The organism is Stenotrophomonas sp. C-A, from assembly GCF_054030835.1.
Genome location: NZ_CM132916.1, coordinates 1797753 through 1855022, shown reverse-complemented (window position 1 = coordinate 1855022; position 57270 = coordinate 1797753). Strand labels below are relative to the sequence as shown.

The 57270-nt window shown below is 66.7% G+C and carries 48 protein-coding genes and 4 tRNA genes (2 of these 52 running past the window's edge); 27 read left to right on the top strand and 25 right to left on the bottom strand.

Translation table 11 applies throughout. The features are described from left to right. The 3 genes from pgl to eda form a co-directional block, all read left to right on the top strand. On the top strand, positions 1 to 353 hold the 3' end of the coding sequence (gene pgl / locus ACW5IY_RS08860) for a 6-phosphogluconolactonase (protein ID WP_049434190.1). It extends 370 nt beyond the left edge of the window; 353 of the gene's 723 nt are visible here — the last part of the coding sequence; the start codon falls outside the window, past its left edge; it ends in the stop codon at positions 351 to 353. A 58-nt stretch (positions 354 to 411) separates the two neighbouring features. After that, a complete protein-coding gene (gene edd, locus ACW5IY_RS08855) occupies positions 412 to 2328 on the top strand; it encodes a phosphogluconate dehydratase (RefSeq protein ID WP_049434192.1) in 1917 nt (638 codons plus the stop codon). Positions 2329 to 2445: 117 nt separating this feature from the next. Next, positions 2446 to 3105 carry a bifunctional 4-hydroxy-2-oxoglutarate aldolase/2-dehydro-3-deoxy-phosphogluconate aldolase gene (gene eda, locus ACW5IY_RS08850; RefSeq protein ID WP_049434194.1) on the top strand — a complete coding sequence of 220 codons (660 nt, stop codon included), beginning with the start codon at positions 2446 to 2448 and terminating at the stop codon, positions 3103 to 3105. A gap of 256 nt (positions 3106 to 3361) precedes the next feature. Here eda and ACW5IY_RS08845 read toward each other — a convergent pair whose 3' ends face one another. From ACW5IY_RS08845 to ispG, 3 genes are all read right to left on the bottom strand, one after another. Then, positions 3362 to 4009, bottom strand: a complete 648-nt coding sequence (locus ACW5IY_RS08845) for a response regulator (RefSeq protein WP_004153112.1) — start codon at positions 4007 to 4009, stop codon at positions 3362 to 3364. A 201-nt stretch (positions 4010 to 4210) separates the two neighbouring features. Beyond that, complete coding sequence (locus ACW5IY_RS08840; RefSeq protein ID WP_049434197.1) at positions 4211 to 4960, bottom strand: phosphatase PAP2 family protein; 750 nt, start codon at positions 4958 to 4960, stop codon at positions 4211 to 4213. Beyond that, entirely contained in the window at positions 4941 to 6206 is a 1266-nt protein-coding gene (gene ispG / locus ACW5IY_RS08835) for a flavodoxin-dependent (E)-4-hydroxy-3-methylbut-2-enyl-diphosphate synthase (RefSeq protein WP_049434198.1), read from the bottom strand. The genes ACW5IY_RS08840 and ispG overlap by 20 nt, the downstream gene beginning before the upstream one ends. Before the next feature lie 114 nt (positions 6207 to 6320). Between ispG and ACW5IY_RS08830 the strand changes: the two genes are divergently transcribed. Then, on the top strand, positions 6321 to 7547 hold the full coding sequence (locus tag ACW5IY_RS08830) for an ATP-binding protein (RefSeq protein WP_012510703.1): 1227 nt from the start codon (positions 6321 to 6323) through the stop codon (positions 7545 to 7547). Further along, positions 7544 to 8113, top strand: coding sequence for a response regulator transcription factor (locus ACW5IY_RS08825; RefSeq protein WP_012510702.1), 570 nt, complete (start codon positions 7544 to 7546; stop codon positions 8111 to 8113). The genes ACW5IY_RS08830 and ACW5IY_RS08825 overlap by 4 nt, the downstream gene beginning before the upstream one ends. Positions 8114 to 8134: 21 nt before the next feature. On the opposite strand, the gene ACW5IY_RS08820 is transcribed toward ACW5IY_RS08825, so the two are convergent. The 9 genes from ACW5IY_RS08820 to pcnB all read right to left on the bottom strand — a co-directional run bounded on the left by ACW5IY_RS08820 (position 8135) and on the right by pcnB (position 17726). Next, positions 8135 to 11032 carry a type 2 lanthipeptide synthetase LanM family protein gene (locus tag ACW5IY_RS08820; RefSeq protein WP_049434201.1) on the bottom strand — a complete coding sequence of 966 codons (2898 nt, stop codon included), beginning with the start codon at positions 11030 to 11032 and terminating at the stop codon, positions 8135 to 8137. 82 nt (positions 11033 to 11114) lie between these two features. Next, entirely contained in the window at positions 11115 to 11321 is a 207-nt protein-coding gene (locus ACW5IY_RS08815; protein WP_010484314.1) for a DUF6229 family protein, read from the bottom strand. Between the two features lie 307 nt (positions 11322 to 11628). Beyond that, positions 11629 to 13143, bottom strand: a complete 1515-nt coding sequence (gene pgi, locus ACW5IY_RS08810) for a glucose-6-phosphate isomerase (protein ID WP_049434203.1) — start codon at positions 13141 to 13143, stop codon at positions 11629 to 11631. After that, complete coding sequence (panD, locus tag ACW5IY_RS08805; RefSeq protein WP_005409061.1) at positions 13140 to 13520, bottom strand: aspartate 1-decarboxylase; 381 nt, start codon at positions 13518 to 13520, stop codon at positions 13140 to 13142. The genes pgi and panD overlap by 4 nt, the downstream gene beginning before the upstream one ends. Before the next feature lie 87 nt (positions 13521 to 13607). After that, a complete protein-coding gene (locus ACW5IY_RS08800; RefSeq protein WP_049434204.1) occupies positions 13608 to 14105 on the bottom strand; it encodes a hypothetical protein in 498 nt (165 codons plus the stop codon). 66 nt (positions 14106 to 14171) lie between these two features. Continuing rightward, complete coding sequence (gene panC / locus ACW5IY_RS08795; RefSeq protein ID WP_043402539.1) at positions 14172 to 15011, bottom strand: pantoate--beta-alanine ligase; 840 nt, start codon at positions 15009 to 15011, stop codon at positions 14172 to 14174. After that, positions 15008 to 15823 carry a 3-methyl-2-oxobutanoate hydroxymethyltransferase gene (gene panB / locus ACW5IY_RS08790; protein WP_004153072.1) on the bottom strand — a complete coding sequence of 272 codons (816 nt, stop codon included), beginning with the start codon at positions 15821 to 15823 and terminating at the stop codon, positions 15008 to 15010. The genes panC and panB overlap by 4 nt, the downstream gene beginning before the upstream one ends. A 34-nt stretch (positions 15824 to 15857) precedes the next feature. After that, positions 15858 to 16343, bottom strand: a complete 486-nt coding sequence (gene folK / locus ACW5IY_RS08785) for a 2-amino-4-hydroxy-6-hydroxymethyldihydropteridine diphosphokinase (RefSeq protein ID WP_049434206.1) — start codon at positions 16341 to 16343, stop codon at positions 15858 to 15860. A gap of 3 nt (positions 16344 to 16346) precedes the next feature. Continuing rightward, positions 16347 to 17726 carry a polynucleotide adenylyltransferase PcnB gene (gene pcnB / locus ACW5IY_RS08780; protein WP_049434214.1) on the bottom strand — a complete coding sequence of 460 codons (1380 nt, stop codon included), beginning with the start codon at positions 17724 to 17726 and terminating at the stop codon, positions 16347 to 16349. A 52-nt stretch (positions 17727 to 17778) separates the two neighbouring features. On the opposite strand from pcnB, the gene ACW5IY_RS08775 reads away from it, so the two are divergent. Continuing rightward, positions 17779 to 17853: transfer RNA gene (locus ACW5IY_RS08775), tRNA-Glu, on the top strand. 526 nt (positions 17854 to 18379) lie between these two features. Here ACW5IY_RS08775 and ACW5IY_RS08770 read toward each other — a convergent pair. Next, positions 18380 to 19804: a sugar porter family MFS transporter gene (locus tag ACW5IY_RS08770; RefSeq protein ID WP_049434209.1), complete on the bottom strand. Its 1425-nt coding sequence runs from the start codon at positions 19802 to 19804 to the stop codon at positions 18380 to 18382. Between the two features lie 191 nt (positions 19805 to 19995). On the opposite strand from ACW5IY_RS08770, the gene fdxA reads away from it, so the two are divergent. Beyond that, a complete protein-coding gene (gene fdxA / locus ACW5IY_RS08765) occupies positions 19996 to 20319 on the top strand; it encodes a ferredoxin FdxA (protein ID WP_004153066.1) in 324 nt (107 codons plus the stop codon). A gap of 152 nt (positions 20320 to 20471) precedes the next feature. Here fdxA and ACW5IY_RS08760 read toward each other — a convergent pair whose 3' ends face one another. Beyond that, positions 20472 to 20987 (bottom strand): hypothetical protein, encoded by a 516-nt coding sequence (locus ACW5IY_RS08760; RefSeq protein WP_049410369.1) that lies wholly within the window; start codon positions 20985 to 20987, stop codon positions 20472 to 20474. A gap of 32 nt (positions 20988 to 21019) precedes the next feature. Next, positions 21020 to 21913, bottom strand: a complete 894-nt coding sequence (gene dapA, locus ACW5IY_RS08755; protein WP_049434211.1) for a 4-hydroxy-tetrahydrodipicolinate synthase — start codon at positions 21911 to 21913, stop codon at positions 21020 to 21022. Between the two features lie 164 nt (positions 21914 to 22077). Here dapA and ACW5IY_RS08750 point away from each other — a divergent pair, with 164 nt between their 5' ends. The 10 genes from ACW5IY_RS08750 (at position 22078) to ACW5IY_RS08705 (ending at position 27999) form a co-directional block, all read left to right on the top strand. Beyond that, complete coding sequence (locus tag ACW5IY_RS08750; RefSeq protein ID WP_005409051.1) at positions 22078 to 22638, top strand: glycine cleavage system transcriptional repressor; 561 nt, start codon at positions 22078 to 22080, stop codon at positions 22636 to 22638. A 79-nt stretch (positions 22639 to 22717) separates the two neighbouring features. Beyond that, a complete protein-coding gene (locus ACW5IY_RS08745; RefSeq protein WP_049434212.1) occupies positions 22718 to 23197 on the top strand; it encodes a peroxiredoxin in 480 nt (159 codons plus the stop codon). A gap of 84 nt (positions 23198 to 23281) precedes the next feature. Continuing rightward, positions 23282 to 24682: a PhoH family protein gene (locus ACW5IY_RS08740; RefSeq protein ID WP_049486960.1), complete on the top strand. Its 1401-nt coding sequence runs from the start codon at positions 23282 to 23284 to the stop codon at positions 24680 to 24682. Beyond that, complete coding sequence (locus tag ACW5IY_RS08735; RefSeq protein ID WP_049435109.1) at positions 24679 to 25185, top strand: hypothetical protein; 507 nt, start codon at positions 24679 to 24681, stop codon at positions 25183 to 25185. Before ACW5IY_RS08740 ends, ACW5IY_RS08735 begins: the two co-directional genes overlap by 4 nt. Before the next feature lie 12 nt (positions 25186 to 25197). Then, positions 25198 to 25866, top strand: a complete 669-nt coding sequence (locus ACW5IY_RS08730; protein WP_049435110.1) for a YoaK family protein — start codon at positions 25198 to 25200, stop codon at positions 25864 to 25866. Positions 25867 to 25955: 89 nt separating this feature from the next. After that, on the top strand, positions 25956 to 26765 hold the full coding sequence (gene thiD / locus ACW5IY_RS08725; RefSeq protein WP_049486958.1) for a bifunctional hydroxymethylpyrimidine kinase/phosphomethylpyrimidine kinase: 810 nt from the start codon (positions 25956 to 25958) through the stop codon (positions 26763 to 26765). After that, entirely contained in the window at positions 26762 to 27688 is a 927-nt protein-coding gene (locus ACW5IY_RS08720) for an alpha/beta hydrolase family protein (protein WP_049435111.1), read from the top strand. Before thiD ends, ACW5IY_RS08720 begins: the two co-directional genes overlap by 4 nt. Then, a tRNA-Arg gene (locus ACW5IY_RS08715) sits at positions 27679 to 27755 on the top strand. Before ACW5IY_RS08720 ends, ACW5IY_RS08715 begins: the two co-directional genes overlap by 10 nt. Before the next feature lie 58 nt (positions 27756 to 27813). Next, positions 27814 to 27890, top strand: a tRNA-Arg gene (locus ACW5IY_RS08710). A gap of 32 nt (positions 27891 to 27922) precedes the next feature. Further along, a tRNA-Arg gene (locus ACW5IY_RS08705) sits at positions 27923 to 27999 on the top strand. A 538-nt stretch (positions 28000 to 28537) separates the two neighbouring features. Here ACW5IY_RS08705 and ACW5IY_RS08700 read toward each other — a convergent pair. Continuing rightward, entirely contained in the window at positions 28538 to 29458 is a 921-nt protein-coding gene (locus ACW5IY_RS08700) for a LysR family transcriptional regulator (protein ID WP_049434726.1), read from the bottom strand. A 140-nt stretch (positions 29459 to 29598) separates the two neighbouring features. Between ACW5IY_RS08700 and ACW5IY_RS08695 the strand changes: the two genes are divergently transcribed. Continuing rightward, on the top strand, positions 29599 to 30300 hold the full coding sequence (locus tag ACW5IY_RS08695; protein ID WP_049434728.1) for a pirin family protein: 702 nt from the start codon (positions 29599 to 29601) through the stop codon (positions 30298 to 30300). 113 nt (positions 30301 to 30413) lie between these two features. Here ACW5IY_RS08695 and ACW5IY_RS08690 read toward each other — a convergent pair whose 3' ends face one another. Both ACW5IY_RS08690 and ACW5IY_RS08685 read right to left on the bottom strand, forming a co-directional pair. Beyond that, entirely contained in the window at positions 30414 to 32612 is a 2199-nt protein-coding gene (locus tag ACW5IY_RS08690; protein WP_049434730.1) for a TonB-dependent siderophore receptor, read from the bottom strand. Positions 32613 to 32744: 132 nt separating this feature from the next. Beyond that, the gene (locus ACW5IY_RS08685) at positions 32745 to 33440 is read right to left on the bottom strand and encodes an alpha/beta hydrolase (protein ID WP_049434731.1); all 696 of its coding nucleotides are present in this window, start codon (positions 33438 to 33440) and stop codon (positions 32745 to 32747) included. A 184-nt stretch (positions 33441 to 33624) separates the two neighbouring features. On the opposite strand from ACW5IY_RS08685, the gene ACW5IY_RS08680 reads away from it, so the two are divergent. Continuing rightward, positions 33625 to 34764 (top strand): MFS transporter, encoded by a 1140-nt coding sequence (locus tag ACW5IY_RS08680; RefSeq protein WP_049412669.1) that lies wholly within the window; start codon positions 33625 to 33627, stop codon positions 34762 to 34764. Between the two features lie 81 nt (positions 34765 to 34845). On the opposite strand, the gene ACW5IY_RS08675 is transcribed toward ACW5IY_RS08680, so the two are convergent. Then, on the bottom strand, positions 34846 to 35964 hold the full coding sequence (locus tag ACW5IY_RS08675; protein WP_049434734.1) for an alpha/beta hydrolase: 1119 nt from the start codon (positions 35962 to 35964) through the stop codon (positions 34846 to 34848). Positions 35965 to 36147: 183 nt separating this feature from the next. Between ACW5IY_RS08675 and ACW5IY_RS08670 the strand changes: the two genes are divergently transcribed. Both ACW5IY_RS08670 and ACW5IY_RS08665 read left to right on the top strand, forming a co-directional pair. Further along, positions 36148 to 37494: a c-type cytochrome gene (locus ACW5IY_RS08670; RefSeq protein ID WP_049434736.1), complete on the top strand. Its 1347-nt coding sequence runs from the start codon at positions 36148 to 36150 to the stop codon at positions 37492 to 37494. Next, positions 37491 to 38417: a c-type cytochrome gene (locus tag ACW5IY_RS08665; RefSeq protein ID WP_049434738.1), complete on the top strand. Its 927-nt coding sequence runs from the start codon at positions 37491 to 37493 to the stop codon at positions 38415 to 38417. The genes ACW5IY_RS08670 and ACW5IY_RS08665 overlap by 4 nt, the downstream gene beginning before the upstream one ends. Positions 38418 to 38429: 12 nt before the next feature. Here ACW5IY_RS08665 and ACW5IY_RS08660 read toward each other — a convergent pair whose 3' ends face one another. Next, a complete protein-coding gene (locus ACW5IY_RS08660) occupies positions 38430 to 39956 on the bottom strand; it encodes an OmpA family protein (protein ID WP_049434778.1) in 1527 nt (508 codons plus the stop codon). A 150-nt stretch (positions 39957 to 40106) separates the two neighbouring features. Here ACW5IY_RS08660 and ACW5IY_RS08655 point away from each other — a divergent pair, with 150 nt between their 5' ends. Then, positions 40107 to 42485: a TonB-dependent receptor domain-containing protein gene (locus ACW5IY_RS08655; RefSeq protein ID WP_049434740.1), complete on the top strand. Its 2379-nt coding sequence runs from the start codon at positions 40107 to 40109 to the stop codon at positions 42483 to 42485. Positions 42486 to 42493: 8 nt separating this feature from the next. Further along, positions 42494 to 44602 carry a phosphocholine-specific phospholipase C gene (locus ACW5IY_RS08650; RefSeq protein ID WP_049434742.1) on the top strand — a complete coding sequence of 703 codons (2109 nt, stop codon included), beginning with the start codon at positions 42494 to 42496 and terminating at the stop codon, positions 44600 to 44602. A gap of 100 nt (positions 44603 to 44702) precedes the next feature. Here the strand turns inward: ACW5IY_RS08650 and ACW5IY_RS08645 are convergent, their stop codons facing one another. The 4 genes from ACW5IY_RS08645 to ACW5IY_RS08630 form a co-directional block, all read right to left on the bottom strand. Then, positions 44703 to 46298 (bottom strand): alkaline phosphatase D family protein, encoded by a 1596-nt coding sequence (locus tag ACW5IY_RS08645; RefSeq protein WP_049434745.1) that lies wholly within the window; start codon positions 46296 to 46298, stop codon positions 44703 to 44705. A 10-nt stretch (positions 46299 to 46308) separates the two neighbouring features. Beyond that, positions 46309 to 49242, bottom strand: coding sequence for a TonB-dependent receptor (locus ACW5IY_RS08640; RefSeq protein ID WP_049434747.1), 2934 nt, complete (start codon positions 49240 to 49242; stop codon positions 46309 to 46311). 141 nt (positions 49243 to 49383) lie between these two features. After that, complete coding sequence (locus ACW5IY_RS08635) at positions 49384 to 50406, bottom strand: FecR family protein (protein ID WP_049434749.1); 1023 nt, start codon at positions 50404 to 50406, stop codon at positions 49384 to 49386. Then, positions 50403 to 50918: an RNA polymerase sigma factor gene (locus ACW5IY_RS08630; RefSeq protein ID WP_049434751.1), complete on the bottom strand. Its 516-nt coding sequence runs from the start codon at positions 50916 to 50918 to the stop codon at positions 50403 to 50405. Before ACW5IY_RS08630 ends, ACW5IY_RS08635 begins: the two co-directional genes overlap by 4 nt. Before the next feature lie 139 nt (positions 50919 to 51057). On the opposite strand from ACW5IY_RS08630, the gene ACW5IY_RS08625 reads away from it, so the two are divergent. Together ACW5IY_RS08625 and aceE are read left to right on the top strand one after the other, a co-directional pair. Beyond that, entirely contained in the window at positions 51058 to 51357 is a 300-nt protein-coding gene (locus tag ACW5IY_RS08625; protein WP_049434752.1) for a hypothetical protein, read from the top strand. Positions 51358 to 51602: 245 nt separating this feature from the next. Then, on the top strand, positions 51603 to 54275 hold the full coding sequence (aceE, locus tag ACW5IY_RS08620) for a pyruvate dehydrogenase (acetyl-transferring), homodimeric type (RefSeq protein ID WP_049434753.1): 2673 nt from the start codon (positions 51603 to 51605) through the stop codon (positions 54273 to 54275). A gap of 51 nt (positions 54276 to 54326) precedes the next feature. Here the strand turns inward: aceE and ACW5IY_RS08615 are convergent, their stop codons facing one another. Further along, positions 54327 to 54809 (bottom strand): hypothetical protein, encoded by a 483-nt coding sequence (locus ACW5IY_RS08615; protein WP_010484263.1) that lies wholly within the window; start codon positions 54807 to 54809, stop codon positions 54327 to 54329. 192 nt (positions 54810 to 55001) lie between these two features. Between ACW5IY_RS08615 and ACW5IY_RS08610 the strand changes: the two genes are divergently transcribed. Both ACW5IY_RS08610 and ACW5IY_RS08605 read left to right on the top strand, forming a co-directional pair. Then, entirely contained in the window at positions 55002 to 56237 is a 1236-nt protein-coding gene (locus tag ACW5IY_RS08610; protein WP_049434755.1) for an MFS transporter, read from the top strand. After that, positions 56234 to 57270: the 5' portion of an ROK family protein gene (locus tag ACW5IY_RS08605; RefSeq protein WP_049434756.1), read on the top strand. 121 nt of this gene lie beyond the right edge of the window; only the first 1037 of its 1158 coding nucleotides appear in the window; its start codon is at positions 56234 to 56236; its stop codon lies beyond the right edge, outside the window. The genes ACW5IY_RS08610 and ACW5IY_RS08605 overlap by 4 nt, the downstream gene beginning before the upstream one ends.

Sequence of the window (57270 nt, the reverse complement as noted above, 5' to 3'; positions counted from 1 at the left end):
TGCAGGCCCAGCACAGCCAGCCGCCGAGCCTGGTGGCACTGGGCATGGGCAACGACGGCCACACCGCCTCGCTGTTCCCGGGCTCGAAGGACCTGGCCCGCGCACTGGAAAGCACCCTGCCCTACGCGGCACTGGACGCCACCGGCTGCCCGGGCGCGAACCAGTGGTCGCTGCGCATCACGCTGACCCCACACGGGCTGGGCCAGTGCCGCCAGCGCCTGCTGCTGCTGCGCGGCAAGCAGAAGCTGCAGGTGCTGCGCCAGGCGCTGGACAGCAACGACGCCCAGCAGTACCCGATCCTCAATGCAATCAACCTGGACGGCGCGCGCCTGCGCGTGCACTGGGCTGATTGATGTCGGCGGCGGCGCCGCGCCGCCGCTTGCCTCTCGCCACCACGAACGCCGGTAGCCAATGAGCCTCCATCCGCAACTGCAAGCCATCACTGAGCGTGTCATCCGCCGCAGCGCCGCCTCGCGTGCCGCCTATCTGGCCGCGATCGATGCCTCCCTGCGTGAGGGCCCGTTCCGCAGCCGCCTGAGCTGCGGCAACCTCGCCCACGGATTCGCCGCCTGTGGCGGCACCGACAAGAGCCGCCTGCGCGGTGGCGTGACGCCGAACCTGGGCATCATCACCGCCTACAACGACATGCTGTCGGCGCACCAGCCGTTCGAGACCTATCCCGAGCAGATCCGCGACATCGCCCGCGAGCTCGGTGCTACGGCACAGGTGGCCGGCGGCGTGCCAGCGATGTGCGACGGCGTCACCCAGGGCCGTGGCGGCATGGAACTGTCGCTGTTCTCGCGCGATGTGATCGCCCAGTCGACCGCGATCGGGCTCAGCCATGACATGTTCGACACCACCGTCTACCTCGGCGTGTGCGACAAGATCGTGCCGGGCCTGCTGATCGGTGCGCTGGCCTTCGGCCACCTGCCGGCGGTGTTCGTGCCGGCCGGCCCGATGACCCCGGGCATTCCGAACAAGCAGAAGGCCGAAGTGCGCGAACGCTACGCCGCCGGCGAAGCCACCCGCGAAGAGCTTCTGGAAGCCGAGTCCGCGTCGTACCACGGCGCTGGCACCTGCACCTTCTACGGCACAGCCAATTCCAACCAGGTCTTGCTGGAAGCGATGGGCGTGCAGCTGCCGGGCGCGTCGTTCGTAAATCCGGGCACGCCGCTGCGCGATGCACTCACCCGCGAAGCGACCGAACGTGCGCTGGACATCACTGCGCTGGGCGATGACTTCCGTCCGCTGGGCCGGATCATCGACGAGCGCGCGATCATCAACGCGGTCATCGCGCTGATGGCCACCGGCGGTTCGACCAACCACACCATCCATTGGATCGCGGTGGCACGTGCGGCCGGCATCGTGCTGACCTGGGACGATTTCGACGAGCTGTCGCAGCTGATCCCGCTGCTGGCCCGCGTCTATCCGAACGGCGACGCCGACGTGAACCGCTTCGCTGCGGCCGGCGGCCCGGCGTTCGTGTTCGGCGAGCTGATCAAGGCCGGCCTGATGCACGGCGACCTCGTGAGCGTGGCGCGCGGCGGCATGGCCGACTATGCGCGCGAGCCGCAGCTGCGCGACGGCCGGCTGGTCTATCTGCCGGGCCTGGAACGCAGCGCCGATGACGAAGTGGTGCGTGGCGTCGACAATCCGTTCGAGCAACAGGGTGGCCTGCGACTGCTGCGCGGCAACCTGGGCAAGTCGCTGATCAAGCTGTCGGCGGTGAAGCCGCAGTACCGCACGATCGAAGCGCCGGCCGTGGTGGTCGATGCACCGCAGGTGTTGAACAAGCTGCATGCCGGTGGCCTGCTGCCCGAGCATTTCGTGGCGGTGGTGCGATACCAGGGCCCGCGAGCGAACGGCATGCCCGAACTGCATTCGCTGGCGCCGCTGCTGGGCCTGTTGCAGAACCAGGGCCGGCGCGTGGCGCTGGTTACCGACGGCCGCCTGTCCGGCGCCTCGGGCAAGATTCCGGCGGCGATCCACGTGACGCCGGAGGCTGCCCGCGGCGGTCCGCTGGCGAAGGTCCGCGAGGGCGACATGATCCGCCTGGATGGCGAGGCCGGCACGTTGGAAGTGCTGGTGGATGCGGCGGAATGGGCCGCACGTCCGCTGGCGCCGAACACCGCGCCGGCCGCGCATGACCTGGGCCGCAACCTGTTCGCGATCAACCGCCGCGTGGTGGGTCCAGCCGACCAGGGGGCGATTTCGATTTCGTGCGGGCCGGCGGCGGCTGATGGCGGGCCGTGGGATTACGACGCGGAGTATGAGTTGGGACACGATGCCGCGGCGGCGGCAGCGCCGCATGAGGCGAAGGACGCCTGAAGCGAAAAGCCGCGGCAGGCTTCCCGGCTTGGGCAGTAGAGCGCCCTTGGACAATTCCCGGCGCGTCATCTGCGCTGCGGCCACTGAATCAAGAAGAGCAAAGGCAAGGGCAAAAGCATGGGTATCGAACAACATCAGGTGAAGGCGGCGGAGCTGTTGCATGCGGCGGGCATCCTGCCGGTGGTGACGATTCATACGCTGGACCAGGCGCGGGCGGTCAGTGCGGCGCTGCTGGAAGGTGGCCTGCCGGCCATCGAACTGACGCTGCGGACGCCGGTGGCGATGGAAGCGCTGGCGATGCTCAAGCGCGAGCTGCCGGATGTGGTGGTGGGCGCGGGCACGGTGCTGACCGTGGAGCAGATGCAGCAGTCGATCGATGCGGGCGCGGATTTCCTGGTGACGCCGGGTACGCCGCCGGCCCTGGCTGATGCGCTGGCCGCTGCGCCGCTGCCGGTGGTGCCGGGTGCGGCCACGCCGACCGAGCTGCTGTCGCTCTACGCGCGCGGCTTCCGTGTGTGCAAGCTGTTCCCGGCCACGGCCGTGGGCGGGCTGGCAATGATCAAGGGCCTTGCTGGCCCGGTGGCTGACCTGAAGCTGTGCCCGACCGGTGGCATCACCGAGAACACCGCCGCCGAATACCTCGAACAGAAGAACGTGGTCTGCATTGGTGGTTCGTGGATGGTGCCGGGCAACTGGATCGCCGACGGCGAATGGGACAAGGTGCGCGCCAGCGCCGCCGACGCCGCGAAGATCATCCAGCGCGTGCGCGGCCACTGAGCCCAACGCAGCTGTAGAGCCGAGCCCACGCTCGGCTCCACGCCAGCGGAATGGAAAGCAGCCGAGCATGGGCTCGGCTCTACAGGACCAGCATCCAGAGCGGGCAAAGCGCGCGACCCGCTCCCGCTCTTCCTTCTTCATTCCGCGGTGGACGCGCACGGAACCTGTCCGTGGCCCTGCGGAGGGATGGCGCGACCGAGCCTCCAGAATCCAACCGCACCACCACCGCGAGGGGCTCAGCCGTTGGCCGAATCCCTCACAGCGGCCGTGCCGGATCCACCAACCCGTACTGGCTGGCCATCCGCGCCAGCGCGATGTTGTCGTGGATCCCCATCTTCTCGAACAGCCGCGCCTTGTGCGTGTTCACCGTCTTCGCACTCAGGCTCAGGCGCCGCGCAATGTCTTCCTGGCGCAGGCCTTGGGTCAGCAGCAACGCCACTTCCAGCTCGCGCGGCGACAGGCTGTCGAACGGCGAACCATTGCCTTCCACCGTCGACAACGCCAGATTCTGCGCGATGCTGGTACCCAGGTAACGACGGCCACCGGCCACGTCGCGCACCGCACGCAGCAGTTCCTGCGCATCGCAGCCCTTGCCGATGTAACCGGCAGCACCGGCTTCGAGCAGCCGCTTCGGCAGCGGGCCATCTTCCAGCACCGACACGATCACCACGCGGGTATTGCGGTGGCTGCGCACGATGCGCTCGGTCACTTCCATGCCGCTCACACCCGGCAGGTGCAGGTCGCACAGCACCACGTCCGGCAGCAGCTGGCGGACCTCGCGCAGCGCGTCCTCGCCGGTCTCGGCTTCGCCCACCACCTCGATGTCGGTTTCCCCCGACAGAATCATCTTCATCCCGGTGCGGACCAGTGCGTGGTCATCCACCAGGTAGACTCGAATCGTCATTCACGTACCTCTTCGAATGCGGCCATTGCAGGTCAAGCTAGGTGGGGTGCCGATACCCCTGCAAGCGCGTTCGGAATGCGACCCCGGCAATCTGCCTTGCGCATCACAGTACCGCGCGTTGTGCTTGCCCCCTGTCTTGCAGAACCTGCTGCAACGAAACAACTGATCTATCACGTAGACGTCCCTCAAGGGCCATCCACGTCAATCCCCCTGTGATGATGCTTCGCTGGCCTTCGCTGGCGGCGGGCCGTGACGTCGCCAAGGGTGCCGGCGACTGAACATGACCAGATAGCACCCTACCACCCAAACCAGCGCGGCACACCATCCGGCCAGGATGTCGGAGGGGTAATGCACCCCCAGATAGACCCGGGACACGCTGACCAGCAGGCTGAACGCGGGTGCCAGCATCAGGACCGGCCAGCGCCAGCGGGTGTTCCAGGCCAGCAGCACCAGGGTCACCGCCAGGGTCATCGAGCCCATCGCGTGGCCGCTGGGGAAGCTGAACGTCGATTCCGGCGCGATCGATTCCCACAGGCTGGGGCGCTGGCGCTGGAAGAAGTGCTTGCTGCCCATGTTCAGCAGCGCCGAGCCGACGAAGCTGACCGCCACGAAGGTGGCCTCGCGCCAACGCCGGTAGCCCAGCAGCGCGCCGATGATCAGCACGTCGGCCGGGATCAGGAACCATTCGTAGCCCAGTTTTGAAATGAGCACGAAGAAGCGGTCCAGCAGCGGCGAATGCAGGCCATGCATCTGCCACAGCAGCGGCGCGTCGAAATGGAACGATTCAAACTCGTGCACCTCGTCAGCCAGGGCGACGAAGCCGGCCAACGGCAGCAGCACACCGCCGAACAGCAGGACCAGGCGCCAGGCGTTGCGCGCCATCCAGTGGCGGAAGCCGGAGGCGGACTCCGGTGCAGCGAGGATCGCAGGCTTATCCGGCGCTTCGGACATACTTTTGTTCGACGTAATCGTCGATCAGGGCGACGAACTCCTGGGCGATGTTGTCGCCACGCAGGGTCACCTTCTTCTCGCCATCGACGAATACCGGCGCTGCAGGCGTTTCACCCGTGCCCGGCAACGAGATGCCGATGTTGGCATGGCGCGACTCACCCGGCCCGTTGACGATGCAGCCCATCACCGCCAGGGTCATGTTCTCTGCACCCGGGTGGTGGATCTTCCACAGCGGCATCTTCTCGCGCACGTGGTTCTGCACCACCTTGGCCAGCTCCTGGAAGAACTCGGAGGTAGTGCGGCCGCAGCCCGGGCAGGCCGTGACCAGTGGCGTGAAGGCACGCTGGCCGGTGGTCTGCAGCAGTTCCTGGGCGACGATCACTTCCTGCGTGCGCGACTGGCCCGGTTCCGGGGTCAGCGAGATGCGGATCGTGTCTCCGATGCCTTCCTGCAGCAGCACGCTCAGCGCCGCGGACGAGGCGACGATGCCCTTGCTGCCGATGCCGGCCTCGGTCAGGCCCAGGTGCAGGGCGAAATCCGAGCGCTGGGCCAGGTCGCGATACACCGCGATCAGCTCCTGCACGCCGCTGACCTTGGCCGACAGCACGATGCGGTCGCGCGGCAGGCCGAGTTCCACCGCCTGCTCGGCCGAATCCAGCGCCGAGCGGATCAGCGCCTCGCGCAGCACACGGCCGGCGTCCCAGGGCTGTTCGCGCAGGTTGTTCTCGTCCATCAGCTTCGCCGCCAGGGCCTGGTCCAGCGAGCCCCAGTTGGCGCCGATGCGCACCGGCTTGTTGTAGCGGATCGCGAACTCGATCAACTGGGCGAACTGCAGGTCCTTCTTCTTGCCGAAGCCGACGTTGCCCGGGTTGATGCGGTACTTGGCCAGCGCTTCGGCACACGCCGGCTCGGCGGTCAGCAGCTGGTGGCCGTTGTAGTGGAAGTCACCGATCAGCGGCACGTCGATGCCCATCATCGCCAGCTTGTCGACGATGCGCGGGATCGCCGCAGCGGCTTCAACGGTGTTGACGGTCAAACGCACCATTTCCGAACCTGCACGCCACAGCTCAGCCACCTGCTTCACGCTGGAGGCCACGTCGGACGTGTCGGTGTTGGTCATCGACTGCACCACCACCGGCTTGCCTCCACCTACGGTGACCCCGCCGATCTGCACGGCGTGGGTCTGGCGGCGGGGCCAGGAGGTGGCATCGGAGGGGGGAGTCGGGCGGGTGACGGCGTCGTGCATGGGCGCATTCTACCGCCCGCTCCCGCATTCCGGGTGACTCGCATTCAGCCGGCGGCACGGCTGCGGCCGATTGTCGCAGGCACGGTCACGCGTGAACGCATACGATGAGCGTGAATGACCGGTCCCGACGCCCCGTTTCTCCGAACCCTGTGCAGCCTGCGCTGGCTTGCCGTAGGTGGCCAGGCCGCCACCATCCTGGTCGCCACCTGGGTGCTGGGCCTGCCATTGCCGCAGCTGCCGCTGTGGGCCGGCGTGGCCGTGCTGACCCTGTTCAACATCTACACCCAGCTGCGCCCGGAAGCAGCCGACACCGCGCCACTGACCGCATTCGGCCACATCCTGGTGGACGTGATCATCCTGACCTGGATGGTGGGCTGGAGCGGCGGCATGGCCAACCCGTTCAGTTCGCTGTTCCTGATCCTGATCGCGCTGGCCGCGTTCGCCCTGCCCCTGCGATGGGCGCTGGCGGTCGCGCTGGCCTGCCTGCTCGGCTACGCCGCCAGCGGCATCTTCGGCCAGCCGCTGCCGGATGGCTATTTCCGCGCGCAGGACCTCAACCGCTGGGGCGTGGTCGCCAATTTCCTGATTTCCGCTGCGGTCGTACTGACCTTCTCCACCCGCCTGGCACTGGCGCTGCGCCAGCGCGAACTGGAACTGTCGGCCCTGCGCGAACGCTTCGCCCGCAACGAGGGCATCGTCGCCCTGGCCACCCATGCCGCCTCGGTGGCACATGAACTGAACACGCCGCTGGCGACCATGACCCTGCTCGCCGATGACGTCGCCGAGCGCAGCGAAGAGCCCGAAGTCCGCGAAGACATGGAAACCCTGCGCGAGCTGCTGGTGCAGTGCCGCGAGCGCGTGCTGGCGCTGGCCGCACCGGCCTCGGCCGATGCACCGGGGCGCAGCCACTCCAGTGCCCAGCAGGTACTGGAACAGTGGCGCCTGGTGCGGCCGACCATCGATCTGCACCGCAACGACGATGCACCGCTGCGGCTGCCGCTGGATCCGGGCGTGGGCCATCTGCTGATGGTCCTGCTCAACAATGCCGCCGATGCCGGCGAACAGGCCGGCCGGCCGCGCGTGGACCTGGACCTGCGCATCGAAGGCGACGACCTGATCGGCGAAGTCCGCGACTACGGCCACGGCTTCGACGCCCGTGCCGCGGTGCTGCCGGGCAAGCTGTTCGGCAGCAGCAAAAGCGAGGGCATGGGCGTCGGCCTGGCCCTGTCCCATGCCACCATCGAACGCCTCGACGGCGAGATGTGGATGCGCCCGGCCCAGGGGGCCGGCAGCCGCGTCGGCTTCCGCCTGCCGCTGGCCCCACGCGAGGACACCCCATGAGCCTTCACCACTCCACCCTGGGCCTGCTGGTCGACGACGACGAGCTGTACCTGCGTACCCTGCAGCGCAGCCTGGCCCGCAAGGGGCTGGAAACCCAGACCGCGCAGGACGCCGCCAGTGCACTGGCACTGGCCCGCCAGCATCCACCGGCGTTCGCACTGATCGACCTGAAGCTGGGCAGCGATTCCGGCCTGGCACTGATCCAACCACTGCGCGCGCTGCGCGCGGACATGCGCATCCTGCTGGTGACCGGCTACGCCAGCATCGCCACCGCCGTGGAGGCGATCAAGCTCGGCGCCGACGACTACCTGCCGAAGCCGGCCACGGTGCCGATGATCCTGCGCGCCCTCGGCGAGGAAGATGACGGCCCGGCCGACGATGGCGAAATGGAAGTACCGGACGCGATGACGCCGATCAGCCGCCTGCAGTGGGAACACATCCAGCAGGCGATGCATGAGACCGGTGGCAACGTGTCCGCGGCAGCGCGCCTGCTCGGCATGCACCGGCGTTCGCTGCAGCGCAAGCTGGCCAAGCGGCCGAGCCCGGAGCGCGATCCCAGCCGTTGATCGCGACCGGCCCCGTCCGGCTCAGACCTCGGCCAGCACCGCTCGGTCCTGCGCGGCGCTGGAACGCGACGCCGACGCATCGACCGGCGACGCTGACGTCTCCTGCAGCAACGGCGACGGCAGCGCGCAGGCCGGATGCATGCGCAGGAAGCCATAGATCGTACCTGCCAGGCCGATCATCAGGCCCGGAGTAAAGGCTGCGCGGGTCAGTCCGCCGACCATGCCCCGGTGCTCCTCGATCGAAGAAACGATCTCGATGGCCGCCTCATCCTGCGGATAGGGACATCCTTCCGGATCCAGCGCAGCCGCCAGCACCAGCAGCTCCCGGGTGGACACATCGCCGTGGCACAGGGTGTGGCTGAACCCCCATTTGCCGCGCGCGTCGGCCACAGCCCGCCGCATGTCACGCAACTGCGCGGGATCACCGGTGCGGGCAAACAGATCCGCCGCCGCCAGCCCGATGCCAACACTGCCATGGCACCAGGTAGGGAAGTTCTTCTGCCCATCCTGCAGGTGGATGTCACGCCAGTGCCCGGTATGCGGCTCGAACAGCGCCGCCTGGAACGCAAATGCTCCTTCGGCCAACTGCCGCCAGGCAGCGCGCTCAGGCACGCTGCCGGCATCCGAACGCGCCAGCCGTGCCAGCGCCCAGCCCATGCCCATCGCGCCGTGGCCAAAGCCACCGATCGGCTCGCGGAACTGTGGCGTCGACCAGCGCGCGCCGTCCGCGTCGACGATCGCAGCCTCCTGCAGGCGGCGTCCCGCTGCGGCCGCCAGCTCCAGCCAGCGTGCGTTCCCGGTAGCCCCGGCCAGCGACAGCAACGGCAGGATCATGCCGGACACGCCATCAATCAGTTCGAACTTTGTCGCCTCCTGGAAGCCGCGACGCTCCGCGGCTTCCGCACAACGCTCCGCCAGCGCCAGCAACGCCGGTCGCTGCAACAAATCGTGCAATGCCAGCAATGTCCATATCTGTGAACCGGTTCCGACGAATCCACCATCGATCTCGGCGGGGTGCTGCTCACACATGGTCTGGAACACCGCGAGGGCGCCATCGATGGCCGGGCCCAGCCCCGCTACCGGGTCGGCACGCCCCTGCTCCACTTCCCGGTGGTAAGCCGCCAATGCAAATGCAATACCTCCCAGCCCGAAATACAGGTCGGGCTGCACCGGCTGGACGGTCCATCCGGTACGGGTCACCTCGGGGGTGATCCAGGTCATCGAACCGTCTTCACCGTGCACCGCCAGCCGCAGCAGGCTCTCCACCGCGCGTGCCGCAAGCGTTCGTCGGCGCAGGTCCAGATCGTCCGCGCGAGGCTGCTGCGCGGCATAGCTGTAGCCGGATCGAGCCTCGGCGCGGGCCAGCGCATGCTGGTTCAGGTCGGTGGCCACCAGCGTGCTGCGGATGGTCACGTCTTCCAGGTCGATGCGCATCGCACGCCAGTTGTCGGCGATGGAGCGGATGCGCGCTGCGTCCAGCTGCGAAGTGAAGATCGGAATGTCACCGTGGCGCAGGTCGTCCACTTCGCCACGTACGGTTTCCAGGTCCGATGGCGCAGCCGGTGACACCGCCGCATTGCGCACCAGCAGATCGATCGCGCGTTCAACCGCCTGGGCTTCGTTGTGCAGCGAGGCTGGATGCCAGAGCATCCGCCCGAGCTCGGCGTAGGCCATTGTCGGCCGCCGCACGTCGCGCACCTGGCAGCCTTCGAAAGCCGCCAGGAGTGGCATCAGTTCGCCCTTCGCATCGAGCGCGCGCAGGCGCCCACTGGCGTCGATGAAGCCCTCGCTGATGTGGTCCCAGTACAACGACACATCGGGCTGCGCGCTGGGATGATTCTGCGCAACGGAGACCTCGGCCTCGACCATGCCCAACCGGGCAGGTTCCGTCCCGCCCTCGACAATCACCGGCACCTTCACCCGCGGCTGCTCGCCCGGCAGTGCGCCGGCTGCAGACAGATCCACGCCTTCCATGCCCAGGCCGGCAGTACGGAACGGCACGATTCCGGTACGCAGCACTGAATTGCGCATCAGCTTGACGGCGGTGTCGTACGCATCGCCAAGTCCTGATGGCTCGATTTCGATTACCCGGGAGAACACGCTTTCGGCGTCGACCACAACCGGCACCGGCCCGACCGCGATCAGGTTCTCCAGATGGATGTCGGTGCCCCCCACCAGGCGCAGGATCGCCAGCCAATGGCCAAGACCGCGGTAGTAGGCACGCAGTTCAACGTCATCGGCACAGTAGCGGTGCGCGGCGAAGGCGGCCCAGCCGTGGCTGCCACGATCAATCACCTTCGGCACGCATACGCGGTCAGGGCCGTCACCGAAGAGCGTGGACAACAGGCCGTCGAGCGTCGCATCGATGCGCAATGAGCGTGGCTTGTACATCACCGTGCCGCCTTCGAACTGCAGCCGTGCCACAGTCCGGCCGCCACCATGCAGGTCACCCCGTCCCAATGCAACGGCATGCAGCGTGCCCGCCGGCGCGCCCAGCAACCCTGCCAGCGCCGCACGATCACTGCCGATGCGCACAGCGAGCTCCACCACCGCAGCACATTGTCCTTCGAGCATGCGCGTCAGGCGCGGCAGCAGCACCGGATAGCGTCGCTGCAGATGCGTGCGGAAGCCCTCGCTGGTGGCCAGGGCAACGAATTCGTCCAGCGCACCAGCACTGCCCAGCGGGCCGATGTCACCACTTCGTGCAGCAGCGTGCAGTTCCAGCAGCAGCACGCGGTTGAGCTTGAGCTGGGCATGCTCACGCAGTGCCGCATCGCCCTGCGCGTGCAGCAGTTCGCGCTCACCGGGCTGCAGCGCAATGGCAGGGTCATGCAGGCCAGTCGCCAACGCGGCGCGCGCGTGGGCAAGGAAATGTTCGGTGATGCGCGCAAACGCAGCCGCAGCCGGAGAAGCGGTCATTACGCCCCCTGCAAGGTATCGGGAAGTCTGTTCCAGTCGCCGGCACGCAGCTGCATGCCTCTGCGTGCCGGCTCGGGTTACATCAGCAACACAGGCAGTGGTTGATCACCGATACCGTGGTGGTGCACTCGTTGGTGCCCCCGGTGATCATGGTGTCCGAAGCTCCGGTGAGGGCCGCTTCGGTGGCTGCCGCACCGTAGATGAACAGCGAACCCGCAGGGTTGGCGCACCCATCCACATCGTCCGAGCCATTGAGCCAGCCGGACACAACATCGTCATTCAGATCCATTCGCAATCTCCTGTCATTCACAACATGAGGCGTTGAGGACATGGATCGATTCCACGTCCCTTCGGATACGGCCAGTCCCTGGCATCAACTTCATGCTGCGAGCGATACTGGATGACAGGTACAGCCGCCCGTGCACACTGCATTGGCACGCGATGCACAGTCAAGCTGCGCTGCGGCAGGCACGCGGATGCGCAGCACGGAAACGACGCGGAATGAGTGGCCGCGCAGACATTCATGCGCGACCGGATCGAAGGCAAGCGGAGAGACATGGGATGGCCGGCCGGCGCCGGCACATCCGCAGGCCGGGTCAGCCCTTCAGCTGCGCCAGGATCTCGCGGGTCATCGGATCGGCAATCGCCACATCCTCACCCTGCAGCGCCGGCAACAGGCCACTGGCCAGCTGCTTGCCAAGCTCGACACCGAACTGGTCGAAGGCATTGATGTTCCAGATCACCGACTGCACGTACACAGCGTGTTCGTACATGGCGATCAGTGCGCCCAGCGCCTGCGGGGTCAGCGCGTCGAGCAGGATCAGTGTGCTCGGGCGGCCGCCCGGGTAATCACGGTGCGGGTCGTCGCTGCTCTGGCCATTGGCCAGTGCTTCAGTCTGCGCCAGCAGATTGGCCAGCAGGGCCTGATGATTGATCGTGTAGGGATCGTCGTTGTGCACGCAGCCGATGAAATCTGCCGGAACGATGCTGGTGCCCTGGTGCAGCGCCTGGAAGAAGCTGTGCTGCACATCGGTGCCCGCCCCGCCCCACCACACCGGCACGGTGTCGGTGGTGACAGGTTGGCCGTCACGCTGCACGCGCTTGCCCAGGCTTTCCATCACCAGCTGCTGCAGGTAGGCCGGCAGCAGCGCCAGGCGCTGGTCGTAGGTCATCACCGCGTGCGTGGCATGGCCCAGCAGGTTGCGGTTCCAGATGTCGGTCAGGCCGTGCAGCACCGGCAGGTTGCGCTCCAGCGGTGCATCCAGCGCATGCGCATCCATCTGCGCCGCGCCTTCCAGCAACTGTTCAAAGCGCTCGAAGCCGATCGCCAGCGCGATCGGGAAACCGACCGCCGACCACAGCGAATAACGGCCACCCACCCAGTCCCACATCGGCAGCACGCGATCGGCGGCGATCGCGAAGGCCTTGGCGGCACGTTCCGGATTGGCACTGACTGCATACAGACGCTCGCTGCCACCCAGCCAGTCGTGCAGGATCTGGCCGTTGAGCAGGGTTTCCTGCGTGCCGAAGGTCTTGGAGATCAGGATGCCGGCGGTCTTCGCCGGATCCAGCGTAGCCAGCGTGCGCTGCATGGCGGCGCCGTCCACGTTCGACACGAAATGCACGCGCAGTCGCGCACCGCTGACCGGGCGCAGTGCATCGGCGACCAGGCGCGGACCGAGATCGGAACCGCCGATGCCGACGCTGACCACGTCGGTCACGCCACTGTCTTCCAGCGCGCGCACCAGCACGCCCATGCGCTGGCGGATCGTGCGCGCGGTGGCATAGGCCTCGGCCGCCACCGGCGCATCGACCACGTCGCCACGCAGTGCGGTGTGCAGTGCGGCGCGACCTTCGGTCAGATTGACCTGCTCACCACGGAACAGGCGGATGATGGCACCGCCGACATCACGGTCGGCGGCCAAAGCCAGCAATGCCTGCAGTGCCGCGGCATCGTATTTCTGCCGGGCGAAGTTGACGTACAACGGACCGACCCGCAGCGCCAGGTCCTGCACGCGGCCGGGTTCGGCGGCGAGCAGGCTGGGGATGCTTGCGCCCTTCAGGCGCTGGGCGTGGGAATGCAGCGAGTCGAATCCGTTGTTCGTTGTCATGCGGCCTGGGTCGGGATCGTGTCGTTGGTGTGGGTGATCTGGTTCTTGCCATCAACGTACACCAGCTTCGGCTTGAAGCTGTCAGCTTCCTGCTCGGTCATGCTGGCGAACGCGGCGATGATGATGATGTCACCGACCTGCACGTGGCGCGCGGCGCCACCGTTGAGCGAGACAACGCCGCTGCCGGCTTCGGCGCGGATGGCATAGGTCGAGAAGCGCGCACCGTTGGTCACGTCCCAGATGTGCACCTGTTCGAACTCGCGGATGCCGGTGGCAGCCAGCAGGTTGTCATCGATGGCGATCGAGCCTTCGTAGTTCAGCTCGGAATGGGTGACGGTGGCGCGGTGGATCTTGGTCTTGAGCAGGGACAGGTGCATGGGGGCGCTGCAACGGCAAAGGAAAGAGCGGATTCTAGCACCCGCCTGGCCATCGTCAGGGGGCTGCAGCAGGACGCTGAAGGCTGTTCAGGTGCCCTCCCCCGGCGGCGGCGGCGCTGCGTGCCCGGAACTGCCTTCCAGAGACAGCCGGAACACCGTATGGAAGGCCATCCCGGCGACCAGCCCGAAGCCGCCCGCGGCCAGCACCTGCAAGGCATAGCTGATCACATCGAAGGTATCGACGTAGCGCAGGCGCTGCAGCCAGGGCCCCTGGTTTTCTCCCGGCCAGGCGCAGGTGGCCATGGCCAGCGCGCCCAGCCCGAAGCCGACCAGCACGAAGCCGGCCCGGCGCAGGCGCTGCTGAGACTGCAGGATCAGCGCCATCGGCAGCAACACCGCGATGGCATTGCAGACGGCCAGCACGAACATCAGCCCACCACCGGTGAGCGCAGGCATCGGCGTACGCCTGAATTCGAGCGCGAACAACAGGCCGCCAAACAGCTGGGCCGGCAACATGCCTGCCGCCAGCACCGCCAGGATCGAGGCCTGGGCGAGGCGGCCGGTATCAGTGCTGGGGGCTTTCATTTCGGGTCTCCCGTCCGTGGGAAGTGCAGAGGCGCCCGTTGCGGGCGCCCCCAAGCCGCGTGCGGCTCAGAACTCCAGGTTGTCAATCAGGCGCGTTGTGCCCAGGCGCGCGGCGATCAGCGCCACGCGGCCACCGCCGTCGAAGGTCGGCTCGGCCAGCTCGGGCGTGCGCAGCACGGCGTAGTCGACCTGGAAACCGGCCGCCTGCAGCGCAGCCGTGGCGTCGGCCTCGATCTGCACCCGCGTGTGCCCGGCCACGTAGCCTTCGCGCATGCCCAGCAGCGTGCGGTGAATGGTCGTCGCAACCGGTCGCTGTTCGGCGTTGAGGTACTGGTTGCGCGAACTCTTGGCCAGGCCATCCTCGTCGCGCACGATCTCGGCACCGACGATCTGGATCGGGAACGACAGCTCGGCCACCATCTGCCTGATCACGGCCAGCTGCTGGTAATCCTTGCGGCCGAACACGGCCACATCCGGCTGCACCTGCAGGAACAGGCGCGCCACCACCGTGCACACGCCGTCGAAGTGGCCCGGGCGGCTGGCGCCTTCCAGCACTTCACTGACACCCGGCGCGTGCATCTGCGTGGTCTTGTCCACGCCCAGCGGATACATCGCCTCGACGCTGGGCAGCCACACCGCATCGCAGCCGGCCTGCTCCAGCCCGGCCACGTCAGCCTCGGGCGTGCGCGGGTAGCGGCTGAAGTCCTCGTTCGGCCCGAACTGGGTCGGGTTGACGAAGATACTCGTCACCACCTTGTCGGCGTACTGGCGGGCCAGGGTCACCAGCGAATGGTGGCCACCATGCAGGTTGCCCATGGTCGGCACCAGCGCCACGCGCAGGCCCTCGCGCTTCCACTGGGCGATCTGCTCGCGCAGCGCGCCGAGCTCGTTGAAGGTCTGGATCATTGGGCGTAGGCGTGCTGTTCGTCGGGGAAGCTGCCGTCGCGCACGGCGTCGGCATAGGCGCGGGTGGCACCGGCCACCGAACCGCCTTCGGCAAGGAAATCCTTGACGAACTTGGGACGGCGATGGCCACTGTCCAGGCCGAGGAAATCGTGCAGCACCAGCACCTGGCCGTCGCACTGCGGGCCGGCACCGATGCCGATGGTCGGAACATCCACCGCCGCGGTCACTTCGGCGGCGACCGGGGTCGGCACGCATTCGAGCACCATGATGCTGGCGCCGGCAGCGGCCACGGCCCTGGCATCTTCCACCAGCTGGCGCGCGGCATCGCCACGGCCCTGGATCTTGAAGCCGCCCAGGCGCAGCACCGACTGCGGGGTCAGGCCCAGGTGAGCGCAGACCGGAATCTCACGCTCGACCAGGTAACGGATGATGTCGACCTTGAAGCCGGCACCTTCGATCTTGACCATCTCGGCACCGGCCTGCAGCAGCTGCAGCGATGCATCCAGCGCGCGTTCCGGGGTGGCATCGGCACCGAACGGCAGGTCGGCCACCAGCAGCGCACGCTGCAGCACACGGGCTACGGCGCGGGTGTGGTAGACCATGTCGGCCACGGTCACCGGCAGGGTCGAATCATGGCCCTGCACGACCATGCCCAGCGAATCGCCGATCAGGATCAGGTCGACGCCATTGGCATCGAAGGTACGGGCAAAGCCGGCGTCGTAGGCGGTCAACATGACCAGCTTCTGGCCATTGCGCTTGGCCTCGGCCAAGGCGGGAACGGTCCAGGGCTTGCTGTCTGCGTGGGTGCTCATGTGCTGATAACCGGGGGAGATAACCCGGGCATTATCACCCTATCGGCGCGATCCCGCAGGCATCCACCCGCATCACTGCATCCTGCACGCGGCCATGGCCGGGAATGGCCAGATCCGGCGCGATTTCGGCCAGCGGCACCAACACGAAGGCACGCTCGTGCAGGTAAGGATGCGGCACCTGCAGGCCGGGCTGATCGAGTACCTGCGCGCCGTACAGCAGCAGGTCCAGGTCCAGCGCGCGCGGGCCCCAGTGCATCGCGGGGTCGCGCACGCGGCCAAAACCCTGCTCCAGCGCAAGCATCGCCTGCAGCAGCTCATCGGCCGGCAATGTGGTTTCGACCGAGGCCACCGCGTTGACGAACGGCGGCTGGTCTTCATTGCCCCAGGCCGGCGTGGCATAAAGCCGCGAGGCCTGGCGCAGGCGGGTACCGGGCAGCCCGTCGAGCGCGGCAATCGCCGCGCCCACGGTCGCGGCCGCGTCGCCAAGGTTGGCGCCGAGGCCGATCCAGGCAAGAGTCATCGTTTACTCGCCAGCCGCACCGGCCGGGGCGCCCGGACGACGGCGGCGACGGCGGCGCTTGCGCGGTGCCCCGCTCTCGTCATCACCCTCTTCGCTGTGCATCACGTCCAGCGACGATTCCAGCTCGCGGCCGGACTGCGCCTGTGCCTCGCGCCAGAACTCGACATCGGCGGCGTGCTCGGCCGAGGCCACCTGACGCAGGCTGAGGAAGTCGAACGCGGCGCGGAAACGCGGATGAGTCAGGGTACGGAATACACGCTTGCGCTGGCGCGAGCCGAAACGCGACTGCAGCAGCCAGATCTCCTGCATCGGCAGCGAGAAGCGGCGCGGCAGCGCGATGGTGCTCAGCTGCTGCACGGTCACACGGTCGGCAGCACGGCGCTGTGCCTCCTCCGGTGCCACGCCCTGCTTGAGCAGGGTCGCCTGCGCGCGGCAGAACGCCGGCCACAGCAGCAGCGCGAACAGGAACGCCGGCGAGACCGGCTCGTCGTTGGCCACGCGCGCATCGGTGTTGGCCAGGCCCTCGACCAGCATGCGGCGCAGCGCGCCGGTGCGGTTGGACTTCAATGCCTTGGCGCTTTCCGGGAACAGTACGTCGAGCAGGCCGTAGCGCTCCAGGCCTTCGAAGCTGGCCACGCCGTGCCCGGACAGGAACAGCTTCAGCACTTCCTCGAACAGGCGTGCCGGCGCGGCTTCGTTGAGCAGGCCGGCCAGATGCGGGATCGGCGCGGCGGTGCCCTCTTCGATCTGGAAGCCAAGCTTGGCCGCCAGGCGCACCGCACGCAGCATGCGCACCGGATCTTCGCGATAACGCTGCTCGGGGTCGCCGATCAGTTTCATCAGGCGCGCCTGGACGTCTTCGAAACCGCCGGTGTAATCACGCACCGAGAAGTCCTCGATGGCGTAGTACAGGGCGTTGCAGGTGAAGTCGCGGCGGACGGCGTCGTCTTCGATGGTGCCGTACACGTTGTCGCGCACGAGCATGCCGTTTTCCATCTCGCGGTCGCCGCTGCCGTCATCGCTGTTGGCGCGGAAGGTGGCGACTTCGATGATCTCGCGGCCGAACACGACGTGGGCGAGGCGGAAGCGGCGGCCGATCAGGCGGCAGTTGCGGAACAGCTGCTTGACCTGTTCGGGCGTGGCGTCGGTGGCCACGTCGAAATCCTTGGGTTGGCCATTGACCAGCAGGTCGCGCACCGCGCCGCCGACAAGGTAGGCGCCGAAGCCGGCATCGCGCAGGCGATAAAGCACGCGCAGGGCGTTCGGGCTGATGTCCTTGCGGGAGATCGTGTGCTGGTCGCGCGGGATGACGCGCAGGCTGAACGGTGATGTAGCAGAGGAAATGATGTTGGCGCTTCCGGTTGAAGTTTCGGGATTGCCCAATGGCATCGAGGTGCATATACTAGCGCTCCTGCCTCGGCAGCGACACAGTTACGCTCCCTTCGTCTAGTGGTTAGGACGTGGCCCTCTCAAGGCTAAAACAGGGGTTCGAGTCCCCTAGGGAGCGCCAGTCGCCGCAGCAGGAACCGAAAAAGCCCGCCTTGTGCGGGCTTTTCTGTTTTCCGGGGTTGTGATGGCATCGATCGGCTTGGTCGCAGTAGCGCCTCCCTGCTATCGACTTGAGCCGGTGGGGTCACCCAGGGCAGGACACGCCGTGAACCCATCCATGGGGGCTCGATGGCGCCTTGCTCGCGTGCGCTGTCCTGCGCACTCGGCAAGACCAGGGTTGGGCTCCTGCCCAACCCGTCGGGCGCATGCGCCCGACCCATGGCGCCAACGGTCCTGCCCTGGGTGACCCCACCGACTCTGGACGGTCTCCCACGAGCTGCGGCAACAACTGACCAGCGCCTCGCCGCATCCGCACGCACCATGAAACTGTCAAGAGGGGCCAGGCCGCCCTCTCCAGGACCGTTGGCGCCATGGATGGCGCCATCGAGCACCATGGATGGGCTTTTGCGTGTCCTGGAGAGGGCGGCCTGGCCCCTCACACTCTGGACAAGCAGGCGCCGACGGGATGCAACCGAAGCCAGTCGCCATCAGCCTTCCATCTGCTCCAGCTCCTTGCCTTTGGTCTCGCGTACGTAGCGGACCACGAAGACAATCGAGAAGATCGCTACGACGGCGTAGATGCCGTAGGCGCCGGCCAGGCCGATGCCGGCCAGCAGCATCGGGAAGGTCACGGTGATCGCGAAGTTCGAGGTCCATTGCGCGGCGCCGGCCACCGCCAGCGCCGGACCACGGATCTGATTGGGGAACATCTCGCCCAGCATCACCCACATCACCGGTCCCCAGGACATATTGAAGAACACCACGTAGACGTTGGCCGCGACCAGCGCCAGCCGGCCCATGCCCTCGGACAGCTGCAGGCGACCATCGGCCAGGCTGCCACTGGCGAAGGCAACCACCATCAGCACCAGCGCCACCGACATGCCGACCGAGCCGATCCACAGCAGCGGCTTGCGCCCGATGCGGTCGATCAACAGCACCGTCAGCAGACAGGCCCCGATGCTCAGCGCGCCGGACAACACATTGATCAGCAGCGCGTCGCTTTCCGAGAAGCCCACCGCCTGCCACAGCACCGCGCCGTAGTAGAACACCACGTTGATGCCGACCAGCTGCTGGAACATGGCCAGACCGATGCCCACCCACAGAATCGGCCGCAGCTTGCCGCTGACCGTGTCGCGCAGGTCGGCAAAGCGCGGCTTGTGCTGGTCCTGGGCCAGGCTGGCTTCGATCTCGGCCTGCTTGGCCGCCGCCGCGGCCTCGCCGTACAGCCGCGACAGTACCGCCCTCGCCTGCTGCTGACGCCCCTTCAGGGCCAGGAAGCGCGGGCTTTCCGGTATCACCAGCAACAACAGCAGGAACAGCCCCGACGGCAGTGCCTGCATCCAGAACATCCAGCGCCAGGCCTCATGGCCCAGCCACAGCGGCTCGGTCGAGGCCCCAGCGGCACGGGCCAGCAGGTAATTGCTGAGGAAGGCGGCGAACAGGCCGCAGATGATCGCCATCTGCTGCACCGTGGCCAAACGCCCGCGATAGCGCGCCGAGGCCACCTCGGCAATGTAGGCCGGCGACATCACACTGGCCGCACCCACCGCGAAGCCGCCGAGCACCCGTGCGGCAATGAACAACCAGGAGGCGTGTGCGGCACCGGCACCCAGCGCCGAAACCAGGAACATCAGCGCCGAGGCGATCAGCACGCCACGACGGCCCAGGCGATCTCCCAGCCAGCCGGCCAGGAAGGCACCGATTGCGCAGCCGAGCAGCATCGAGGCGACTTCGAAACCGAGCGCCGCCTCGCTGGAGTTGAAGGCCTGGCGCAGGCCATCGACCGTGCCATTGATGACACCACTGTCGAAGCCGAACAGGAATCCACCCAGGGTGGCCACGCAGCTGATCAGGACGATGAATGCAGTGTTCTCACCGCCATGGGAGGCGATGTTGGGCTGGGCTGGGGACATGGACGATCCTGCTGGGAAGGGGGCCGGCCATCCGACGCAGCCGGCTGACCCGCAGCGTCGCACAGGCCTCCCCCTGCCGCCAATGACGCCACGGCCGCGCCTGCCAGACGCCCGATTTCCGCCCCGCGCCGACACCGGGGGCCAACCTGTTCTAGAATTGGCGGGTTCAGGAATCGATCCACCCCCAGCCCATGCCCTTTGTCGTCACCGAAAACTGCATCAAGTGCAAACACACCGATTGCGTGGAAGTGTGCCCCGTGGATTGCTTCCACGAAGGCCCGAACTTCCTGGTGATCGACCCGGATGAGTGCATCGACTGCACCCTCTGCGAACCGGAATGCCCGGTCAACGCGATCTTCCCGGAGGACGATGTTCCTGCCGGCCAGGAAAGTTTCGTGGCCCTCAACGCCGAACTGGCGAAGGAGTGGCCGGTGCTGACCGTGCGCAAGGACCCGCCCGCCGACGCCGGCGAATGGGACGGCAAGCCGGACAAGCTGAAGCTGCTGGAGCGCTGAGAAGCGCCCACGGCGGTAACGAAAAGGGCGCCCACGGGCGCCCTTTTCTGCTTCTCGGTAGGTGCCAGCCTTGGTTGGCACAGAAGCGCCGACCAAGGTCGGCCTCTACCAGAGCGGGTGCGGACCAAGGCCCGCACCCACCCGACCAGCCCTTACTGGGCCAGCTTCGCCTTCAGCGCGGCGATCAGCTTCACCGGCGCTTCGGCAGTGGCCGGCAGGCCACGCGGATCGACCGCGGAAATGTAGGCCCCAGCATCGACAGCGACCACGCGGACCAGGAAGTTGCTGCCTTCGTAGGCCACGTCATACGAGCCCAGCAGCTGCGCGCGGCTGGCGATGGTCACGCCTTCCACGCCTTCCAGCGCGGTGCCGACCTTGGCGAAAGCTTCGTCCTTGCCACCGGCGATGGTGAAACCGGTGTTGCCCACGGCCGGGGCCGCAGCCACCGGGGCCGCCGGCTTGGTCGCCGATGCCAGCGTCGGCACCTTGTTGTCACCGGTGGTGGTCGGCAGGTTCAGGTCCGGCGGCACTTCCAGCGGACGCATTTCCGGGGCCAGGGCGTAGTCGCCCTTGACACCACGCTTGAAGCAGCCGGTGGTGCCGGCGGCAACGGCCACCGCAAGCAGGGCGTAGGACAGCACGCGGACGGTGGATACGGATTGACGCATGTGAATCTCCTGGGTCAGACCAAGACGGAAGGTCAGTGGCTGGAAAGGGCTTCGAGGGCGGCGATGTCGCCGGCAAGGTGGTCGGCCGCCGGATGATGCGGCGCCGACAGGGGCAGCAGCGGCAGGCGCAGGTCGTGACCGATGCCGATGCGGCGCAGCAGCGCCTTGACCGGAATCGGGTTCGGTTCGACACCACAGAAATCATGGAACGGATGCAGGCGCGCATCCCACGACGCGGTGGCTTCGTGATCGTGCGCGGCGGCCAGTTCGCACATCCGGCGGTAGGCGCCCGGAAGCACGTTGGAACCGACCGAGATCAGACCATCGACGCCGGCCTGGATCGACCGGGCCGCCGTGCCGTCGTCACCGCTGAGCACGGCGAACTGCGGGCTGCGCAGAGCCAGCAGCGCCTGCACCCGGCCGGTGTCGCCCACTGCCTCCTTGATGCCGACGATGTTGGGATGGCTGGCCAGTTCGGCCACGGTCTCCGGTTGCATGTCGCAACCGGTGCGGCCAGGCACGTTGTACAGCACGACCGGCAGCCCGCCCTGGTCGGCCACCGCGCGGTAGTGCGCGATCAGACCGGCCTGGGTCGGCCGCACGTAAGGCGGGGTGACCACCAGCGCGTGGCTGGCGCCGAGCGCGGCGGCACGACGGGTCTGTTCGATGGTCTTGGCGGTGCCCGAAAGGCCGGTTCCGGCCATGACCGGGATGCGACCGCCGATGCGCTCGACCGCGCTGGCCAGCAGCAGGTCGTACTCGGCATCGGTGAGGGTCGCCGCTTCGCCGGTCGAGCCGGCAACGACAACGCCATGGACGCCACCTTCCAGTTGCAGGTGCAGCAGGCGCTGCCAACCGTCGGGATCGAGGGCGCCGTCGGCCCGGAACGGGGTCGCCAGCGCGGTGATGAGGCCGGAAAGGGACAAGGACGTGCTGCTCTTGGCTGGGAAGGGAAAACGCCCGCCACGAAAGGCCGGGGGCGACTTGAATGTTACTTGCGGCGCGAAAGCACGGGCAAGTATGCTGGACACCGGTGGATCCCCGCCTCTGGCGGGCATTCAGACTAACGCATGCATTACCCGGAATCGCCTTGACCGACACCACCCCGCGCCCCGCGCCGAGCGAAAACCACCTCCTGATCAACGCCTATACGACGCATCCGGAGTCCCCCCTGCTGTCCGTCACCCGCCGCATCGCCGACAGCGGCTGCAATCTGGTGGACGCACGCCTGGCCACGGTCGGCCGCGATGTCTCGGTCACCGCCCTGGCCACCGGCTCCTGGGACTCGGTGGCCAAGCTCGAGGCGATGCTGACCCGGCTGGAACGCGAGGAAGGCCTGAAGCTGGTCTGGTACCGCACCGCCGCCAAGCAGGCGCAGTCCAACCTGCTGCCGTACATCGTCGAAGTGATCGCCGCCGACAAGCCGGGCATCCTGTTCCAGCTGGCCGATTTCTTCGACCGCCAGGGCATCACCATCGAGAACCTGCAGAGCACGCGTTACCGCGCCATGCAGACCGGCGCGGAAATGTTCAGTGCACAGGTCACCATCGGCGTACCAGCCAACATGCACATCGCCGCACTGCGCGACGATTTCCTTGAATTCTGCGACCACCTGAACCTGGACGCGATCATGGATCCGATGAAGTTCTGATTTTTCGCGCGTCCCTCACGGGCGCGTGGCGTTTCATGCAATTGTCGTAGAAAGAACCCAGGCTCGACAGAAGGACCTCATGAACAACGGCGATACCCTGGACAGCACCACCCTCTCCCTGCCGCTGGCACTGTCCGGTGGCGAACAGGCCACTCTCGGCGATTACGCCGGCCACTGGCTGGTGCTGTACTTCTATCCCAAGGACAGCACCCCCGGCTGCACCACCGAAGGCATCGACTTCAACGCACTGCTGCCGAAGTTCAAGAAGGCAGGCGCGGTGGTACTCGGTGTCTCGCGCGACTCAGTGAAGTCGCACGACAACTTCTGTGCCAAGCAGGGCTTCAACTTCCCGCTGGTCAGTGATGGCGACGAAGCGCTGTGCAGCGCCTTCGACGTGATCAGGATGAAGAACATGTACGGCAAGCAGGTACGTGGCATCGAACGCAGCACCTTCCTGATTTCCCCCGACAGCCGCATCGTGCAGTCCTGGCGCAAGGTCAAGGTTGCCGGCCATGCCGATGCGGTTCTCGCCGAACTGAAGGCCTCCCAGTCCAAGTGAGTCCCACTGCCTACTGTGTCTGCCATCACCCTGCCCCGCAGCAGGCCGTGGTGGTTTTTCCCTGTCCGTAACCAGGAATCGACGATGACCCGAGGCAAGCGCATCTACGTGCTGGATACCAACGTGCTGATGCACGATCCCACCGCGCTGTTCAAATTCGAGGAGCACGACGTCTACCTGCCCATGCAGGTGATCGAGGAGCTGGACAACGGCAAGAAGGGCACCTCCGAGGCGAGCCGCAACGCCCGCCAGGTGAGCCGCTTCCTCAATGAGCTGGTGCAGGAATCCGGCCTGGACAACCTGGCCGACGGCATTCCGCTGCAGCGCCCCAATGGCCTGCAGCTGCGCGGCAAGCAGAGCGCCGGCAAGCTGCGCTTCCAGACCAGTCATTTCGACGCGGGCAAGAGCTTTGGCAAGGTCATTCCCGACAATGCCATCCTCGGCGCGATCCTGGCGCTGAAGGAAGAAACCCCGGACCTGCCGGTGGTGTTCGTTTCCAAGGACATCAACCTGCGGATCAAGGCCGCCATCGCCGGCATCGTGTCCGAGGACTACGAGAACGACCGCGCGCTGGACGATTTCAGCCTGCTTTACACCGGCGCCACCGAGCTGCCGGAAGACTTCTGGAAGCGCCACGGCGACGACCTGCGCAGCTGGAGCGACAAGGGCCGCACGCATTACGAAATCCAGGCGCAGGATGGCGAGGAGTGGTACCCGAACCAGTACGTCTACCTGCCGGGCGAAGATGAAGTCGAGCTGCGCGTCAGCCGCGTGGTCGGCGACGGCAAGGTGGTGTTGTCGCTGGTCGATGATTTCCGCCACGGCAGCCACGCCGTGTGGGGCATCAGCGCACGCAACCGCGAGCAGAACTTTGCCCTCAACGCACTGATGGACCCGGAGATCGACTTCGTCACGCTGCTGGGTACCGCCGGCACCGGCAAGACCCTGCTGGCGCTGGCCGCTGGCCTGGCGCAGACGATGGACCAGCAGCGCTACCGCGAGATCATCATGACCCGCGCTACGGTCAGCGTCGGCGAGGACATCGGTTTCCTGCCCGGCACCGAGGAAGAGAAGATGACGCCGTGGATGGGCGCGTTGACCGACAACCTGGAAGTGCTCACGCACAACCAGGAAGGCGGCACCTGGGGCCGCCAGGCCACCAACGACCTGCTGGCCAGCCGCATCAAGATCCGCTCGATGAACTTCATGCGCGGCCGCACGTTCCTGTCGCGCTACCTCATCCTGGACGAGGCGCAGAACCTCACCCCGAAGCAGATGAAGACGCTGATCACCCGTGCTGGCCCCGGCACCAAGATCGTCTGCCTGGGCAACGTCGAGCAGATCGACACCCCGTACCTGACCGAGACCACCTCGGGCCTGACCTACGCGGTGGATCGCTTCAAGAACTGGCCGCACAGCGCACACATCACCCTGCGGCGTGGCGAGCGCTCGCGCCTGGCCGACTACGCTTCGGAGGTGTTGTGAACCGCGGCACCCGCCTGCTGCTGCCCACGGCTGCGATCACCCTCGCAGCCGTGCTCGGCGCCTGCACCACCACGCGCGGCCCGGCCAGCGTGCCGACCGCCGAACGTACCGGCCAGTCCTGGGTGGTCACCCGCCCGATCATCGCCGCGCAGGTGCTCGACACCTGCTCGCGGCCCAGCCCCGGCCGCGAGGCCGGGCGGGTCAGCGGCTACTGGGCGCCCAGCCGGCAGCAGATCGACCAGCTGGAAGCGCGGCTGTCGTCGCTGGAGGCACAGGTACCGAAGGTGCTGGACTTCGACCGCCAGTACGTCGGCATCGAAAGCGCCGGCAAGCGGCTGATCTACATCAACGCCTTCCACCTGCCCGACGACAGCGGCATCAATCCGGCACGGGAAGCGATCCGCGTCTGTGACGGCGGCACGCAATTCTGGGGCGCGGTGTTCGACCCGGCCAGCAACACCTTCAGCGAGCTGCAGTTCAACGGCGGCTTCGGCGGGCCCTGAGGGGCCCCGCCGATGGGAATACGCCTGCCCACCTGGGTCTGGATCGGCGCGGTCGCGCTCTCGTGCGTGGCCGGCATGGTCAACGTGGTCGGCTTCCTCGGTTTCGAGCACCAGGCCGTCAGCCACATGACCGGCAGCACCAGCCAGCTCGGCATGGCGCTGGCCCAGGGTGACTGGCGCGCGGTCGGCCACCTGTGGGGACTGCTGATCGCGTTCTCGCTGGGTGCGATGCTCAGCGGCCTGTTGATCCAGGACAGCGCCCTGCAGCTGGGCCGGCGCTACGGCGTGGCGCTGGCACTGGAATCGGCGCTGTTGCTGATCGCCATTCCGCTGTTCGAACAGCACCAGATCTGGGGCGCACTGGCCGCTGCCATGGCCTGCGGCCTGCAGAACGCGATGGCCACCACCTTCAGTGGCGCGGTGGTACGCACCACCCACCTCAGCGGCATGTTCACCGACCTCGGCATCGGCCTGGGCCACCTGCTGCGTGGGCTGCCGCTGCAGGTACGCCGCCTGACCCTCAGCGGCCTGATCATCAGCGGCTTCCTCGCCGGCGGCATCATCGGCGCCTGGCTGTTCGTGCGCTGGCAGTACGACGCCCTGCTCGCCCCTGCCCTGCTGACCGGCCTGACCGGGCTGGGTTATGTGGTGTACCAGCAGTGGGCGCGTTGGCGGCATTGAGTGAAGCGCATCCACGCATGGCGTGGGTCTACTGGGCGACCGTCCGGTTGGCACTGTTCCCTCACGGGTGACCACGGCACAATCGATGGATGAGCCCGACCACTCCCGTTTCCGCCCTTACCATCGCCGGCTCCGACTCCGGCGGCGGCGCTGGCGTCCCCGCCGATCTCAAGGCCTTTGCCGCGCACCGCGTGCATGGCCTGGCCGTGTTCGCCGCGCTGACCGCACAGAACACCCGTGGCGTCACCGCCGTGCATGTGCCACCGATCGCATTCCTGCAGGCGCAGATCGAAGCCTGCTTCGATGACTTCGATATCCATGCGGTGAAACTCGGCATGCTGGCCAACGCCGAGGTGATCCATGCCGTCGCCGACGCACTGGAAAAGCACCGCCCGCCACACGTGGTGCTGGACCCGGTGATGGTCGCCACCAGTGGCGCGCGCCTGCTGGAGGAAAGTGCGCTCAAGGCCATGCGTGAGCGCCTGCTGCCGCTGGCGACGCTGGTTACGCCGAATACGCCGGAAGCAGAACTCCTGATCGGCCGGAAGATCGGCAACGGCGATGACGCCGAACAGGCTGCCTCCACCCTGCTCGACCTTGGTGCCGGCGCGGTGCTGCTGAAGGGCGGCCACCTGCATGAGGGCAATCGCGTGATCGATCGTTACTTCGACGGCGTCAGCAGCGAAGAATTCATCCACGCCCGCCTGCCGCTGGACGCACATGGCACCGGCTGCACGCTGGCCTCGGCCATCGCCGCGCAGCTGTGCAACGGCCTGAGCCTGGCCAATGCCTGCGAAGCCGGCATCGACTACGTTGCGCGCGGCCTGCAGCAGGGCTATACCCCCGGCCGCAGCGAGGTGCTGGTGCTCGATCACTTCGGCGCGGCGCCACACGCATGAGCCTCACCCCGGACGTCCTTGCCGTGCAGTGCGCTGACGGCCATCGCTACGAAGTGATCGCCTGCGTGCCCGCACAGCCCATCGCACGCCTGCTGTGGCTGCCGGCACTGGGCGTGGCCGCGCGCCACTACCTGCCACTGGCATTGGCGCTGGCGGCGAAGGGCGTGGCGGTCTACCTGCACGAGTGGCGCGGCAACGGCAGCAGCTCACTGCGCCCGTCGCGCACGCAGGACTGGGGCTATCGCCAGGTACTCGAACAGGATCTGCCGACCAGCCAGGCGGTCCTGGCTGCAGCGGATGACGATGCCGGCGCCCTGCCCTGGATCATCGGTGGACACAGTCTCGGTGGGCAGCTGGCCTGCGTGCATGCCGGCCGCAACCCGCACTACTTCAACCGGCTGTGGCTGGCCGCCAGTGGCTCACCGTTCTGGCGCGGGTTCCCGCCACCGCGTGGCTGGCTGCTGCCACTGGTCTACCGCTTCCTGCCGTGGATCGCGCAGCGCCAGGGTGTGCTGCATGGGCGTCGCCTCGGCTTTGGTGGCACCGAAGCGCGCGGGCTGATTGCCGACTGGGCGCGCGTGGGCCTGAACAACCACTACGCCGCGACCGGCATGGACGAAGACCTCGATGCGCAGATGACGCGCGTGCATGGCAGCGCACAGGCCGTGCTGATGGAGCACGACTGGCTGGCACCCACCGGATCGATGCAGACGCTGCTGGCGAAGCTGCCGAATGTGGACGCGCAGCTGCGTGTGCTGTCCGCGCAGGAACTGGGCACGCGCGCCGATCATTTCGCGTGGTTGAAGGCGCCGGAGGCCGTAGCTGACAGCTTTTTCATTCAGTTGGATGAAAATTTTCACAAAACTGTTGACGGTACGCGCCGACATCCGCATAATTCCGCTCCTGTCGCAGGGCGCCCGTAGCTCAGTTGGATAGAGTACCTGGCTACGAACCAGGCGGTCGGGAGTTCGAATCTCTCCGGGCGCACCACTCGACAGGTTTTCAGCATCCGCCGCTGGAAATGTTTTAAAATTTGATTGTGTACCGCGCGCCCGTAGCTCAGTTGGATAGAGTACCTGGCTACGAACCAGGCGGTCGGGAGTTCGAATCTCTCCGGGCGCACCATACACAATCAACACAACAAGTTTATGTAATTGGCGCCCGTAGCTCAGTTGGATAGAGTACCTGGCTACGAACCAGGCGGTCGGGAGTTCGAATCTCTCCGGGCGCACCATTACACCGAAACAGCAGGCCTCGGCCTGCTGTTTTTTTATGTGTGTTTTCCGGCAGGGTTGCACCCTGCACCTGCAGAGGCTTCAAGCCAAGGCAACAGCAAAAGCTGGCATTCCGTGGTTTGGCGGGGCGACATGGACAGGCAGGACACGCCGTAAACCCATCCATGGGGGCTCGATGGCGGCATCCATGCCGCCAACGGTCCTGCCTGCCCATGCCGCCCCACCTCTGACAGATTTCCGCGATCTGATGGATCCACGCCATGCGTGGATGAATCTCCATCGAGTTCGAATGTTTCGATATCCGTCAGATCGGCTCTACAGAAGTGCGGACAGTTCACGGAAAACTATCGAAGGCGGGGTGGGTCCGGTTGCGGGGGCGTGAGCCGCATGGATGCGGCGACCGAGCTTACATGGACGTACTTGCAGCGGCCCCCGCAACCGGACCCACCCCGCCACCCCTCAGCAAACCAGCTTCTGCTGTTGCTGTTGCTGTTGCTCTGGCTCGTAGCGGGTGCAGGGCGCAGCCCTGCCAAACCCCTACCCCCTGGCCATTGCCTGCCACCACTGCGACAGCAGCTCCGGCCTGCGCAGGCGCTCGCGCCACCAGCGCAGTGCCGCGCCATCTTCACCGGTGCGCCAGGCCAGCCAGAAGGTCTCTTCCGGCTTGTGCTCCTCTACTTCACGGATCACCAGCTGGCCGCGCGCCACCGCAGCGCGCGCGCACGGCTCGGGCAGGAAGCCGAAACCCACGCCTTCGCACTGCAGTTTCAGCTTGCTGGCCATGTCCGGCACCGTCAGCATCTCCTGCCCCATCAGCAGGCCGACCGTGCGCGGCAGCAGCCGTCGCGCCGAATCGGAAACCGCGATCGCACAGTGCTCGACCAGCTGCTCGCGACCCAGCACGCCAGGCACGTTGGCCAACGGATGTTCGGGCGCGACCGCGAATACGAACTCCACCGTGCCCAGCGGCTCGACCACGTAGCCACCGCCGCTCGGGCCCTCGCCCGGCGCGCCGACCAGCAGGTCGGCACGGCGGTCCAGCAGGGCCTCCCAGGTGCCGGACAGGGCCTCGCCGATCAATCGCAGCCGGGTCGGTGCCTCGGCCTCACGAAACGCGGCGATGTCCGGGCCGAGCAGCCAGGTCGGGAACACCGAGTCCACCGCCAGGGTCAGTTCGGTCTCCCAGCCCGACGCCACCCTGCGTACCCGCAGTTCCAGCTCGCGGGCGGCGCGCAGCAGGTGCCGCCCCTCGTCCAGCAGCGCGCGGCCGGCGTCGGTCGGCTCGGCGCGCGGGCCAACCCGGTCGAACAGCTGCACGCCCAGGTCCTCCTCCAGCTTGGCCACAGTGTAGGAGATGGTCGAGGGCACCTTGTGCAGGGCCTTGCCGGCGCCGGCAAAGGAGCCGCGACGGTCGATGGCATCCAGGATCTGCAGGGCATCGAGGCTGAGCTTGAGCATTCGAATTTTTCGATGATGGCTGTCAAAACTATCCGTTTTTCAAACCCCGGGCGCAAGCGGATACTTCTCTTCAAGGGGGAAACACAGCGGCTACCGGCCCACCCCGCCCTATCGAAACCATCGAACAAGGAGATTCCATCATGCTGCAGATCCGCAAGAGCGCTACCCGTGGCCTGGCCGAGCATGGCTGGCTGTCCTCGCGCCATACCTTCTCCTTCGCCAACTACTACGACCCTCGCTACGTCAGCTTCGGCCCGCTGCGGGTGATCAACGAAGACAAGGTGATCGGCGGCCAGGGCTTCGGCACCCACAGCCACAGCAACATGGAAATCATTTCCTACGTGCTGGGTGGCGCGCTGGAGCACAAGGACTCGATGGGCACCGGTTCGGTGCTGCGCTACGGCGACGTGCAGCGCATGAGCGCCGGCAGCGGCGTCAGCCACAGCGAGTTCAACCACTCGGCCGACGAGACCGTGCATTTCCTGCAGATCTGGATCTTCCCGGATACCGAGAACATCACGCCGTCCTACGAGGAGACCCACTTCGCACCGGAGACCAAGCGCGGCCAGCTGCGCCTGATCGCCTCGCCGGACGGTGCCGACGGTTCGCTGCGCATCCACCAGGATGCCCGCATCTTCGCCACCATCCTCGACGGCGGCCAGAAGCTGCACCATGCGCTTGGCAACGGTCGTGGCGCCTATGTACAGGTGGCGCGTGGCCAGCTGCAGGTCAACGGCATCACCCTGGAAGCCGGCGATGCACTGCAGGTCAGCGACGAAGCCCAATTGACGCTGGAAAACGGCAACGATGCCGAAGTGCTGGTGTTCGACCTGCCGCTGTAACCACAACGCCCGCGATGCCGAAAAGCATCGCGGGCGTATGTGTAGAGCCGAGCCCATGCTCGGCTGCGGTTTGACAGCCAGCCGAGCGTGGGCTCGGCTCTACAAAACCCGCGTCAGAACCTGTAGTTCAAGGTCAGCCGCACATTGCGCGGCTCGCCCCAGGTGTAGGTGCTGTACCAGTTGAAGATCGTGTAGTACCGCTTGTCGAGCAGGTTGTTGACGTTGACCGTGGCCGACAGGCGATCGTTGAACTGGTAGCGCGCCATCGCATCGAGCAACCAGTAAGGCTGCGTGCGATGCACCACCTTGGCCTGGGTGGCGGGATTGGTGATCTCGCCGAAGGTCGAATCCTGCCAGCGTGCGCCACCACCCAGCGTGAGCCCCTGCCAAGCACCGCGCAGGCGATAGCTGGTGTGCAGGCTGAACTGGTTCTCCGGTTCCAGCGTGGTCACCTTGGTCCCCGCCTGGCGGGCGATCTTGTGGGAGAACCCACCCTGCACCTGCCAGCCCTCGGCCAGCTGGCCCGACATTTCAAGCTCATAGCCCTTGGTACGCACGCCCATCAACGCGCGGTAGGCATCCTGGCCATCCGGCGTCTTGCCGCCGGTAGGCTGGGCGAAGTTGTCCTGATCAAGCTGGAAAAGCGCCGCGCTGGCATTGAGGCGTCCATCGAAGAACTCGGCCTTCAGCCCCATCTCGTAGCTGCGGCCTTCCAGCGGATCCAGCGCTTTGCCCTGCTCGTCGCGCTCGCTGTGCGGCTTGAAGATGGTGCTGTAGCTGGCATACACCGAATAGTGCTCGCCGAGGTCGTAGACCACGCCGGCATACGGCACATAGACGCCGGTCTCGCGCGTGTCCGGCGAACGGTAGCTGGCCAGACGGCTGCCGACGATCAGCTTCAACGGATCGGCCACGTCGAAGCGGCCGACCACGTACAGGCCGTTCTCGCGGGTCATTTCATTGTTGTCGTAGCTGCGCTGCCATTGCGGCTCGGCAATGTCGCCATTCCAGCTGCGGTAGTCCGGCACCGTATCCGGGAACCCCGCCTGCGGGCCGTAGCCGGTATTGGTCCAGCGCTTGCGCGAGGCACTGCCGCCAACCACCAGCTCATGCTCACGCCCGAACAGGCCGAAATGCCCGCTCACATAGAAGTCGGCGGCATTGCTGACGGTCTTGCCAACGTACTTGCCGAGCCAGAGGCTGACACCCTCGCCGGTCAACGGATCGGGATTGCCAGCGGCGGCACCGGCCAGTGCGGCGTCATAGCCGTTGACCTGGTGGTTGAGCTGCAGCTTGGCAATCCAATCGTTGGCGAACGTGTGCTCCAACGTGGCGAAACCGGTACGCACGTACTGGCGCCAGCCGGCCCATTGCGCACCATTGTTGAACGAGCGCGGCATGCGGTTGAAGTTGCCGGCGCTGTCCAGCAGCGGAATGCCGCCCCACGTCGAGCCCTTCGGGTCGCTGTCCATCACGTCGCCACCGACCGACAGCAGCGTGCGTTCGCCCAGATCGGCTTCCAGCACGGCATAGCCCACCTTGCTGGTGCGCTGGTAGTTGTCCAGGCTGGAGCGCTTGTCTTCCCAGGCGCCCACGGCACGGCCACGCACGCGGCCATCGGCAGTCAGCGGACCGCCCACATCAAGCTCGGCGCGGTAGTCATCCCAGCGGCCGACACCCAGTGAGGCACTGCCGGCGAAGTCCTTGCCCGGCTTCTTGCGCACCAGGTTGATGGTCGCGCCCGGATCACCCATGCCGGTCAACAGGCCGGTCGCGCCCTTGAGCACTTCGATGCGGTCATAGATCGCGGTATCACTGAGCGTGTTGCCCGCCGAGTAGGCCGAGTCACGCGACATCGGGATACCGTCGTACTGGAAGTTCTGCACGGCGAAGCCACGCGCGTAGTACTCGGTGCGTTCGCTGTCGTAGGTGACGATGCTGATGCCGGGGGTCACCCGCATGACGTCGTCGATCCCGTGCAGGCCGAAATCATCCATCTGTGCGCGGGTGATCACGCTGATGGTCTGCGGGGTCTGCCGTGGCGTCAGCACCAGGCGGGTGGCGGTAGCGATGGTGCCGGGCGTGTAGGCGCCGCTGCCCTCGGTGATGGTGCCGAGCAGGTTGGCCGTGACCTGCACGGTCTGCAGGGTCTGCGAGGCGGGTGCCGGTTTGGCCTTGTCCTCGTCCTGGGTGGACTGGGCAGCAGCGGTGCCGCTGCTCAGTGCAAGCAGCAGCAGGCCTTGAGCCAGTGCATGCGGCAGCGGCAGGCGACGCGGAAACAAGCGCGGAAAACGGACAGGCACAGACAGCACGGCGGGACCTCCACGATAGGGTGGGATCCTCTGGCGGCGGCTGGAGGGAAGAGAGGGGAGCGGCCGGATGACCGCAGGCGCAGGAGTGTACTCCCCTGCGCCCCGGCTGTCGTGCGGTGTGCTGGCGCGGGATCAGCCGCCGATGGCGGCGCAGGCCTCCAGGATCAGCGCGGTCACTTCCTTCGGCTGCGAGGCCAGTGAAGCATGGCTGGCATCGAGCTCCAGCAGGCGCTTGGGCTGCATCCTTGCGGCCATGGCCTTCTGGTTTTCCGGCGCGATCATACGGTCGTGGCGGGACAGCTGGTACCAGCTCGGCCGGTGCTTCCACGCGGGTTCGCTGACCGTATCGCCGAAAGTGCTGGCCAGCGGCGCCTTCTGGGTAACGGCCATCACCCGGCCTTCGTCTTCGCTCAGATCCTGGCAGAAGCTCTCATGGAACTTGTCCGCACGCAGCCACAGGTAGCCATCACTGTCCGGTGCCAGGTTCGGTGCCGCCTCCGGCAGGTGCTGCTGGGTGATGCCACCCGGGCTCTCGCCGGCATCAGGCGCGAAAGCGGCGATGTAGACCAGGCCCTTCACGTTGGGCTCGTTTCCGGCCTGGCTGATCACGGCGCCGCCATAGGAGTGGCCGACCAGCAACACCGGACCGTCGATCTGCCGGATCATTTTCTGGGTGCGTCCTGCGTCGTCGGCCAGCGAGGTCAGCGGCAGTTCCACCGCCTGCACACGGTCGTGGCCGTTGCGATGCAGTTCCAGGATCACCTTGGCCCAGTGTGCGGCCCCGCCCCAGAATCCATGGACGAGGAGGATGGTCGGTGTCGTGCTCATGTACGGATCTCCGGCAGCGGCCGGCGGGGTGCCGACCGTGCAGCCACTGTCCGTGGGCGACGTTAATCGCTGGTGACGCGATCGGGTCACTGCAATCGTATGCGTCGCCCGATGTCACGCATGGCACTTGCCGATCCGGCCTGAAAACGTCTTCATGAAAGTCCCCTGGAGCTTCGCATCGCGCATGACGCCTTCATCCCCACGTGCCCAGCAGCACGCCACCCGTGCCGCCTTCTTCATTCCCGGATTCGCCACCGCCGCGTGGGCGCCGATGGTGCCCTACGCCAAGGCCAAGGCCGGGCTGTCCGACGCCAGCCTTGGCGCCGTGCTGCTGTGCCTCGGGCTCGGCTCGCTGCTGGCGATGCCGTTGGCGGGCGCGCTGACCGGGCGGCTGGGTTGCCGACGGGTGATGGTGATCACCTGCGCGATGATGCTGTGCGCCCTGCCCTTGCTGGTGCTGGCGCCCTCGCCGGTGGCGCTGGGCGCGGCCCTGTTCGTGTTCGGCGCCGGCGTCGGTGCGCTGGATTGTGCGATGAACATGCAGGCGGTCGCGGTCGAGCGCGACGCCGGGCGCGCAATGATGTCCGGCTTCCACGCCTTCTACAGCATCGGTGGCTTCGTCGGCGCCGGCTGCATGACCGGCCTGCTGATCCTGGGTACACCGCTGTGGCTGGCCGCGCTGGTGTCGGTGGCGGCACTGCTGCTGGTCGCGGTGCTGTCGGCGCCGCACTGGCGACCGCAACGGATCCTGCACGAAGGCCCACTGCTGGCGCTGCCGCACGGCGTGGTGCTGTTCATCGGCGTGCTGGCCTTCGTGGTGTTCCTCGCCGAGGGCTCGATGCTGGACTGGAGCGCGGTGTTCCTGGCCGAAGTGCGGCAGGTGCCGCGTGACCAGGCCGGCGCCGGCTTCGCGCTGTTCACCCTGGCAATGACCGCGATGCGCCTGTTCGGCGACGGCATCGTCGAGCGCCTCGGTCGGACCCGCACCCTGGTCTTCGGCGGCATCACCGCCGCAGGTGGGTTCACGTTGGCCACGCTGGTACCGTCGTTCCCGGTGGCGCTGGCGGGCTATGTGCTGGTCGGGCTGGGCTGCGCCAATATCGTGCCGGCACTGTTCTCGATGGCCGGCCAGCAGCGGGTAATGCCGGAGAGCATCGCCATCACTGCGGTGACCACGCTGGGTTACGCCGGCATCCTCGCCGGCCCGGCAGCGATCGGTGCACTGGCACACGGCACCAGCCTCGGATTCGCCTTCCTTTGCGTGGCCGCGCTGCTGCTGGGCGTAGCCGCATCCGCGCGAGCACTGGCACGACGGGTGGCCTGACAGAAAAAGGGGACGGAGGGGATCAAGTCGTTTCCTGCCTTGGTGTGCGGTAAACGACTTGATCCCCTCCGTCCCCTTTTCTCAGCTGCGCGTCAGCCACTCGGCCTGGGCCGGCAGTTGCGGTGCCGGGCAGGCGCTCTGCGGATGGTGCTCGTCGCGCGCCATCCAGTCGCCGACCACTCCGGCCAGCAGATCCAGCCGCAGCGGCAGGGTGATGTGGTCCTCGCCGCGCATCTCGATGTAGTGCGCGCGCGGATTGGCCTGGGCCAGTTCACGGCCCTGGCTGACCGGTATGTGCTGGTCGCCCTGCCCGTGCAGCAGCAGCACGCAGGCGCGGGTATCGGCCAGCGCGCGCGCTACATCCACGCGGTCCAGATCGACGTCGATGCGGCGGCTGGCGGCGGCGATCACCTGGTTGATGTCCTGGCCGCCATAGCGCCAACGTGCGTACGACGCCACCGCCTGCGCCTTCAGGCCTTCCGGCTGCAGTCCCATCAGGTGCGGGATCATCGTGCGGATCGCCACACCCGCATTGGCGAACGATTCCATCGCCACCACGCCTTCCACCTGGTCGCCGAGCTTGTCGGCGGTGAATACCGCCGTGGCCGCGCCATAGGACACGCCGAACAGGTACAGCGGGCCGGTCACTTCACCACGTGCGCGCAGCTCGCTGATCACATCGACCACGTCATCCGATTCATAGGTGCCATAGCCGGACGGGCCAGCGCCGGACTGTCCATGGTTGCGCAGGTCGAGCGTGACCACGCGGTAGCCGGATTCGGCCAGCTGCAACGACCACGGCAGCATCGAATCACCGTTCATCATCCAGCCGTGCAGCAGCACCACGGTGCCGCGCGGTGCCTGCGCGCGGAACGGTCGCGGTACTGCCAGGCTCAGGCCGGTATCCAGCGGCAAGCCGTTCTCGTGGCGCTGCGGCAGGTAGTGGTAACGCGCGCCGTAATCGCCGGGATCAAACACACGCCAGAAGATCGGCACGCCATCGCGGCCCGGCGCGAAGCCGTGGCGATTAGGCAGTTCGGCAATGGCCGCGGCAATGCGCGGACGATCGAGCAGGGTCGATACGCCACCCGGTGCGATCAGCCGGTCGGCGAGCGAGGTGGACGAGGCGTTGATCGAGGATGAGCATGCAGCCAGCCACAGGCCGGCGCACGCCAGCAACAGCAGCAGCAGGCGCTTCATGGGCAATCGGGGAAAGGGTGCGACAGCGTTGCAGGTTAGCGACGCGGGCGTGGGCCATCTATCGCGCGCGGATGACGGCTTGATGACAACGCAGGAACGATTCAGCTTGGTGTAAAAGCTGTATCCGTTCAGTCATTGATTCGGATCAATGAACGCGCGCGCGGGAGTGCCCACAGTGCCGCCATGCGCACCTCGTTCAAGCTCGCCATTGCCCTGGCCGCCACGCTGGCCGCCGCCTACGGCATCGCCCGCACCACGCCCTACTGGTTCGCACCGCGACAGACGGCGCAGGTCGACATCCACGATCCGGCGCTGATCACGCAGGGACAGTACCTGTCGCGCGCGGCCGACTGCGCGGCCTGCCACACCGCGCCCGGCGGCAAGCCGTTCGCCGGTGGCCTCGGCATGCAGACGCCAATGGGCACGATCTACTCGACCAACATCACGCCCGATCCGGACACCGGCATTGGCGCCTACGACTACGCCGACTTCGAGCGCGCGGTCCGTCGCGGCATCCGTCACGATGGGCAGCCGTTGTATCCGGCAATGCCATACGCCTCGTACGTCATCGCCAGCGATGCCGAGATCAAGGCGCTGTACGCCTATTTCATGGGCTCGGTGCAACCGGTGAAGCAGGACAACGCCGACAGCACGATTCCGTGGCCGGCCAACATGCGCTGGCCATTGGCCTGGTGGCAGCTGCTGTTCGCGCGCCCGCGCAGCTTCAACCCGGATCCGTCGCTGGATGCCGGCCAGCAGCGCGGTGCCGAACTGGTTGAAGGCCTGGCCCACTGCGGCGCCTGCCACACGCCACGCGGGCTGGCCTTCCAGGAAAAGGCGATGGCCGATGATGGCAGCCGCCAGTTCCTGTCCGGCTCGGTGCTGGAAGGCTGGTACGCGAAGAACCTGCGCAATGAATCGACCGGCCTGGCCAGCTGGAGCGAGGGCGAGATCGTCGACTTCCTGCGCACCGGGCGTACCGATCGATCGGCGGCCTTCGGTGGCATGGCCGATGTGGTCGAGCACAGCACGCAGTACCTGTCCGACGCTGACCTGCTGGCGATGGCCCGCTACCTGAAGCAGCTGCCCGCCCGCGAAGGGCGTAGCGCGCAGTGGTCGCCCGGCACCGATACGACCACCGCCGCACTGCGCGGCGGCGATTACCGTGTTACCGGTGCGCTGGCCTATGCCGAGCACTGCCAGGCCTGCCACCGCGCCGATGGCCGCGGCATGCCGCGCGTCTATCCGGCACTGGCCGGCAACTCGATCGTGTTCGCCGATGACCCCAGCTCGCTGGTGCAGGTGACCCTGATCGGTGGCCGCACGCCGCATACCCCGCATGACCGCATGGCCTTCAGCATGCCGGGCTTCGAGCAGCTGCCGAACGCGCAGCTGGCACAGATCCTGACCTTCATCCGCAGCAGCTGGGGCAACCAGGCCAGCGCAGTGAACGAGGTCGATGTGGCGCGGATGCGCCGGGTGGTGCGCGACAAGCCGGTGCACTACGTTCCGCAGGAGGCCGCACGATGAAGCGTTCGCGCAGACGTTCCCGCCTGCTGATCGGCAGTGCGATCAGCCTCGTGGTGCTGGCCGGCGCCGGTACCCTCGCCTACCGTCATCTGTACCCGGATCTGGATGCCGCTGTGGCCAGCACGATCGATATCCTTGATGCGCAGGGCAAGGTAGTCGGCCACTACCACGCGCCCAGCGCCGAAGAGATCGCCGGGCTCGGCAATGCCGAATCGGTGATGCTGGGTCGCCGCCTCCTCAACGAGACCGCACGGCTGCTGCCGGACAATGTCGGCAACGATCTGAACTGCAACTCGTGCCACATGGCCGAGGGCAAGCGGCCTTTCGGCAACCACTACTTCAATACCGGCGGCGGCGCCTATCCGCGCTACATGCCGCGTCCGGGCAAGGTGATCGGGCTGACCGAGCGCATCAACGGCTGCCTGCAGCGTTCGATGAACGGCAAGCCGCTGCCGAAGGACTCGCCGCAGATGCGCGCGATGCTCGATTACATGGCGTGGTTGAGCGGTCCTGTGCCAGAGGGTGCAAAGGTGGCCGCCCCCAGTGAGGGGCCCATCGACAGCACGCTGACCCCGGACCCGATCCGTGGCCAGGCGCTGTACGCCGTGCAGTGCGCCGCGTGCCATGGCGACAACGGCGAAGGACGGCGCGACGCCAGCGGTGACATCGCCTTCCCGCCGCTATGGGGTGACCACAGCTTCAACATCGGCGCCGGCATGGCACGCCTGTACAAGGCCGCCGGTTTCGTCAAGCACAACATGCCGCCGGCGGTGACCCGCGAGCCGCCACTGGGGCAGCAGGTGATGCCCGACCAGGATGCGGTGGACATCGCCAGCTACTTCATCAACCAGCCGCGGCCGGACTTCGCCAACAAGGCCAAGGACTGGCCGCGCGACCCGAAACCCAAGGACGCGCGGTACTGAGCACCCCCTGGGTCAGCGCTTGACCAGCTCGACCCGCCGGTTGCGTGCCTTGCCTTCTTCGCTGCCGTTGTCAGCCACCGGCCTGTCGGCGCCGAATCCGGCCGCCTGCAGGCGGTCGGCGGCGATGCCCTTTGCGGTGAGCGCGGCCACCACCGATGCCGCGCGATCCTCCGACAGGCTACGGTTGCGTGCCGCGGCACCGCTGTTGTCAGTGTGACCTTCGATCGACAGTTTCAGCGAGGGATCGGCACGCAGCAGGTCCAGCACCTGCGCCAGCTGTGGTTCGGACGTCGGCAGGATCTGCGCCTTGTCGGTGGCGAAGTTGACCTGGATCGCCACGCGGCCATCGCTGTCCAGCTTCTTCTTCAACGCATCGGCCGGCAGCAGCGCCGCGGTCTGGGTGAAGCCCTTGCGCTCGGCCACCACCCAGCCTGCGCTGAGGTATTCCAGGCGCGCGTGCACCCACACCTGGCGGCCATCAGCCAGATCGACACGGTAGACCACGGTGTCATAGTTGTCCCAGCTGTAGCTGGCCGCGTTGCCATAGGACGACTGCACCTGCTTCGGCACGCTCTCGGCCGCCTCGCGCGGGATGCGCCCCTCGAACACCTTGGTACCGTTGACCTGGGCCATCAACGCCTGCAGGTTGCGACGTACTTCATGCATCGAGTACTCACGCTCGCCCTTGTCGAAGTCGGCAGCAAACGTGCGGCCTTCGACCTGCTCGAAGTGATCACCGGTCCAGAACGGGAAGGCATCGAAATCACGCTGCTCGGGCTTGTTCCGGTCACGATAACCGGCCGGCGGGGACAGGTGCGGGAAGCTATCCGACCACTGCGCAGTGGCCTTGAACGGCACTTCATCCACGACCACCAGTCCAGCGCCATTGCTGTCCACTGCCAGCTGCACCCACACGGTGCGATTGGCCTGGCGCAGCACGTACACCGTAGTGGGAGCTTCCTGCTCACCGTTCACCGCATCGATGAAACCACCTCCGATCTCGCCTTCCAGCTGCGGGCCGTAGTAGATGTCGCGCAGCAGCGCGCCTTCAAAGACCTTGCGGCCACCGGCGGCGGTGATCACGCCGTCGAAGTTGCGCTGTACTTCCAGGGCGGAAAACGCTTTGTCCGGTGCGCCATCGCTGTCGGTCACGATGCGTGCCGACCAGCTCGGGCCTTCCACCCAATGCACGCCGTTGCCCAGCCGGAACGGGAAGCGCGCCCAGGCGCGCGGGTGGGCGTTCTGCGGCGCATAGCCCTGCGGCAGGCTGAAGAACGGCAGTTTGCCCAGCGGAGCGTCGCTCAGCGGCACGCTGGCTGGGTCGAAGGGCACCAGCGGCACAGCCTTGCCCTCACGGTCGATGAGTGCGGCGCCATCGGCGGCGGCTGTTGAACCCGCTGGGGCGGCGGCCGGTGCTGCGGTCTCATCCGCCGTGGCTGGCGCAGGCGGTGCCACCTCTCCATCCGAGGGCGCCCGGTTGCACCCTGCCAGCAACACCAGGGCTGCACCACTCAGCCAGATCTTCGATCGCTTCTGCATCGCCACCACCTCAGGTCCATTGAAGCGCCGAGCATACCCGAAGGCCGTGACCGCCCCCACAGTGCCATCGTTCCTGCGCCGGCACGTCATGCCGATGTCATTGCCGCTGCCGACACTCCGGGGTTTCCTCCCTCTGAAGGTCCGGTTTCGATGCGAACGATTGCGCGTTTTCCCCGTGTCTCGCTGCTGCCTCTGCTGATCGCCCCCGCCCTGGACGCCCTCGCAGAAGCACCGCAGGGCGATACGGGCCAAGCGCGCAGCAGCGATGCCCGTACCCTGGACCAGGTACAGGTAATCGGCCAGGCCACCAGCTACGCCAAGACCTCGGTGCGCGCGGAAACACTCAACCGGCAGACGGTGATGAGCAGCGTCAACGATGCGCTCAATGAAGTGCCGGGCGTGGTGGTCAGCGAGGCCGATGCCACCGGTGCGTCGGTGTGGGGCACGCAGATCAGCATGCGTGGCTTCGTCACCAACCGCGATACGCAGCAGATCGGCACCACCATCGACGGCCTGCCCAACGGCGGCTCCGGCTACGGTGGCGGTTCGCTGGCCAACCGCTACATCGACACCCTCGACCTGGAGACGGTGGAAGTCAGCCAGGGCACCGCCGATATCTCCTCGCGCTCGAACGAGGCGCTGGGCGGCACGCTCAACTTCCTCACCAGCGACCCGCTGCAGGACAGCCGCCTGCGCTTCGTGGTCGGCGCCGGTGACAACGAGGCACGCAAGTACTACGTGCGCTACGACACCGGCCTGCTCGGCGGCCACACCCGCGCCTGGGTCAGCGCCTCCTCGTCGAAGGTGCACGACTGGATCGATGGTACCGGCCACGCCAGCAACGACCACATCGCCGGCAAGTTCATCACCGAACTGGATCGCTGGACGCTGACCGGCTACCTGTCCTACAACGATGCCGACGAGCCCGAATACACCAGTGTTTCGCCGAAGGGCTTCGCAACCAACCCGGAGCGCGACAACCTGGTCGGCACCCTCACCGGCATTCCCTACCTGGACCAGAACTACCGCTCCGGTTCACGCGCCCTGCGTGAGAACACCTTCGGCTACCTGCGTGCGGCCTTTGACGGCGGCAATGGTTTCAAAGCCTCGGTGGCCGCCTATGGCCACCGCATGCAGGGCCGCGGCGACTGGCTGCCGCCGTACCTGGCGCAGGTCAACGACGATGGCGCGGGCCGCCCCGAGTCGGAGTACATCGGTGGAAAAACCGTGTACGGCGGCAGCAACCGTGGCCAGATCTTCTTCGTCAATCCCGATGGCAGCGCCGCACAGCGCCTGGCCAGCTGCACGCCGCGGCTGGGCTTCACCGCCGAGTACGATCCGAACTGCTACGCCGGCAATGTGCTGGGCGCGCAGTCGTATCGCCATACCCACTACGACAACGACCGCATGGGCGTGACCGCCGACGTCGAGTGGCGACAGACCTTCGGCGCGGTCGACAACACCATCCGTGGCGGCCTGTGGGTGGAGAAGCTGGACCGTTCGGCGCGCCGCGACTGGCATCGCCTGCTCGCTGTCGGCCAGAGCATCGACTTCGACCACCAGCCGTACTGGGTGCAGTTCGAGGACAAGTACAAGGTCGACGAGCAGATGTACTACGTCGAGGACGTGGCCCGCTTCGGTCCGTTCAGCGCGCGCCTGGGCGTGAAGCAGTTCTTCGTCGACCAGTCGCGCCGCCGCGTGATCGGTGCCAGCGAGCACGTGACCTCCGATTCCAGGTCAGATCCGCTGCTGTCCACCGGCTTCACCTGGGCGCCAGGCGTGGAAGGCATGGAGTTGTTCGCCGGCTTCTCGCAGAACTTCGCCGCCATCCCGTCCGGTGTGCTCGGTGAGACCGACCCGCAGCGCTTCCGCAACGTCGAACCGGAAACCGCCGACAACATCGAAGTGGGCATGCGCATCAGCCGCTGGCCGCTGACCGCCTCGGTCACGCTGTACAACATCAAGTTCGACAACCGCATCGTCTATCTGCCGGCAGGTTTCGTCAGTGGCATCGACTACCTGGGCGAGACCGATGGTGTCTACGAGAACTTCGGCGGCGTGGAAAGCAACGGCCTGGAAGCCGCGTTCGGCTATGGTTGGGACAACGGCTGGCGGCTCAACGCCGCCTACACCTACAACCGCTCCAAGTACCTGGGCAGTGGCGATGCAGCACGCGATACCCAGCTGGGCATCGTCGACGGCGCCAAGGTGATCGGCCAGCCGGAAAACACCCTGGTGCTGTCGGCCGACTGGCAGGGCGCGAACTGGAACTTCGGCCTGTCCGGCCGTTACCTGGGCACGCGCTACCTCGACGCCGCCAACGTCAACAAGCTGCCCTCCGCCACCGTGTTCAACGCCAACATCGGCTTCGACCTGCAGGGACTGTCGCCACGCCTGAAGGGCATGGGCGCCAACCTGGTGGTGAGCAACCTCACCGACAAGCGGTATCTTGCAGGGGTGGACGGCCGCGACAATGCCTTCATCGGCGCCCCGCGCACCGTCGGCATCTCCTTCCGCGTGGACCTGTGAGTGAGCCCGTGACTGATATCGGCCGACGCCGGTTGTTGCAGGCCGGCGTTGCCGCCGGCCTTTCCCCGCTGCTGCCCAGCATTGCCCGGGCAGCAGCGATCGCCCCCGCCGCGCAGACGCGCAGCCTGGAAGACCTGCAGCACATCGTGGTGTTCATGCAGGAGAACCGTTCGTTCGACCACTACTTCGGCACGCTGCCGGGGGTACGTGGTTTCGGCGACCGCTTCGTAGCCCCTGCGCCGGCGCTGCAGGCCGGCGGCCGCACCCGCAGCCTGTGGCTGCAACCCGATGCCAGCGGCCAGCGCGCGATCGCACCGTTCCCGCTGGATACCGCCGCGCACTTCGGCTACATGCGGGTGGAGGGCACACCGCACACCTGGCCGGACGCACAGCGTGCCTGGGACCACGGGCGCATGGGGCAATGGCCGAAGGCCAAGCAGAACCACTCGATGGGCTACTTCCAGCGCAGCGACCTGCCGTTCCAGTTCGCCCTGGCCGACGCCTTCACGATCTGCGACGCCTACCACTGCGCGATGCAGGCCGGCACCAACCCGAACCGGGTGTTCCTGTGGACCGGCCACAATGATGCACACGCGCGTGCTGGCGGCCCGGTGATCGCCAACTCGCACGACAATTTCCCCGAACAGGGCGGGCACCCGGCGTCGTACCGCTGGACCAGCCATGTCGAGCGCCTGCAGAACGCCGGCGTGTCCTGGCAGATCTACCAGGACATGGCCGACAACTTCACCGACAACCCGCTGGCCGGTTTCGAGGTATTCCGCCAGGCCCATCGCGCCGCGCCGGGGCATGACCCGCAGTTGCGCGCACGCGGTGTCAGCACCCGTGGCCTGGCGCAGCTGCGCCAGGACGTGATCGGTGGGCGCCTGCCGCAGGTCAGCTTCATCATCGCCGACGCGGCCGGCAGCGAGCATCCCGGCCCCTCCAGCCCCGCCCAGGGCGCGGCCTATACCGCGCGCGTGCTGGACGCGCTGACCGCCGATCCAGAGGTGTGGAGCCGCACCGCGCTGTTGCTGATGTTCGACGAGAACGACGGCTTCTTCGACCACATGCCGCCACCGGCACCGCCTTCACCGCTGGGCACCGGCTGGGCAGGTGCGTCTTCGGTCAGTACCGAGGGCGAGTACCACCGCCATCCGGCACCGGGCGACGAGAAGTACGACCTCGCCGAACTGCGTGGCCGCCCATATGGGCTGGGTCCGCGCGTGCCGCTGTATGTGATCTCGCCGTGGAGCCGCGGTGGCTGGGTCGATTCGCAGGTGTACGACCACACCTCGGTCATACGGTTGATCGAACGTCGCTTCGGTGTGGCCGCACCGGACATCTCGCCGTGGCGCCGCGCGGTCTGCGGTGACCTGAGCAACGCGTTCGACTTCGCCCAGCGCGATACCCGCCCGTTCGTACGCGGCCTGCCGGACGTGAGCGCGGTGGCCGCGCGTGCCGCCGCCCTGCCGGGACGCACCGTGCCCGCGTTGCCCGAGGGACTGAAGCCGGCGAAACAGGAAAGCGGTGTACGCCCGGCGCGTGCCCTGCCCTACCGGCCGCAGGCATCGATTGCCGCTGTCGACGCCTCGGGTGTGGATCTGGCGCTGTCCTGCGAAGGCGCAGCAGCAGTGCTGCATGTTTACGACCGGCTGCGGCTGGATGCGGTGCCACGCCGCTACACGCTGCTGCCGGGCATGCCGCTGCGCGAGCGCTGGCCGCTGGACGCCCAGGGTCGCTATGACCTGTGGCTGCTGGGCCCGAACGGCTTCCACCGCCACTTCCAGGGAGCGGCCACGGGTCCTGCCGTGCAGGCTTCAACCGATCGTGCGGATGGCCAACTGCGGCTCCGCCTGCGCAATCTGGGTGACAGCGCGCAGCAGGTGCGTGTGCAGCCGGGCGCCTATGCCGGGCATATGCCCGAGCAGACGCTGGTGCTGCCCGCACATGCAGAGACCGCGTTGGCGTGGGACGCAACGCCCACCGCAGGCTGGTACGACCTGCTCGTCGGTGCGGGCGACAGTGCCCTGCGCCTGGCCGGCCGCGCCGAGGATGGGCGCCCCGGCACCAGTGATCCGGCGATGGGCAGCGAGCCATTGCGCTTCGATCACGATTGAAGGATCTCTGTAGAGCCGAGCCCATGCTCGGCTGCTTTTCCGGTCAGCTATCGAAGAGCAGCCGAGCATGGGCTCGGCTCTACAGGGTAGACCGGTAGATTCAGGCTTCCTGCAGCCCCGGCCGGCCATGCTCCACCGCATAGCGCTTCCAGCTCTGCACCGCGCCATTCGGCTGCATCACGGTATCCAGCGTCTTCATGTCGCCGATCCACGCATCGCGGGTGACATCGCACAGCACGTAGCCACGCTTGTCGGTGGTCGCCTTCAGATAGGGGCTGTGCGCAAGCTGGTTCCTGGCATACGCGTCCACACCCTGGCCATCGGCGCCGGAAGTGATCGACGTGGCGAGGAACTCGCTGGAGATCACGCCCGAGTCACGGTGGTCCTGCACCAGATCGCTGGCATAGTGGCGATGCGCGTCGCCGCAGGCGGTCACCACGTTGCCGAAGCCCACCTTCTGGATGTGGTCAAGCAGACGCCGGCGGCTGTCCAGATAGCCTGACCACTGGTCGTCGGACGACTGCACCACGCCGTCCTTCTCGCGCATGTAGTTGCCCAGCGCCACCTGGTGGGCGATCGTGTGCCAGCGTGGTGCAGCATCGGCCAGGCCGTCCAACAGCCAGCGCTCCTGCTTCGCCCCCACAATGCTGCGCTCCGGCGATTCCACCTCCTCACGCAGCGCCATGTTCACCTGCTTGCTGCGGTACTGGCGGGTGTCGAGCAGGTGCAGGTCCATCAGCGTGCCGTAGCGTGCGCGCCGGTACATCTGCATGTGGCCATCGCGCGGGAATGCCGAGCGGCGCAGTGGCATGTTCTCGTAGTAGGCCTGGAACGCCTGTGCGCGACGCAGCAGGAACACTTCGCTGGGCGTGTCATCCTGGTCTTCGGCACCGGCCCAGTTGTTGTCCACTTCATGGTCGTCAAAAGTGACGAACCACGGTGCCGCCGCATGCGCGGCCTGCAGGTCGGGATCGCTCTTGTACTGGGCATAGCGGCGGCGGTAATCATCCAGCGTGTAGATCTGCGGGCCGACGTGGTTGCGCAGGTTGGTGAACGGCTGGCCGTTCATCTTCCGCAGGCCCGGCTGGCTTTCGCCTTCGTAGATGTAATCACCGTAGTGGAAGACGAAATCCAGCGGTTCCTCGGCGATGCGCCGCCACGCGGTGTAGTGGCCTTCTTCGTAGTGCTGGCAACCGGCCACCGCGAAGCGCACGCGATCCACTGCGGCCGTGGCTGCGGGCAGCGTGCGGGTACAACCGACCGCACTGGCGTGGCCGCCTACGGTGAAGCGGTACCAGTAGGACCGTCCGGGCGCCAATCCGTCCAGCTCCACGTGCACGGCGTGGCCGAGTTCGGGATGCGCCATTGCCGAACCCTGGCGCACCACCTTGCGCATGCCATCGTCTGCTGCCAGTTGCCACTCGACCGCCATCGGCCGGGTCGGCATGCCACCGCCGAACACCAGCGGTTCGGTCGCCAGGCGCGTCCACAGCACCATGCCATCGGGCGAAGGATCACCCGAGGCCACGCCCAGGGTGAAGGGTGTGCTGGCAAAACGCGGCTTGGCCAGCAGGTTGCGCGGGTTCAGCGCGGTGGCATCGGCCTGCGCGGCCAGCGCGTGTGCCGTTCCCATCCAGGCACCGGCGGCAGAGAGGCCGGCCAGGGCCAGGAATCGCCTGCGATTGATTGTCTCCACGGCTGCGCCCTCAGTTGTAGATGATGTGGAAGTAGAAGAAGCGGCCGTAGTCGTCGATCTCGGTACGGAAGCGCCCGTTCGGACCGGTGCTGTAGGTCGGCTGGGTGTTGAACAGATTCTTGGCCTCGTACTTCAGCGTCACGTGCTTGCTGACCTTGTGGCTGAAGGCAATGTTGAAGGTCATGTACGGGTCGTAGTAGGAATCCAGCCACTGGGTGTCGCCGAAGTCGACCAGCATCCGGCTGCGGTAGGTGCCGGACAAACGCAGCTGCGCGCTCTTCCACGGCATGCGCCAGATCACCGAGCCATTGAGCGACCAGTCCGGCTGGTACAGCAGGCGGTCCAGGCGGCGCTCGGTGCCATCACTGATGCGGTAGTTGGTCTGGCCTTCCAGCCGCGTGGCGTTGAAGTACATGTCGAAGCGCTGGCGGCCCCACTGCAGGTTGCGGTTGGCCACCGCGAACTCGACACCGCGCAGCGTGGACTCATCGGTGTTCATCGGCTGGGTCACCCGGTAGCGGGCATCACCCACGTTCTCGAAGGTGGTCAGGGTGTAGATGTCGTCCTTGATCACCTTGTCGAACAGCGCCACCGAGACCAGGCCGTTGTTGCCGTTGAAGTACAGGTCCCACGCCAGGTCGATGTTGGTGGAACGGCGCGGCTGCAGATCCGCATTGCCCTGCTTGATGGTGCAGAAGCCCCTGCCCTCCTCGTCATCGCCACAGCTGGTGCTGGTGGCCTGGGCGATGTTGCTCGGCGTCGGCCGGCCCAGCGTGCGGCTGGCGGAGAAGCGCAGGCGCTGGTCCTCGGTGAGCTTGAAGGTTGCGTTCAACGAGGGCAGCAGATTGTTGTAGCCACCGCTGGTCGTTCGGAAGGCAGAGGTATAGGTGGTGCCACCATCGTCGCTGAATGGACTGTAGGCATCAAAGCGGGTGTGGTCGTAGCGCAGGCCGCCGATCAGCAGCAACCGGTCCCAGGCGTAGTGCGCGGATACATAGGCATTGGTGATGTCCTCCACGTACTTGTAGTCGCTGGTGAAGTTGGCATTCGGATACGCCGCATTGTTGTTGCCCAGTTTTGGCAGCAGCTCCTCGTTCCACTTGCGGTTGTCGATCAGCGGGAAGCCCGGCACGCTGCCCAGCAGCGTCGAACCCGGGTACAGGTAATCGTTCAGTGTCGCGCTGCTCTTGTAGTAGTCGAAGTCGATGTCCTGCCAGATCTTCAGATGGCGGTATTCGGCACCGGCGGCCAGGCCAAAGCCACGCGCATCGGCGTCGATGTTGTAGCTGAAGTCGGCGCGCAGGTTGTCGATGCTCTCCTTGGCATCGCGCGGGGAGACATAGGCCTGTGCTGGGTTGAGCTTGAACGCCGAGCTGGTCAGCAGGCTGGAATCGGAAACCGCCACCGCGTTGGGGAACCCGTGGCTGTCGTTCTCGTAGTCGACGAACAGATTGCTTGGGTAGGCGCGCACACCCCAGTAGACCTGGTTGTTGTGGAAGGTCTCTTCGGTGTGGCCACCGCGCAGGGTCAGCCGCGAGCGATCACCGATATCCCAGTTGAAGCTGGCGATGGCACCGCGGTTGTTGCGGTCCCAGCGGTCGTGCCGGTTCTTGATGTAGATGCTGTTGATCTGGGTGATGCCGCTGTCCCCGGTCTGGTTACGGATCGGAAACTTGGCATTGCCGTACAGATCGGTCTTGTTCATCGTCGAGTTCTCGTAGAACCGGTACGAGTACAGCAGCAGCGATGCGTAGAACGGATCATCCGAGGGCTTCCACTCGAGCTTGGCAGAGCCGCCGAAGTTGGTGATGAAGTTGGTATAGGTGCCGGTGCTGAAGTTGCCAGGCGCACGCAGCCCGTTCCAGCCCTTGGCCTCGTCCGGACCCGTGGTACCGTCAGTGAGGTATTTGCCAGCATCGTTGTAGTAGTAGTTCGACTCCACCCAGCGCTTGACGCTGTTGCGCGAGCGCTGTTCATAGCGCGCCACCGCAACGATGCCGAATTCCTGGTCGGCGCCGAACTGGTTGGAGAACACCATCTTGGCGCTCTTGCCGAAGTGACCCAGGGTCTCGTGGTTGCCGCCAGCGCTGCGCTCGACGTTGGTCTCGGCGGTGGAATAGATGCCTGCCACATCGGCAAACACGTACTTGCCGGACCGGTCGAAAGCACTGCGGCTGATGATGTCGATCACGCCGCCGATCGCATCCGGTGCCTGCTCCGCACTGAAGCTCTTGTAGATGTCGGTACGGGTGCCGATGTCGCTGGGAATCAGCTGCAGGTTGTTCATGCGCTCGCCGGAGCCACTGCCTCCCACGCTGGCAATCGCGATGCCATCGATGGTGGTGTAGTTGAGGTTGGCCTGTACGCCGCGCACGGTCACGTAACGTGGCTCACCGGCATCCTCCACCGCGCTCAGGCCTGGAGCGGCCATCAGGCTCTCGGCCAGAGTCTCGTCGCCGTAGCTGTCCATCTCGTCGTAGACCACCGAATCCTTGATCACCGGCGAGGTCTTCTTCTGGTCGATCACCTCGTGCGCGGCAATCACCTTGACGGTGTCCAGGGTCGGCGCGACCACCGCCTCGGCCTCGCGCGGCTTCGGCGCGGCCGGCTTCGGCGCGTTGCTTACGGGTGCCGGATCGATGGCGATGACATTGCCATCGACCACGGTGTAGCTCAGGCCGGTACCGGCCAGCAGTGCATCCAGCGCCTGCTTGACGGTGGCACCGCGCGGCACCGCGCCGGCCATGTGCACTTCTCCACTGCCCGAATACAGGAACTGCACCCCGGAACTGCGCGACAACTGCTCCAGTGCACGTGCCAACGGCTGCGCCGCGATCGGCGCCGAAACGCGGGCCTCAAGGCCATCGGCAGTGGCCGCGACCGCCAGCGGCACGCTGCAGGGAGACAGGGCGAGGATGATCGACAGGTAGAGCGTGTTGCGCATCACGGGTCCTTGGAAGAGAGAAGGCAGCAGGCGCCGCTGCGTGGCTCGGCAGCGGCTTCTCCCAAGTAAGAGCCCGCATCCACCGAAGTGGAGAACGCGGATTCGATGAATTTTTTCTGACAGTCCACGGCCACGTCGGCCTCAGCGACTGACAACCCGCACGGTGTCGCCTTCGCGCCTCACCACGAAACGCGGGTCGCGTTCGAGGAAGGCCTGCAGCGCACCGATGCGATGCGCATCGAGACTGCCCGACAACCGTGCCGATGCCGCGCCTTCGTCCAGCACGCGCACCTGTACCTGGTTGTGCCGGTTGAAGGCAGCGGCTACCTCGTCCAGCCGCTCATCCAGGAAGGACACCTTGCGTTGCTGCCAGTCCAGCAGCATCGACAACGGTACATCCAGCGACTCCACCGCATGGCTGCGCGCGTCGACCTGCACCACCCGGCCTTCGCCCAGTTGCGCAAGACGCCGGGCGTCCGCACCCTGGCTCCAGATCTCCACCTCGCCGGAAACCACGCCGATGCGCGTGCCCTGCAACCGTCGGGACACATCGAACACCGTGCCGATATCGCGGATCTGCAGTCCGTTCACCTGCACCTCGAACGACCGTCGGTCACGGGCGATATCGAACGTGGCCTCGCCCTGCAGCAGCTCCACCTTGCGGCTGAACCAGCCCATGCGTACCCGCAGGCGGCTGTCCGCGTTGAGCCGCACCTGGGTCTGGTCGGGCAGCACCACGTCGCGAAGCTCACCCTGTCCGGCACTGTACAGTTGCTCGGTGGGCATCACCTGCGGAACCAGACCCACGCCGAGCAGGGCGATACAGGCTGCGGCAGCCGCCACCCACCAGCGCGCACGACCGCGACGCGGCACAGCGCGCGGCGGCGCGTGCACGCTACCGAACAGCGGCACCACCTTGGCAGCGACCTGCCGCGCTGGCACCGGCGCCTCTTCAGGCAACGGCGATTGCAGCGCCTCACCGACCTGCCGGTGCAGCGCGAGGGCGTGCATATAGGCGCGCACGTGCTCCGGCGAGCGCTTCATCCAGTCCAGGAACGCAACCCGCTCGGCCTCGCCCAGTGTTCCGTCACGATTGCGCAGGAACCAGTCCATGGCCTCGCAGGCGAGCGTGTCGTCGGCCACGGGCGAAGAGTTCCGGTTCATGTGTGCTCCCTGGCGCCCAGCGCCTTCCTGCAAGCCTCCAGCCCCTTGCCGATGTGCTTGCGCACCATGTGCACCGACACCTGCAGCTGCTGGCTGATTGCCGGGCAATCCAGCCCATCGCGGTAATGCAGCTCCATCACCCGCCGCGTGGTTGCAGGCAGTCGTGCGATGGTGGTGCGGATATCGTTCCAGCGCTGCGCACGCTCGAATTCGCCTTCGATGTCTTCTTCGCTTTTCAGCACTTCGGCCAGCAGATCGACATCTTCCAGCGGCGGCAGCGACGACCGCGCGCGCGCATGCTCGCGCGCCAGGTTGGCCGCCACGGTGAACAGGTAGGCTTCCGGGTTCTCGACCGCATCGGCATCCTCGCCGGTGCTGCGCAGCAGCCGCAGGTAAACCTCCTGCGCCAGGTCTTCGGCATCCTCGCTGGCCGAACCGCGACGCAGGAAGAAGCCACGCAGCAGTCGTCGCCGCAGCGCGTAGCTCTTCTCCCAGATCCTCACGCTGTTCACGGCCGGCCAACCACCCCGAGGCTGGAAAGCCCCGCAGGGTGACCGCCATCGATGACAGTGGCGTTTCAACCTCCGGCAGGCAGCCGCTAGAATGCCGCCCCTGCACTGTCCCGGCAGCCGGCACAAGGAGTGCCCCGCAATGAACGCACGCACCGCCATCAACACCCTCAGCAGCCTGCTGTTCCTGCTGCTGGTCGCCCACACCACCGCCTACCAGCAGCAGATGTGGCCGCCCAGCCGGGTCATCCATGTGCATCCGGTAGTCGTCGCCCTCGCCTATGCACTGGGCGTGCTCACGCTGCTGCTGTGGATCGGTGGCCGTCGTGCACCGGAACCCGCCCAACGCCTGGCGCGCTGGCTACCCATCGTCGCCTGGTGCCTGCTGGGCGTCGGCGTGGCGATCATCCCGGTGTTCCTGCCTGGGCTGTCCCCGGCCTGATCAGCGGCCGCACCCAGCGCATGCGCGCATGATACGGCGCGCGGTGCCAACCCTTGCTTGCCAGAGACCCAAGCCCCGCCCGCCTACCGAAGCCCGGGGGGCAGGCCTACGCTTGTCTTCTCGGTGGCCGCCACGGTCGCCCTTCGCGTCACGGCCCCCGCCGTTGCGACCCCGCTCCAGTGCTGTGCGCCCTGCCGGTGTTGTCGCCCAGGCAGAAGTCCGACCGGCGCCCTCTGGAGACAGCCATGAACCAAGCCCTCATTCCCTTCGATACCGACCCACTGGAAACCCAGGAGTGGCGTGAATCGCTGGAGGCGGTGATGCAGGCCGGCGGCCGGCCGCGCGCGCACTACCTGATCGACCAGCTGAGCGATCTGGACGCGCAGCAGCACGGCGACCTGCATACCCGTGCCTGGACTGCCTACGTCAACACCATCCCGCCCGAACGCCAGCCGGCCTACCCGGGTGACCTGGCCATCGAGCGCCGCCTGAATGCGATGATCCGCTGGAACGCGATGGTGATGGTGCTGCGTGCCGGCAAGCATTCCAACGTCGGCGGCCACATCGCCACCTACCAGTCCGCGGCGGTGCTGTACGACGTCGGCTTCGATCACTTCTTCCGTGGCCGCACCGACACCTTCGACGGCGACATGATCTACATCCAGGGCCATTCGGCGCCGGGCATCTACGGCCGCGCGTACGTGGAGGGCCGCATCGATCCGGCACGGATGGACAACTTCCGCCGCGAAGCCGGCCGCGAAGGCCTGTCCTCGTATCCACACCCGCGCCTGATGCCGGAGTTCTGGCAGTTCCCCACCGTATCGATGGGGCTGGGCCCGCTGACCGCTGCCTACCAGGCGCGCTACATGCGTTACCTGGAATACCGCGGCCTGAAAGAACACCAGGGCCGCAAGGTTTGGGCCTTCCTCGGCGACGGCGAAATGGACCAGCCCGAATCGCTGGCGGCAATTTCCCTGGCTGGCCGCGAGCGGTTGGACAACATTGTGTTCGTGGTCAACTGCAACCTGCAGCGCCTGGACGGTCCGGTACGCGGCAACGCCAAGGTCATCCAGGAACTGGAAGGCACCTTCCGCGCGGCCGGCTGGAACGTGATCAAGCTGATCTGGGGCAGCGGCTGGGACGACCTGCTGGCCCGCGACCACAACGGCCTGCTGCGCCAGCGCATGATGGAATGCGTGGACGGCGACTACCAGACCTTCAAGTCGCAGAGCGGCGCCTACTTGCGCGAGCACTTCTTCGGCCGCTATCCCGAGCTTCTGGAGCGGGTCGCGCACATGAGCGACGACGACATCTGGGCGCTGGCACGTGGTGGCCACGATCCGCAGAAGGTGTACGCCGCCTACCAGCAGGCGGTGAACACCAGCGGCCGGCCGACAGTGATCCTGGCCAAGACGGTCAAGGGTTTCGGCATGGGCGAAGCCGGCGAAGGCCAGAACATCAACCACCAGCTGAAGAAGATGAGCGCCGATGCGGTGCGCGCCTTCCGCGACCGCTTCAACCTGCCGGTCAGCGACGACCAGCTGGAGGAGATGCCCTATCTGCGCCCGGAACCCGGCAGCGCCGAGGCCACCTACTTCGCCGAGCGCCGCCGCATCCAGGGTGGGCAGCTGCCGGCGCGCCTGGCCAAGGTCGATCCGCTGCCACTGCCACCGCTGTCGATCTTCAACACCCAGCTGCAGGGCAGCGGCGATCGCGGCCAGTCCACCACCATGGGCTTCGTGCGCATCCTAACCAGCCTGCTGAAAGACCCGGAACTGGGCAAGCTGGTGGTTCCGATCGTGCCCGATGAATCGCGCACCTTCGGCATGGAAGGCCTGTTCCGCCAGATCGGCATCCACTCCTACCTGGGCCAGCTGTACACCCCGCAGGATGCCGGCCAGCTGAGCTATTACAAGGAAGCCAAGGACGGCCAGATCCTGCAGGAAGGCATCAATGAATCCGGTGCGATCTGTTCGTGGATCGCCGCCGGCACCGCCTACAGCAACCACGGCCTGGCCACGATTCCGTTCTACATCTTCTATTCGATGTTCGGCCTGCAGCGTGTCGGTGACCTGGCCTGGGCCGCTGCCGATGCGCGTACCCGCGGCTTCCTGCTCGGTGCCACGTCGGGCCGCACCACGCTGATGGGCGAAGGCCTGCAGCACGATGACGGCCACAGCCACGTGCTGTCGTCGGTGATTCCGAGCTGCGTGTCCTACGACCCGACCTACAACTACGAGCTGGCGGTGATCATCCATGACGGCCTGCGCCGCATGTATGTCGACCAGGAAGACATCTACTACTACATCACCGTGCTCAACGAAAACTACCCGCAGCCGGCACTGCCGGAGGGCGTGGAAGCGGGCATCCTGAAGGGCCTGTATCTGCTGCATCCGGCAGCCGCCGATACAGCCTCGCAGCCACGCGTGCAGCTGATGGGCAGCGGCTCGATCCTGCGCGAAGTGGAAGCCGCAGCAGAACTGCTGCAGCAGGACTTCGGCGTCGCCAGCGATGTCTGGAGCGCCACCAGCCTGACCGAACTGCGCCGCGACGGCCTGGCCGCCGAACGCTGGAACCTGCTGCATCCGGCCGAGGAGCCACGCGTACCCTACGTGCAGCGGTGCCTGCAGGGCCATGAAGGCCCGGTGGTGGTGGCCACCGACTACATGAAGATCGTAGGCGACCAGATCCGTCCCTTCATCAACGACCGCCGCTTCACCGCACTCGGCACCGATGGCTTCGGCCGTTCCGATACACGTGAATCGCTGCGCACTTTCTTCGAAGTGGATCGCCACTTCATCGTGCTGGCCGCCCTGAAATCACTGGCTGACGAAGGTCGCATCGAACGCTCGCGGATGCAGGAGGCCATCGACAGGTACGGCATCGACACCGGCAAGCGCGACCCGGCTGCGGTATAAGGCTGCTGCATTCACCACGCCCGCTGTGCGGGCGTGGTGCAGGCGTCGCCGCTACGGTATCCGCTTGAACAGATTGGTCTGCAGGATCGGGGTACCGTCGTGACCGTAGAACGCCTTGGTCTCGGTCATCGTCGTACGGTCGGCCGCCACGGTATAGATGCGGGTGGAGGCCGGCGTGCCGTGGTCCACCAGCTGCATCACCAGGGTGTTCGGCGCCGGCAGTTTCAGATTGGCCTTGTCCGCGCCGTAAGTACCGGACAAGGGCCCCGGCGTGCCGTCCAGCGCCAGCGTGCCGTCGGACTTCATGGTCTTGCCATCGTGCAGGACGATGTCCACGTGTGAACTCCAGCGACCCGCACCGGCGTCCTTGAACTCGAGCACCACGTGCTTCGGGCGCTGCGCTTCGGGTAGCGCAGACGTGGCGATATCCAGCGACCAGCGCCCCAGCAGCGGTGAGGGCGAAGCTTCCACCGCCAGCGCCGGAACGGCCGAGAGCGAAAGCGCAGACAACAACACAGCGGACAACAGTTTCATACGTTGCTCCGTTCCAGTGAAGAAAGCGCTGCGTGACGCGTGATGGGGGGCAGCAGGGCGAATGCTGCGCGCCTGCGGCGGGGGGTGCAAGCCACTCGCTGAATGCCCGGCCACGCGCCATGTCAGGACCATGTCACACAGGGGTAGTAGAACGATCCAGCATCTCCGGCTCTTCTCCCCCAGTACACGGCGTTGAACGCGCAGCCCTCGCCACGGCACCTTTATGCCGCCGGCCACTTTGCCCGCACCCTGGCCTGGTCGTTCGTGGATCTGGTGCTGGGCTACTACCTGCACGCCCGGCTGGGGCTGCCGGCGGCCCACACCGGCCAGCTGCTGGCCATTTCACTGGCCTACAGCAGCCTGCTCGATCTGCTGCTGGCCGCCGTGTTCACCCGCATGCGCAACCAGCAGCGCCTGGCCCTGCGCCTGCAGCTCATCGGCGGGCTCGGCACGGCGGCCAGCGCCTGCCTGCTGTTCAGCCCGGGCAACGCAACCGAGCCCGCCTTCCTGCCGTTGCTGGTCGCATCGTTGCTGTTCCGTACCTGCTATGCGGTCTACGACGTGGCCCAGAACGCGCTGACGTCCTTGCTGCCCCATGACGAGGACGAGGCCATGCGCTATGTCTCCACCCGCGCCGTGGTGGTGCCGATCTCCAAGCTGTGCATTGCCTCGGCGCTGTTCGGCGTGGTCGGTACGCCTGCGTCCCAGGGCAGTGGCAACGCGTTGCTGATCTGCATAGTCATCGGCGTGCTGATCGCGGCCGCTGCGCTTCCTTTGGCCTGCGTCGCAACGCCCTCACGGCCCTCCGCAACCAGGACGCCCGCTGCCCTGCCCCTGCCCCTGCCCCTGCCGGCGCTGCTGCCGGTTCTGCTGGCCGCGGCGGCGGAGACGGCGCTGGTTGGCCTGGCAGGGCGTCTGTTCCCCTTCGCCGAACATGGGGCAGCGCTGACCTTCGCGATGGTGGCGGGCATGGTGGTTGCCCCCTGGCTCTGCCTGCGCCTGCGTTCAACGCTGCACAGCGAGACCGGGATGCTCGCGCTGATGTCGGTGCTGGCCGTCGCCGCCGTTGGCGTGTACCTGGCCATCCCCTCCACGCCCATAGCGATTGCATGTGCCGCCATCCACGGGACGGCGGTGGCCAGCGTCGGCCTGGTGCTGTGGCGACGCACCGCGCTGATCGCCCGTCGCCATGCCATCCATAGCGGACGCGACGATGACCTCAGCTGTTTTGCACTGCTCACCGGAACCATGAAGCTATCCATCGCGGCCTCTTCGTTGCTGCTGGGGGAAGTGCTGCCCGGTATACAGGCGGGCGATCCGGGCACCTCGGCCGCACTGGTCTCGCTGGTCGCCGCCGGCAGCCTGCTTTCGCTGGCCGCATTGGCCTGGCCCATCCCCCCAGCACGCACCGAGGGCCTGCAACCGTGAGCCTGGCCCCGACATCGCGGCTGCGCCGCAAGCCGCTGATCGCGCTGGATGCGGACCACAAGCGCATCATCTGGCTGTTGCGCACGATGGGCGCCGTTCCCCGCATCACCATCGCCCACCAGCTGGGCATGCACAACGGCGCGTTGACCCGCCTGGCGCGTGAACTGCTGATGCTGGAAGTGATCGAGGAACAGGGACAACTGTCCGATGGCCAGCGCGGCCGTCCCTCGGTGCCACTGGCGCTGTCCGGTCGGGGCGGCTATGCCGCCGGTGCCACGGTGCATCCCGGTTGGCTGGAGATCGCACTGGTGGATTTCGCCGGCCAGGTCATCGCCCGCGATGCCACCGCATTCGACAGCGCAGATCCCCTCGATTTCGTCCATTGCGTGGACCAGCGCCTGCGCAGCCTCACCAGCAGCACCGGACTGATGCGCGCGCGCTTTCTGGGCCTCGGCGTGGCCGTTCCGGGGCCCGTGGTCGAAACCGGTCCGGCACGCCGGCACGCGGTGGACTGGCTGCATGGCTGGCGCGATATCGACAACGACCAGTTCTTCGAAGACTACTTCGGCTTCCCGGTGTGGGTGGAGAACGATGCAACCCTGGCGGCGTTGGCGGAGTATTACGACAGCGGTCTGATCCGCGACTGCGCTTCGGCGCTGCTACTGTATGTCGGCCACGGCGTGGGTGGCGGCGTGATCCACCGGCGTGATGTGATGCGCGGTGAGTTCGGCAATGCAGGCGACATCGGCCGCCTGTTCCGCATGGACGCACCGCGCCCCTCGGGTATCGACCTGCTGGCCACGTTGCGCGAGGCCGGCGCCGGAATTCCTTCGTTGTTCGAGCTGGAGGCCTGCCTGGAAAGCCATGCCGGCATCATCAGTGCCTGGGCCGAACGCGCAGGAAACCAGCTGGGCGCAGCGGCCAATACCGGCGTGGCGTGGCTCGATCCGGGCGCCGTGATCCTGTCCGGTTCGCTACCCCGCCAGGTACTGGAAGCGTTGGGGCAACACCTGCAGCAGCCGGCACGCTGGAG

Excerpts from the sequence above, each read along its gene's own strand:
- edd (WP_049434192.1), top strand. The coding sequence starts at position 412 with ATGAGCCTCCATCCGCAACTGCAAGCCATCACTGAGCGTGTCATCCGC.
- eda (WP_049434194.1), top strand. The coding sequence starts at position 2,446 with ATGGGTATCGAACAACATCAGGTGAAGGCGGCGGAGCTGTTGCATGCG.
- ACW5IY_RS08845 (WP_004153112.1), bottom strand. The coding sequence starts at position 4,009 with ATGACGATTCGAGTCTACCTGGTGGATGACCACGCACTGGTCCGCACC.
- ACW5IY_RS08840 (WP_049434197.1), bottom strand. The coding sequence starts at position 4,960 with ATGTCCGAAGCGCCGGATAAGCCTGCGATCCTCGCTGCACCGGAGTCC.
- ispG (WP_049434198.1), bottom strand. The coding sequence starts at position 6,206 with ATGCACGACGCCGTCACCCGCCCGACTCCCCCCTCCGATGCCACCTCC.
- ACW5IY_RS08830 (WP_012510703.1), top strand. The coding sequence starts at position 6,321 with ATGACCGGTCCCGACGCCCCGTTTCTCCGAACCCTGTGCAGCCTGCGC.
- ACW5IY_RS08825 (WP_012510702.1), top strand. The coding sequence starts at position 7,544 with ATGAGCCTTCACCACTCCACCCTGGGCCTGCTGGTCGACGACGACGAG.
- ACW5IY_RS08820 (WP_049434201.1), bottom strand. The coding sequence starts at position 11,032 with ATGACCGCTTCTCCGGCTGCGGCTGCGTTTGCGCGCATCACCGAACAT.
- ACW5IY_RS08815 (WP_010484314.1), bottom strand. The coding sequence starts at position 11,321 with ATGGATCTGAATGACGATGTTGTGTCCGGCTGGCTCAATGGCTCGGAC.
- pgi (WP_049434203.1), bottom strand. The coding sequence starts at position 13,143 with ATGACAACGAACAACGGATTCGACTCGCTGCATTCCCACGCCCAGCGC.
- panD (WP_005409061.1), bottom strand. The coding sequence starts at position 13,520 with ATGCACCTGTCCCTGCTCAAGACCAAGATCCACCGCGCCACCGTCACC.
- ACW5IY_RS08800 (WP_049434204.1), bottom strand. The coding sequence starts at position 14,105 with ATGAAAGCCCCCAGCACTGATACCGGCCGCCTCGCCCAGGCCTCGATC.
- panC (WP_043402539.1), bottom strand. The coding sequence starts at position 15,011 with ATGATCCAGACCTTCAACGAGCTCGGCGCGCTGCGCGAGCAGATCGCC.
- panB (WP_004153072.1), bottom strand. The coding sequence starts at position 15,823 with ATGAGCACCCACGCAGACAGCAAGCCCTGGACCGTTCCCGCCTTGGCC.
- folK (WP_049434206.1), bottom strand. The coding sequence starts at position 16,343 with ATGACTCTTGCCTGGATCGGCCTCGGCGCCAACCTTGGCGACGCGGCC.
- ACW5IY_RS08770 (WP_049434209.1), bottom strand. The coding sequence starts at position 19,804 with ATGTCCCCAGCCCAGCCCAACATCGCCTCCCATGGCGGTGAGAACACT.
- fdxA (WP_004153066.1), top strand. The coding sequence starts at position 19,996 with ATGCCCTTTGTCGTCACCGAAAACTGCATCAAGTGCAAACACACCGAT.
- ACW5IY_RS08760 (WP_049410369.1), bottom strand. The coding sequence starts at position 20,987 with ATGCGTCAATCCGTATCCACCGTCCGCGTGCTGTCCTACGCCCTGCTT.
- ACW5IY_RS08745 (WP_049434212.1), top strand. The coding sequence starts at position 22,718 with ATGAACAACGGCGATACCCTGGACAGCACCACCCTCTCCCTGCCGCTG.
- ACW5IY_RS08740 (WP_049486960.1), top strand. The coding sequence starts at position 23,282 with ATGACCCGAGGCAAGCGCATCTACGTGCTGGATACCAACGTGCTGATG.
- ACW5IY_RS08730 (WP_049435110.1), top strand. The coding sequence starts at position 25,198 with ATGGGAATACGCCTGCCCACCTGGGTCTGGATCGGCGCGGTCGCGCTC.
- thiD (WP_049486958.1), top strand. The coding sequence starts at position 25,956 with ATGAGCCCGACCACTCCCGTTTCCGCCCTTACCATCGCCGGCTCCGAC.
- ACW5IY_RS08720 (WP_049435111.1), top strand. The coding sequence starts at position 26,762 with ATGAGCCTCACCCCGGACGTCCTTGCCGTGCAGTGCGCTGACGGCCAT.
- ACW5IY_RS08700 (WP_049434726.1), bottom strand. The coding sequence starts at position 29,458 with ATGCTCAAGCTCAGCCTCGATGCCCTGCAGATCCTGGATGCCATCGAC.
- ACW5IY_RS08695 (WP_049434728.1), top strand. The coding sequence starts at position 29,599 with ATGCTGCAGATCCGCAAGAGCGCTACCCGTGGCCTGGCCGAGCATGGC.
- ACW5IY_RS08685 (WP_049434731.1), bottom strand. The coding sequence starts at position 33,440 with ATGAGCACGACACCGACCATCCTCCTCGTCCATGGATTCTGGGGCGGG.
- ACW5IY_RS08680 (WP_049412669.1), top strand. The coding sequence starts at position 33,625 with ATGACGCCTTCATCCCCACGTGCCCAGCAGCACGCCACCCGTGCCGCC.
- ACW5IY_RS08675 (WP_049434734.1), bottom strand. The coding sequence starts at position 35,964 with ATGAAGCGCCTGCTGCTGCTGTTGCTGGCGTGCGCCGGCCTGTGGCTG.
- ACW5IY_RS08670 (WP_049434736.1), top strand. The coding sequence starts at position 36,148 with ATGCGCACCTCGTTCAAGCTCGCCATTGCCCTGGCCGCCACGCTGGCC.
- ACW5IY_RS08665 (WP_049434738.1), top strand. The coding sequence starts at position 37,491 with ATGAAGCGTTCGCGCAGACGTTCCCGCCTGCTGATCGGCAGTGCGATC.
- ACW5IY_RS08660 (WP_049434778.1), bottom strand. The coding sequence starts at position 39,956 with ATGCAGAAGCGATCGAAGATCTGGCTGAGTGGTGCAGCCCTGGTGTTG.
- ACW5IY_RS08655 (WP_049434740.1), top strand. The coding sequence starts at position 40,107 with ATGCGAACGATTGCGCGTTTTCCCCGTGTCTCGCTGCTGCCTCTGCTG.
- ACW5IY_RS08640 (WP_049434747.1), bottom strand. The coding sequence starts at position 49,242 with ATGCGCAACACGCTCTACCTGTCGATCATCCTCGCCCTGTCTCCCTGC.
- ACW5IY_RS08635 (WP_049434749.1), bottom strand. The coding sequence starts at position 50,406 with ATGAACCGGAACTCTTCGCCCGTGGCCGACGACACGCTCGCCTGCGAG.
- ACW5IY_RS08625 (WP_049434752.1), top strand. The coding sequence starts at position 51,058 with ATGAACGCACGCACCGCCATCAACACCCTCAGCAGCCTGCTGTTCCTG.
- aceE (WP_049434753.1), top strand. The coding sequence starts at position 51,603 with ATGAACCAAGCCCTCATTCCCTTCGATACCGACCCACTGGAAACCCAG.
- ACW5IY_RS08615 (WP_010484263.1), bottom strand. The coding sequence starts at position 54,809 with ATGAAACTGTTGTCCGCTGTGTTGTTGTCTGCGCTTTCGCTCTCGGCC.